The following is a 56673-nucleotide window of genomic DNA, read 5'->3' as shown; positions in this document are numbered from 1 at the left end:
AGGTGTGGACCGGCGGCGACCTGCTGCTGCCGCGCAACGTCTCCAACCTGGTGCTGCAGAACAGCTACGTGCTGGTCCTCGCGATCGGGATGATGCTGGTCATCATCGCCGGCCACATCGACCTGTCGGTGGGCTCGCTGACCGCCTTCGTGGGGGCGACGGCGGCCGTGCTGACCGTGCAGCACAGCGTGCCCTGGCCGGTCGCGGTGGTGCTGTGCCTGCTGGTGGGCGCGGCGGCCGGGGCCTGGCAGGGCTTCCTGATCGCCTACTTCGGCATACCGTCGTTCATCGTCACCCTGGCCGGGATGCTCCTCTTCCGCGGCCTGACCGAGATCCTGCTCCAGGGGCAGACGCTGGGCCCGTTCCCGAACGGCCTGAAGAAGATGGGCAACGGCTTCCTGCCGGAGGTCGGCCCGCACACGAACTACCACAACATCACCCTGCTGCTGGGCATCGTGCTGGTCGCCTCGGTGCTCTGGCAGGAGATCCGCGACCGCAGGCGCCAGCAGGAGTTCTCGCTGGACGTGCTGCCGAGGAACGCCTTCCTGCTCAAGCTGGCCGCCATCGCCGCCGCGATGCTGGCGGTCACCCTGCTGCTCGCCAGCTACAAGGGCGCCCCCGTGGTGCTGCTGATCCTGGGCGCGCTGGTCGTCGGCTACGGCTACGTCATGCGCAACTCCGTCTTCGGCCGCCACATCTACGCCATCGGCGGCAACCTGCCGGCGGCGAAACTCTCCGGCGTGAAGGACAAGAGGGTCACCTTCTGCGTCTTCCTGAACATGGGCATGCTCGCGGCCCTGGCGGGCCTGGTGGTCGCCGCCCGCCTCAACGCGGCCTCGCCGAAGGCCGGCCTCAACTACGAGCTGGAGGCCATCGCCTCCTCGTTCATCGGCGGGGCGTCGATGAGCGGCGGTGTCGGCACCGTGCTCGGCGCGATCATCGGCGGTCTGGTCCTCGGTGTGCTGAACAACGGCATGAACCTCCTCGGCGTCGGTACCGACTGGCAGCAGGTCATCAAGGGCCTGGCCCTGCTTGCGGCGGTCGGCTTCGACGTCTGGAACAAGCGCAAGTCCGGTTCGTAAGTCAGTTCGGGCCCCGCCGGTCGCGGCGGGGCCCTCTCCCTTCCCAGGAGCCGCAATGGAACTGAACAGACGCACGGTCCTCGCAGGAGCCGCGGCGGCGGGTGTCGCCGCCGGCACGCTCGGCGGCACGGCGCAGGCCGCTCCGGCCCACCACCGCAGAGGCGGCAGGCCGGTCCGGGAGCCCTTCGGCACGCTCGCCGACGGCACCCGGGTGCACCGCTGGTCGCTGGAGAACGGCGGCACCCGGCTGCACGTCCTCTCCTACGGCGGCATCGTCCAGTCGCTGGAGATCCCCGACCGTCACGGCCGGTACGCCGACGTGGCGCTCGGCTTCGACAACCTGGACGACTACGTCTCCTCCAGCCCCTACTTCGGCGCCCTGATCGGCCGCTACGGCAACCGCATCGGCGGCGGCCGGTTCACCCTTGACGGCACCACCTACCAGCTCTCCGTCAACGACGGCGACAACAGCCTGCACGGCGGCGCCAAGGGCTTCGACAAGCGGGTGTGGGACGTGGAGCCCTTCACCGAGGGCCCCGACACCGGCCTGCACCTGCACTACACCAGCGCCGACGGCGAGATGGGCTACCCCGGCACGCTGCGGGCGAAGGTCACCTACACCCTCACCCGGCACGGCGAGTGGCACATCACCTACGAGGCGACCACCGACAAGGCCACCGTCGTCAACCTCACCAGCCACGTCTACTGGAACCTCGGCGGGGAGGGCAGCGGCACCGTCGAGGACCACGAGCTGGCCATCGCGGCCTCCCGCTACACGCCCACCGACACCGGCCTGATCCCCACCGGGGAGCGCGCCCGGGTCGCCGGCACCCCCTTCGACTTCCGGCGGGCCAAGCCGGTGGGCCGGGACCTGCGCGCCGGGCACGAGCAGCAGGTGCGGGCCAAGGGCTACGACCACAACTGGGTCCTCGACAAGGGCGTCACCGAGACACCGGAGCACGTGGCGACCCTGCGCGAGCCGCGCTCCGGCCGCACCCTGAGAATCGCCACCGACCAGCCCGGACTGCAGTTCTACTCGGGCAACTTCCTCGACGGCACCCTCACCGGCACCGGCGGCCGCACCTACCGCCAGGGCGACGCGCTCTGCCTGGAGACGCAGCACTTCCCGGACTCGCCGAACCATCCGGACTTCCCGTCGACCGTGCTGCGGCCGGGCGAGACCTACCGGACTACGACGGTGCACTCCTTCGGCGCCTGACCGTTCCGGGCGGGCGGCGCCCGACCATTCCCGGGGGGCGGCGCCCGACCGTTCCCGGGGGGGCGGCGCCCGACCGTTCCCGGGGGGGCGGCGCCCGACCGTTCCCGGGCGCCCGACCGTTCCCGGGCGGGCGGCCGAACCGCGATCCGGCCCCGGCCGCCCGCCCGGTCGCACCCTGCCCCACCCCGACCGTCCCGGCGTTGAACGCCGCCGCCCCGGGCTCCGTATACAAGGGCGGCCCGTGCTCCCCCGCGCGGGCCACCCCCGAACGGAGGCCCAGTTGACCGGCAACGTCACCTCGCTGTTCCGCGGCACCACGGCGCACAGCCCGTCGATGGCGGCGCTGGCCCGGATCGGCGGCGGGGACGGCCCGGTCGACTTCTGCATCCCCTGCAACCCGTACTTCCCCACCCCGGCGATGTTCGAGGACCTGGCCGCCCGGCTGCGCGACATCGTCACGTACTACCCGAGCAGCGCCGACACCATCACGGCCGAACTGTGCGCCCTGCTCCAACTCCCCCCGCAGTGCGTGGCGATGGGCAACGGCTCCACCGAGCTGATCACCTGGATCGACCATCTGCTGGTCCGCGAGTCGCTCGCCGTCCCCGTGCCCACCTTCGGCCGCTGGACCGACCAGCCCATGGAGACCGGGAAGCGGGTCGACATGTTCCCGCTCCAGGAGTCCGGCGGCTTCCGCCTGGACCCCGCGCAGTACGCCGAGTTCGTCCGCTCCCGCTCCACCCGGACCGCGGTGGTCTGCAACCCGAACAATCCCGACGGCGGCTACCTGCCCCGGCAGGCCGTGGTGCAGTTGATGGACGCGCTGGCCGATCTGGACCTGGTGGTCGTCGACGAGTCCTTCCTGGAGTTCGCCGACGCGGAGACCGAACCGTCCGTGGTCCAGGAGGCGGTGCTGCGGCACAACGTGATCGTGCTGCGCAGCCTCGGCAAGAACTTCGGCCTGCACGGCGTACGTTTCGGCTATCTGGTCGCCAACCCGTCGCTGGCCGGGCGGATCCGGTCCGCGCTGCCGAAGTGGAACCTCAACTCCTTCGCCGAGCACGTGGTGTTCATGCTGCGGGAGCACGGCGCGGAGTACGCGCGGAGCCTGGACCTCGTCCGGCGCGACCGGCTGGAGATGGCGGGCCTGCTGTCGGCGCTGCCGGGTCTCACGGTCTACCCCTCGCAGGGCAACTTCCTCTTCGTGCGCCTGCCCGTGGGCGCAGAGGGCACCGTGGTGCGGGACCGGCTGCTCACCGAGCACCGGATCCTGGTCCGCGAGTGCGGCAACAAGATCGGTTCGTCCAGCCGCTTCCTGCGGCTCGTGGTGCGCCCCCAGGCGGACGTGCGTCGCCTGGTGTCCGGACTGGAACAGGTGCTCTACGGCAGCGGGAGGGAGGCCGCCGTGCCCGGGCCTGGGACCGGGACCGCCTACAGCTCGGGCACGGCGGCAGTGGACCGGCTGGTCAGCGCCACCAACGGAGCCGGCACGCCGGGCCTCGCCGCGCTGGCCGCCGAGGCGGGCGCGCCCGCGGCCGCCCTGGTACCGGGCGGCTCCGGTCCACCGATGACGGGCGCGGTGCCGATGACGGGCGCGGTGCCGATGACGGGTGACCTGCCGGCGGTGGCGCTGCCCGTGCCGGGGCCGGTGACCCCGGTGGGCCAGGGGACGGTGACCCCGGTGGGCCAGGTGCCGGCCGCGGGTCCACCGGTCGCCGTTCCGCCCCTCACGGGTCCGGTGCACACGGCGGCTCCGCTGCCGGCGACGGGCCCGGTCCCGGTGCCCTTCCCGGCCGTCGCCGCTCCCCTGCCCGCCCCGGCACCGCTGCCCGTCCCGGCACCGCTGCCCGTCCCGGCACCGCTGCCCGCCCCGGCACCGCTGCCCGGGGAACCGGCACCACTGCCCGACCCGGTGCCGGCCGGGACGACCCCGCCGGGGGTGCCGGCGCGCGGCGGGCTCACGGCGGCGCAGGTCCGCGGCACGAACGGGCTCACCCCGGCACCGCCCACCGGCCGGCCCGCCCCGAGCGGGCGCGGCTGGCCGGACGCCGCCGGGATGGGCCAGGCGGGCTGAGCCGGGGCCTCCGGGGCGCCTCAGGAGTCGGGGCACTCCTTCCACGCCAGGTGGTAGACGGTGCTGATGTCACCGTCGGTCGAGTCCATGGTCATGAAGCTGACCTTGTCCGGCGCCGTGCTGCCCGCGCTGACCCGCAGCTCCGTGTTGATGTTGAAGTTGCGCTGGACCCCGCAGGGCGCCCACACCAGCTGGGCCCAGTCGGTCTCGTCGGTGGCCTGCCAGTTGTCGTTGTAGGGACCGCTGACCGGGTGGTTGCGGTACACCGTGTTCGGGGAGCCCTGGAAGTAGTACGAGGCCCTCTGCATGCCGCTCGCGCCCGGCTGGAGGGCGGCGAATCCGCGGTAGTCGGCGCTGGCGACGGCGTAGGTGAAGCCCTGCGGGACGTGGACGATCAGGTTGAGCTGGCAGTTCTTGCGGAACGCCGTCGGCGAGGAGCCGCCGCCGGCCTGGGCGAGGTACTCGCTGTAGGTCACCGTGAAGGCGGTGTTGTCCTCGGAGACGGCGACCGCGGCGGTGCCCTGCGGGCAGCCCGAGCCGTTCACCGTGGCGACCTTGATGACGATCTTGTCGGGGGGCGGGTCGGTGAAGGCGGAGGAGGGCTGGTGCGCCGGGGCCGCGGTGGTGGCGAGGAGAGCGGCGAGCGCGCCGCCCAGGAGGAGTCCACTTGCCATGGTCGCTCCGTCCGTTCAATGGGGGGTGGGTGTCCGTCGGTGAGAATGTGGTGCATCCGTGAGCGGACTGTGAAGGCCGCTCTCCGGCCATTCACTTGCCGCCGTTCACTCCGGCGCCCCCGCCCCCGCCCCCGCCCCCGCCGCGGTCTCCGCGAGGCCCGGCACCGCGGGCGGCGCGGCGGCCCGGTCCGCCCGGTGGGCGCGCACCGCGTACGCCACGGCGGCCACCCACACCGCGCCCAGCAGTGCCTGGACGCACACCCCGATCGCGCCCGGCACGGACAGGGCGTCGCAGGTCAGCAGGGTGCGGGCGTTGAGCAGGACGATCAGGCCGCCGACCGCCGAGCCCAGTACGCGGGGGGCCGCGAAGCGCACCAGGCGGGCCGCGGCGGGGGCGACCGCCAGGCCTCCGGCGAGGAAGGCGAGCACCCAGGTCCAGGCGACGCCCCGGGTACCGAGGGAGACCAGGAAGCCCAGGCTCGCGGCCACCGCGACCAGGCACTTGCCCGCGTCGACGGATCCGATCACCTTGCGTGGCTCCAGCCGCCCGCTGGCCAGCAGGACCGGCGTGCCGATCAGCCCCCAGCCGCCGCCTCCGGTGGCGCCGAGGAACCCGGCGACCAGTCCCAGCGGTACGAGGAACCGCCTGTGCAGCGGCGCGCCCAGCCGACCGCGGGGCATCCCGCGCAGCGTGAACCGCACGGCGACGTAGAGGCCGAGGCAGAGCAGGATCGCCGCGGTCAGCGGACTCGCGGCGTCGGTGGACAGCCGGGTGAGCAGGATCGCACCGGCGAACGCGCCCACCGCGCCGGGGAGGCCGGTCCGGGCGACCACCTGCCAGTCGACGTTGCCGAGCCGCGCGTGCGCGGCGCCGGACGCCAGGCCCGTCCCGATCTGGGCGAGGTGGACGACGGCCGAGGCGAGTGCCGGGCCGGTGCCCAGGGCGAGCAGCAGCGCCGTGGAGACGGCCCCGTGAGCCATGCCGAGGCTGCCGTCCACGAGCTGGGCGGCCAGGCCCACGAGGGCGAGCAGTGTCAGCGTGTGCATGGGCAGGAAGGCTAGGGCGCCGACCTGAGGAGAGTCTGAGTGTGCGAGGCCGGAGTGTCCACCCGCGCCGCGGTTCCGGACGGCGTCCCGGTGCCGACAGGGGCGAAAGCGGTCGTTCCCGGTTTGACAACGGTCGGCGGATCGCATGACGCGGGCAGTTCCGGCCGCGTACGCTCGAACGACCTGTGGTGCGGCGGGAGAGCAGGGAGCAGGGCGTGAGGGAGTTCGTGGCGGTGCTGCGGCGTGCGGGGCACCGGCCCGCCCTGCGCGCGCTCGCGGCCCGGCTCTCCGCCGCCGTGCGCTCCCGCGCCGAAACTCCCGGGGATGTACGGGAGTTGTGCCGGGCGCTGTGCCAGGAGATGAGCGATCGGCGCGGCGGCCGGCCCGTCGCACTCCGCTTCGAGCGGTTCCCGGACGGGATCGGCGTCACCGGACTGTGCGTGGAGTGCCAGGACCTCGACCTCGTCATCATCGAGGAGCAGGCCGAAGACGTGCAGCAACTGGTCGTTCTGGGGCACGAGTTGTGGCATCTGCACGCCGGCCACCGGCATCAAGGCGCCGGCGCCGCGGCGGTGCGCGCCCTGGCGGGGCGCACGGCGTGGCCGGGCCCGGCCGTCACGGTGGCCGCCCGCAGCGGGTCGCGGGCGCGCGAGGAGGCCGAGGCCGACGACTTCGGTCACCGGCTCGCCGCGCTCTGCCGCGACCTGGTGCCCACCGGCGCCGGCACCGTCGCGCTCGCCCCGGCCGGCAGCCTGCTGGACGCGGTCCAGCGGTCCCTCGGCCACCGCGGTCGCGGACGGGCGCGGTGATGGGCCTCCAGTCCCTCACGCCCTCGGCGTTCCTGACCGACTTCTACACCTCCTTCTGGTGGGTGCCGACCCTCGTGCTGGCGTCCGCCCTGGCCGTCAAACTGCCCAGCATCGTGCGGCTGTGGCGGGACCCGCTGCTGCGCGCGGTGGGCGGTCTGCTGCTGCTGGCGTGCGCCGTGTTCGTCTGCGTCGCGCCGCCCGTCATCGCCTGGACCAACCGGGTCACCGGCGTGCCGAACATCGCGGCCCCGCTGGTGTACTCCCTGCTCACCGCGTACTGCGGGTCCTGCCTGCTGCTGATCATCGCCTGGCGCGACGGCCCGGGCGGGCGGTCCGCCACCACCCGGCTCGCCCGCCGCTGGGTGCTCTCCGCCTACACCGCGGTGATCGTCGCCCTGTGGCTGCTGTTCGCCCTGGCCGACGTGCCCGTGGAACGGCTGCGGGACCTCGACACCTACTACGCCACCACGCCGTTCATGCGCGAGGAGATCGTGCTCTACCTGCTCGCGCACTGCGTGGCGGTCCTGATCACGTTCCGGCTGATCCGGAACTGGGCGCGCACCGACGGCCTCGACGCGTGGCTGCGCTGGGGGCTGACCTTCCTGGGTGCCGGGTACGCGCTGAACCTCGTCTTCGACGCCGCCAAGTTCACCGCCGTGGCGGCCCGCTGGACCGGTCACGACCTGGACCGGCTGAGCACCGACGCGGCACCGCCCGTGGCGGGCCTGTCCGCCGTGCTGATCGCGGTCGGCTTCATCCTCCCGCACGCCGGACAGTACCTGCACGGCCGCTGGCAGGTCCGGCTCGCGCACCGCGAACTGCGCCCGCTGTACCTGCTGATGCGGTCCGTGCACGGCTCCGGCACACCGGTGGTGCTGCGGGCCAGCCCCGAACTGCGCCTGATCCGGCGGGAGACGTTCATCCGCGACGTGCTGCTCCCCTTGGTCCGCCGCCTCGACGAGGACCTGCGCCGCGGGGCGTACGATGCCGCCCGCGGCCTCGGACTCCCCCCGGACCGGGCGAGGGCGGCGGCCGCCGCGGTGGCCATCCTGCACGCCGTCGACGGCAGGACCGGGCCGCCGGGTGACGACGGAGCGGGCGACGCGCACGGGGACGGCGACACCACCCGGCTGCTGCGGGAGATCGGGGCCGTCTCCCGCGCCCTGCGCCGGCCCGACGTCCTGGCCGCGGTCCGCGCCGAAGTGGCCGGCCCGACGAGGAGTCTCGACCGTCCGAAGGGGACGATGTAGCAGTGCGCACGTGGCGTACCGGGCGTACGAACCGGGAGATGCGTCGGCTCGCCGACGCCCTGATCGACCCGATGCGGGTCGCCCTGCCCACCGACCCGGAGACACTGTTCGAGGCGCTGGTCGCCTCGGTGAGCGCGTGGCGCGGCCACGAGGTCACCGTGCGCCGGGAGACGTTCCCCCCGCACACCGCCAGCGGGCTGTGGCTGGAACGCGAGGGGCAGGACATCGTCGTGGTCGACCGGCGGGCGGCGCTCTGGCACCAGATCGTGATCTTCTGCCACGAGGTCTGGCACATGAACCGGCGGCAGGCCGAGGCCGCGCACCCCGCACCGTCCCGCGGGGCACTCGTGCCGGTCGCCGCACGCACCGACTTCAGCCTGGCCGAGGAGCAGGAGGCCGACCGCTTCGGCATGCTGATGGGCCGGCGGCTGCGGGCCTGGCTGGACGCGCCGCCGGAGTCGGTGTTCGCCGCCGACTCCGGCGGCCCGCAGGACCTGGCCGGCCGCATCGGGGCCGCGCTCAACTACCGGGGGACGCAGAGATGAGCGGCGTGATCAACTACATCAGCTGCGGAGTGCTGTGGCTGGGTCTCGCCGTGAAGGCGCCGGACCTCGCCCGCCACCGCGGTGACCCCTACCTGCGGGCCATCTGCGTGGTGCTGGGCCTGGCCGGGCTGTGCTTCCTGCTCGGCGCGCCGCCCACCATCGGCACCGTCAACCGGGTCAGCGGCGTACCGAACCTGGCCGCACCGCTGACCTACGCGTCGATCACCGCCTACGGGGCCGCCTCCCAGGTGCTGATCGTGCACTGGCGCGGCGGACCGCACGTGCACCGCACCGCGCGGCGCTGGATCGTCGCCTACGCGTGCGTGGTCCTCGGCATCGCCGCGGCGTTCCTGCTCGGCGACGCCCCCGTGGAACGCCGCACCGACCTGGACACCTACTACGCGCGCACCCCCTTCATCGCCGAGATGATCGTGCTGTACCTGGTCGCGCATCTCACCGCGGTCGGCGTCACCATGGTCTCCGCGCTGGGCTGGGCCCGCCGGGTGACGGGCTGGCTGCGGGCGGGTCTGGTCACGCTGGGCGTGGGCACGCTGTGCAACGCCGGCTACAGCGTCTCCAAGCTGCTCGCGGTGGCCGCCCGCTGGGCGGGGCGCGACTGGACCCCGCTGGACACCGGCGTCTCGCCGGCGGCTGCCGGGCTGGGCGCCCTGCTCACCGCGGTCGGCGTGCTCGTCCCGCTGGCCGGACCCCGGTTGACCGGCTGGTGCCGCTCCTGGCGCACGTACACCCGGCTGGCGCCGCTGGAGCGGGAGTTGGACGATCTGCTCAGCCGGCGCCGGCTGCGGCTGCCCCGGCCCCGCTGGGCCTCCCCGGACACCCTGCTGATGTGGCGGCAGACCAGCATCCACAACGCGCTGAGCCATCTGGGAGCCTGGTTCGACCGCACGCTGTTCGAGGAGACCCGCGAGGACGCCCTGCACGGCACCGGCGACCGGGACCGGGCCGAGGCCGCGGCGTGGGCGGCGGCCGTCGTGGCCGCGGCGCGCGAGGAACGCGCCCACGCGGCGGACGGTGCGCCCGCCGGCGGCGACGGCGGGCTGCCCGCCCCGGCGCCGGACCCGGCGGACCTGGTCGGCATCGCCGAGGCGCTGCACGACTCGCCGTTCGTGGCCGCGGCGCGCGGCCGCGCCCGGCGGACCAGGACGGGCACCGCATGAGCCTCGTCGTGTACGTGGCGGCCGGGGTCTGCACGCTGACCGCGGCACTGCTGCTGCGCCGGCCGCGCCGCAACCCGCTCACCGTGTCCACCTGCGCGGCGATCGCCCTGGGCGCGCTGGTGTTCGTCTGCTCGGCCCCGCTGACCCTGGCCGCGGTCAACGACCTCACCGGCATCCCCAACTTCGGTGCCCCGCTGACCTACTCGGTGCTGTCCGCCTACAGCTGCTCCCTGCTGATCCTGCTGGTCAACTGGCGGGGCGGGTCCCGCGCGCGGGTCCGGCGGATGGTGCTGCGCTGCGTGGCCGCCTACAGCGCGCTGATCGTCGCGATCGTGGTGCTGTTCGTGCTCGCGGACGCGCGCACCGAACGGCTGCGCGACCTGGACACGTACTACGCGAACACGCCGTACGTGCGCGAGATGGTGGTGCTGTACCTGCTCGGGCACAGCGCCGCCACACTGGCGATGTGCGGGGTGTGCGTCCGCTGGAGCCACGAGGTCACCGGTCTGCTGCGCACCGGGCTCCGGCTGATCGTGCTCGGTGTGCTGCTGGACGTGCTGGGCTTCCAGGCCACCAAGTACACGGCGATCACAGCCCGTTGGACGGGACACGATCTGGACTTCCTGTCCACCACCGTCGCCCCGCCGATGGCCTCGCTGGGGGCGCTGACCTTCTCCGTCGGGTTCGTGCTGCCCCGGCTGCTGCCCGCGCTGGCCGCGCAGCGGCGCGGCCTGCGCGACCACCGCCGGCTGGGTCCGCTGTGGTCCCGGGTGCGCCCGGCGTCCACCGCACCCGAACCCCCGGACGCCTGGTGGCAGTTGCCGCTGGAGCGGCTGCAGTGGCGCGAGGTGTCCATCCACGACGCGCTGCTGTCGCTGGCGCCCTACTTCGACGAGCGGGTCCGGGAGCGCGCCCTGGGCGACGCACTCGGCGCGGGCCGCCCCGCGCACGAGGCCCGGATCGCCGCGGAGGCGGTCATGCTCGCCGACGCCGCCCGCCGGGCCGCCGCGCAGGAGCCGCCGCTCGCGGCGCCGAGCCGGCACCGGCTGCACGCCACCGAGGTGCCCGGGACCGGTGGACTGGTCGAACTGGCAACGGCGTTGGCCCGGTCGCCGCTCGCCGCGACCGACCCCGACGGTACCGTGAGTGCTCCCTCACCCGGTTGATCCCAAGGAGTCGCATGCCGCACAGAGCCGTCGTCGTCGGAGCCGGTCTGGCCGGAATGCTGGCCGCGGCCGCGCTGTCCACCGCGGTGGACGAGGTGATCGTGGTGGAGCGCGACGACCTGCCGGACGACCCCGGCCACCGCAGGGGGCTTCCGCAGGGCCGCCACGCCCACCTGCTGATGCCCGGCGGCCTGGCCGCGGCGGAGGAGGTCGTACCGGGCGCCGGTCTGGGCAAGGCCCTGCTCGCCGCGGGCGCGCACGAGCGCTCCTTCGGCTCGGGCATGCTGGCGCTCACCCCGCACGGCTGGTTCCACCGCTGGCGGCACGACGGGCCGGTGATGCTGCTGTGCAGCCGCGCACTGCTCGACTGGGCCGTGCGGACCGCCGTGCTCGCGCACACCGGGGTGACGCTGCGGCAGGCGCGGGCGGTCGAACCGGTCGGCGGCCGTGACCGCGTGCACGGGCTGCGGGTGGAGGCCGGCGGCGCCACCGAGGTCCTGGACGCCGACCTGGTCGTGGACGCCTCCGGGCGCGGCTCCCGCATCACCGCCTGGCTGGACCGGCTCGGCGTCGGCGGCGTCCGGGAGCGCACCGTGGACGCGGGGCTCGTCAACGCGACCCGCATCTACCGGATGCCCGAGGGCGCCGAGCGGTTCCCGCTCACCGTCGTGCACCCCGACCCGTACGTGTCCCGGCCGGGCCGCAGCGCGACGATCATCCCGATCGAGGGCGACCGCTGGATGGTCAGCCTGGCCGGCACCCGCGGCGGCGAACCGCCTGCCGACCCGGACGACTTCCTGCGGTACACCCTCCGGCTGCCGCACCCGATCGTGGGCCGGCTCATCTCCGGCGCGGAGCCGCTGACCGACGTGCACGTCAGCCGCAGCACCAGCAACGTCCGCCGCTACCTGGAGAAGGTGCGCCGGTGGCCGGAGGGGCTGATCGTCCTCGGGGACGCCCTGGCGACCTTCAACCCGGTGTACGGGCAGGGCATGTCGGTGGCCGCGCTCGGCGCCCGCGCGCTGGCCCGCCGGGTGGGGCGCGACGGGGCGACCGCGCCCGGGCTGGCCCGCCGGGTGCAGCGCGACGCCGCCCGTTCGGTGGACGCGGCCTGGGCCATGGCGGTCGGCCAGGACGTCTGGTACCCCGATGTGCGCGGCGGACGGCCCGGCGCCGCCGACCGGTTGGTCGCCGCGTACAGCCGGCGGCTCTTCTCGGCGGCCACCGGCTCCTACCCCGCTGCCGCCGCCCTGTGGGACGTGACCGGCATGCGTACCGGCCCGGAGCGCCTGCTGCGCCCCGACACCCTGCTGGCCGCCCTCAACGGCCGGCTGCTGCCCGCCCCGTCCGGCCCGCCGCTCAGCGCGCGGGAGCACCGCCTGCTGCAGTCCCTGGACCGCACGGGGCACTGACCGGGGGCGCCGGGGCGGCGGGGGCGCCGGCCCGGGGGCGACGGGCTGGGGGCGCCGGAGCGGCGGGCCGGAGGCGCCGGAGCGACCGGCCGGGGGCGCCGGAGCGGCGGGCCGGAGGCGCCGGAGCGACCGGCCGGGGGCGCCGGAGCGGCGGGCCGGAGGCGCCGGAGCGACCGGCCGGGGGCGCCGGAGCGGCGGGCCGGAGGCGCCGGGGGCGACCGGCCGCCGAGCCGCGGGGTGCGTCAGCCCGCGAAAGGGGGCTGCGGGAGCCCTTTCCCGGCTCCCGGGAACACCAGCAGCGCGCCGGCCGTCGGGTGCGGCGCGTCCAGGCCCACGCGGGCGGTCGTGACGTACAGGTCGGTCAGGTCGGGGCCGCCGAAGGCGCAGGCGGTCACCCGCGGAGTGGGCAGGGCGAGCTCGCGGTCCAGCACACCGCCGGGGGTGTAGCGGCGCACCGCCGCACCGTCCCAGAGGGCCACCCACACGCAGCCGTCCGCGTCGACGGTGAGCCCGTCGGGGAAGCCGGCCCCCTCCTCGATCTCCGTCAGCGTGCGGCGGCCGCGGATCCGGCCGTCGGCATGGTCGAAGACGTCGACGCGGCGGGTCGGCGAGTCGATGTAGTACATCAGGCGGCCGTCGGGGCTCCAGCCGGTGCCGTTGCTGACCGTCACCTCGCCGAGCACGGTCTCGGCGGACCCGTCGGGCCCGAAGCGGCGCAGGGTGCCGCCGCCGGGGGCCTCGTCGTAGCGCATGGTGCCGGCCCACAGGCTGCCGTCGGGGGCGACGGCCGCGTCGTTGGCCCGCCGGCCGGGCACGGGTTCGCGGTGCAGCCAGCGCAGGGTCCCGTCCGGGTCGAGCAGGGCCACACCGTCGCGGAGGTTGAGGACCAGTCCGCCGCCCGCGCGCGGCTTGGCCGCGCCCACGTGCTGGTCGGTGCGGCGCACGGTGCGGCGGCCCGTCGACGGGTCGTAGGTGTGGATCCGGGATCCGAGGATGTCCAGCCACAGCAGGTGCCCGGCGGCCGGGTCCCAGGTCGGGCCCTCGCCCAGCGTCGCCTCGGCCCGCACCGCGACCCGGTACCGCGGGGCGCTCATGCCGGGCTCCGGTGGCCGAGGTGCTCGGAGAGGTCCGCGGCGCCCTTGGCGGCCAGTTGCTCCAGTTCGGCGCGCCGCTCGTCGCTCCAGCGGATCATCGGCACCGAGATGGACAGGGCGGCCACCACCTGCCCGGCCCGGTCGCGGACCGGGGCCGCCACGCAGGAGACGTCCGGGTTGGACTCGCGGGACTCGACCGCGATGCCGCTGCGGCGGATCTCGGCGAGGGACTCGCGCAGGGCGGCCGGGTCGGTGATGCTGTTGGGGGTCATCGCGACCAGTTCGGCGTCGTCGGGGAGGCGCGCGGCGAGTTCCTGTTCGGGTAGGGAGGCCAGCAGCATCTTGCCCACCGAGGTGCAGTGGGCGGGCAGCCGGCGGCCGGCGGCCGAGACCATGCGCACCGCGTGCGTGGAGTCGACCTTGGCGATGTAGATGACGTCGGTCCCTTCGAGGATGGCCACGTGCACCGTCTCGTCGCAGGTCTCGGCCACCGTGCGGGCCACCTGCTGGCCCTCGGCGGCCAGGTCGAGCTGCTCGGCGTAGCGGCTCCCGAGCTGGTACGGGCGGACGCCGAGCCGGTAGCGTCCGGGCTGTCCCGGCACGGTCACCAGGTACCGGCGGGCGGTGAGCGTGGTGACCAGCTCGTGCACGGTGGTCCGCGGCAACTGGAGCCTGCGCACGATGTCGGGGGCGGAGAGCGTCCCGTCCCCGTCCAGGAAGAGCTCGAGTATGTCGAGAGCCCGGGTCACGGCGGGTACGAGTCGTCCCACGGCCGGCCCCCTCCCTTGTCGTCTGAGGTGCCTGCACCGTCTCGTCCGAGAGGGTCGCGTTCGAGATTTCAACAGGCGATCGGAATGGCGAACACAGGCTAGTCACACAGGCTCCGTGCGGGCAATGGCCGGGACGGGCCACGGTCCCCGACCGCGCGCCCCGGCCCGCACAGCCGCCCGACACCGGCACCGGCACCGGCACCGGCACCGACCCGCACCCGCACCCGCACCCGCACCCGCACCCGCACCCGGCGGCACCGAAACGCCGCGCGACCGCCGTTCCCCGCCCGCCGCCGCGTCGGGGAGGATGGCTGCCATGCCCCGGTCCCCCGCGAACCGCTCCGCCGGCCCCTTCACCCGCCTCGACTTCCAGCTCGTCCTGCTGCGGCGGATGGCCGACCACAACCCGGACCCGGTCGCCGAGGCCCGCCGCACGCTCGGTGTCTCGCTCGGCGACATGCGGGAGGCGAACAAGCGCTGGCAGGCCATGGTCCGCTCGCCGCGCGCCCGGCCGGCCGCCGCCCGCTACCGCTCGGTGCTGGGCGCGCCGGAGCAGGAGGGCGGGCGCACCGTGGGCGACCTGGAGTGCGCGGCCTGGCGGTGGCCGCTGCCGCTCTGGCCCGACCTCCGCTTCGAGATCCTGGTCGGCCCGGACGGCGCGGTCTGGAACGAGTGGCTGGTGCGCGCCCCCGGCACCCGTGGGCCCCGCCTCGACACCCTGGAGGACCTCACGCCCTGGTCCTGCACGGTGGACGAGGCGGCCCGCGCCTTCGCGCCCGCCCGGCCCCTGGAGGGCACCGCCCCCACCCGCTGGGGCCTGGCCTTCACCGCCCCGGACACGCAGGGCACCCGGTGGGAGGTGGCGGCGGAGTTCACCTGGGGCCTGCTGCAGCGGGTGGCGGTCCGCGGGCGGCCCGAGCCAGGCGGCGGGTCGGGCTGACCCGGCGGCGGTCGGCGCGGCGGGCAGCCGAAGGGACGGGGCAGCCGGAGGGACAGGGCGGCCGGAGGGACAGGGCGGCCCGGGGGACGTCAGGCGGTTGCCGCCGCCAGCACCGCTGCCGCCACCCGCGGCGCGGAGTCCGGGTGCAGGAAGAGGAACAGGTTCGGCTCGACGAGCTCCAGCTCCATCACGCACGGCCGCCCGTCCTCGCCGTCCACCAGGTCGACACGGGCGTACAGCAGTTCGTCGGCCGCGGGGACCGCGGCCAGGGCCCGCTCGGCGACGGACAGCTCGGCGGCCGTGGGTTCCCACGGCGTCAGCCCGGGGTGGGCCACCTTCTTCACGTCGTACGGGGTGCCGGACTCCAGCACCGCCCCCTTGCGGCTGGCGTGCAGCAGGCGGCCGCCGACGTACTGCAGGGCACGCTCCCCGGCGGCGTCGATACGGCTCATGTACGGCTGCACCATCGCCGTGAAGCCCTCCGCGTGCATGCGGGCGAGCTGGCGTTCGGCCGTGGCGCGCTCTTCGGGGGTGTAGCGGGCGGCGTAGCGGGCTCCCGCTCCGGAGGTCGGCTTCACCACGTACTCGTGGTCGGTGGGGAGGGCGGGGGCGGCGGCGGCGCCCGGAGGAAGGTACCGGGTGGGCACCGTCGGCACACCGGCGTCGGCGAGACGGCCCAGGTACCGCTTGTCGGTGTTCCAGCGCACCACCTCCGCCGGGTTCGCCAGCCGCGTGGCCTTGCCGCACCGCTCGGCCCAGGCGAGGAACTCGGCGGAACGCCAGCTGTAGTCCCAGGTCGAGCGGATGAGCGCCAGGTCGAAACCCGCCCAGTCGATGTGCGGGTCGTCCCACAGCACCGGCCGGGCCTCCGCGCCCGCCCGCTCCAGCGCCGTCGCCAGCACGGGCAGGTCGGGGTCGGCGCTGACCTGGGGGCCGGGACGGCACGTGACGAGCGCGATGCGGGGCACGACGGGCTTCTCCTTGTACGGGCGGGTGCTCGGCCGACCCGCCGATCGGGCGGCCCGGCCGAGCCGGCAGGCCGAACGGGACGCCGGCCGACCAGGGGTCGGCCGATCAGCGGGTCGGACGGCAGGCTAACAACCACCGCTGCGAGAGCGACGCCCGCGCGGCCCTCCTCTCGGATCGGGGCCCCCGCTTCCCCCGGAACTCCACGCCTCGGAGGCAGGGCGCCGGGACGAATCGGCGGCATGTCGCTCTCCGGAACCGATGCCCACGCCGCGGCCGGGCCGCTCCCGCCGCTGGTCCGGCGGGCCGTCGCGGCCGCCCGTCGCCACGGCTTCCCCCACTCCTGCCGTCCCGAGCAGGGCCGCCTGCTGCTCGCCCTGGCGGGCGGCGCCCGCGGTGCCGTCGGCGAGACCGGAACCGGCTGCGGAGTGGGCCTGGCCTGGCTCGCCTCCGGGGCCCGCCCGGGCGTGCGGCTGGTCAGCGTGGAACGGGACCCGGAGCGGGCCCGGATCGCCGCGGAGGTGTTCGCCGACCGGCCCGAGGTGGAGGTGCTGACCGGCGAGTCGCGGCGGATCGGCGAGCGGGGGCCGTACGACCTGCTGGTGCTGGACGGCGGCGGGCAGGGGAAGGCGGAGCACGATCCGGCCGCCGACGTGGGCCGGCTGCTGGCGCCCGGCGGCACGGTGGTGCTCGACGACTTCACCCCGGCCACCTCCTGGCCGCCGCTGCACGAGGGTGCCGTGGACCGGGCCCGGCTGCACTGGCTGGAACACCCGGCGCTGCACACCGTGGAGCTGCGGCTCGCCGGCGACCTGGCGGCCCTGGTGGGCACGCGGCGACGCCCGCCCGCACCGCCCTCCGCGTGAACGCCCACCGCGGCCGGACGCGCCTATCGGCGGGACCGGCTCGATCGACTCCCGGTCGTCGTCGGTGAGTTTCCCGCGAGCCCTCCCCGACGTCTGCCGGCTGCCCCGGGGTCACCGGGTCAGGAGCAGGCCGACGCCGATCAGCAGGGCGGTACAGGCCAGGGCCGCGACGACCAGGACGGTGCGCTTGCCCGCACCGCGGAGGCGGAGCGCGAGGGCCGGCGGGCCGATCGGAGGAGTCTTGTTGTCCACTTCTGTCTCCCTGCTGATCCGGGTGATCTCGGCTTGGGCGAATTCGGCTGTTCAGGAGGCCTCTTGTCGCAAGGCATCCCGCAGTCGCAGTAGTTCGCGTCGGCGGCGCCGCGCCCGTACCAGGGCGAGCGTCGCGGCGGCGGTGAAGACGACCCCGCCCGCGGCGGTGGCCACCAGGTCGGCGGTACTACCCCGGACTGCGGCCAGCGCCGCCCCGGCCAGGGCGGTCACCACGGTCGCCGCCAGTGCGATCCGGGCGGACAGCACCCGGTCCCGGGCGAACAGCGGCCGACGCCTGCTCAGTACCCAGCCTGCGAAGACGGCCCAGGCCAGCCCGATGGCGATCAGTCCGGCGAAGGCGGCCCGGGTGCGCGTCGGCAGGGCATTCGGCTCGGTGGCCCACAGCACCGCGATCACGGCCGCGCCGCATCCCCCGGCCAGGCCCACTGCCACATGGCGCAGCCGGGACCGCAGTGACACCTCCGTGGCCAGTGCGCGCGCCAGCTGCTCGGGCACGGCCCCCTGCGCCGCGCGGTCCTGCTCGCTCATGCCTCGTACCCCTTCTCGGCAAGGTGGTTGCGCAGCATGCGCCGGGCGCGGTGCAGCCTGCTCTTGACCGTGCCGGCCGGTACGCCCAGCACCTCCGCGCAGGAAGCCAGTGGCAGGTCCTCCAGGTGGAAGAGGATCAGCACCTCGCGCTCCGAGGGCGGCAGAGCAGCCAGACCTGCCTCGATCTGCATGGTGGTGAGCACGCCGCTGAGCTCGTCGTCGGCGACGACAGTCGTGGCGTCCTCCATGGCCGTCTCCGGAGTCTTGTACGTCTGACGCAGATGGTCAGTGACGGTGCGCCGGGCGATGGTGAACAGCCAGGGCGCGAACCGCTCCGGCTGCCGCAGCCGCGGCAGGCCGCGCACCACGGCGACCCACGCCTCCTGAGCAAGATCGTCCGCGAGGTGCGGCGAACCGACCATGCCCCGGACATAGCGCCGCAGCGCGGGGTGCCACACGGCCACCAGTTCGCGGAACGCCTCCCGCTCCCCCAGCTGGCAGCGCACCACCAGCAGCCCGTCGTCGCCCACCACACCTCCCTGCTCCGCACCGTCCGTCGCACAGACAGTCGGCATTCCCGGCGGAAAGGTTCACGGAATCCCGAGCATCCGGTCGAGCGACCGGGCGTAAAAGGAATCGCACCCCTTGATCACGGTTTCGGACGGGCCCTGGCTCGCTTTCGGTGGCGCGTGCACGCTGTGCAACGCCCGACGCCCGGTCGGGGGTCGGGGAAGTGGCCCGAGCATGACCGGGACCGATGTGCGGCAGGACGGCAATCGCGGATGCCCATGGGCTCAAGAAAGTGCGACGGTTATCCGGAAACCGTCGCACTTTCCGAACCAGCACTCCCGGCAGCGGCCGGATCACGCCGCAAGGAGTTCCTCGAACGGATTCACTCGGCCGCGGATTCGCCGGACGCGGGGTCGGTCCTCGGGGCAGGGGCACCCGCCCGGTGGGACGGGCGGGCATGGGGCCCCGGGGCCCGGGCGGGCGTGGCGTCCGCTGTCAACGTGACCGGTGTCAAACTCCGGTGGCGGCGGATCGCGCCGGGCCTGGGGTAGGAAGGACTTGTCCTGCCCTCCAGCCCTCCAGCCCTCCAGCCCTCGAGGAGTCGCCGCGTGTCCTCCCTGTTCCCGGCCCTGACGGACGATCCGGGCGAGCGGGTCGCCCTGCGGTTCGGTGCCCGGTCCCTGACGTATGCGCAGCTCGCGGCGGCGGCCGGGGCCGTCGGTGAGCGGGTGCGCGGGAAGGGGCGGGTCGCGGTGTGGGCCACGCCCTCGCGGGAGACGGCCGTCGCGGTGGTGGGCGTACTGCTCGCCGGGGCCGCCGCCGTGCCGCTCAACCCGAGGTCGGGCGGGAAGGAGCTGGAGCACATCCTGTCCGACAGCGCGCCCGGGCTCGTCCTGGCCGCGCCGGGCGAGGAGCTTCCCGCGCCGCTGCGGAGGCTGCCGCGGATCGACGTCGACCCCCGCGAGGAGGGGACCCGGCCCGACGACCGGCGGGTGGACCCCGCCGCTCCCGCCCTCGTCGTCTACACCTCCGGTACGACCGGCCCGCCCAAGGGCGCCGTGATCCCCCGCCGGGCGATCGCCGCGACCCTGGACGCGCTGGCCGACGCCTGGCAGTGGACGGGGTCGGACGTACTCGTGCACGGGTTGCCGCTGTTCCACGTGCACGGGCTGGTGCTGGGGGTGCTGGGGCCGCTGCGTCGCGGCGGCTCGGTGCGCCACCTGGGGCGGTTCACCGTGGAGGGTGCCGCCCGGGAGCTGGGCGGCGGCGCGACCATGCTGTTCGGCGTGCCGACGATGTACCACCGGATCGCGGAGGCGCTGCCCGGCGATCCCGGGCTCGCCGAGGCGCTCGCCGGGGCCCGTCTGCTGGTGTCCGGGTCGGCCGCGCTGCCCGTGCACGACCACGAGCGGATCGCCGCCGCGACCGGCCGGCGCGTCGTCGAGCGGTACGGGATGACGGAGACGCTGATGAACACCAGCGTCCGCGCCGACGGGGAGGCCCGCGCCGGGACGGTGGGGGTGCCGCTGCCGGGGGTGGAGCTGCGGCTCGTCGAGGAGGACGGCACGCCGCTCGCCTCCGTCGGGGCCGAGGCGGTCGGGGAGATCCAGGTGCGCGGGCCGAACCTGTTCACCGAGTACCTGAACCGGCCGGACGCCACCGCTGCCGCGTTCACCCCGGACGGCTGGTTCCGCACGGGCGACATGGCGGTGCGGGAGGCCGACGGGTACGTGCGCATCGTCGGGCGCAAGGCCACCGACCTGATCAAGAGCGGCGGTTACAAGATCGGGGCGGGCGAGATCGAGAACGCGCTCCTGGAGCATCCGGGGGTGCGCGAGGCGGCTGTCACCGGGGAACCGGACGCGGACCTCGGCGAGCGGATCGTGGCGTGGATCGTCGCCGCCGACCCGCAGTCGCCGCCCGATGCGGAGGTGCTGGCCGGGCACGTCGCCGGTCGTCTCGCCCCGCACAAGCGGCCGCGTGCCGTCCGCTACGTCGAGGCGCTGCCCCGCAACGACATGGGGAAGATCATGAAGCGGGCGCTGGGCCGTGGCTGAGCGGCTCACCGCGCGCCGGTTCCTCGCCCTCGTCGCGGACGACTTCACCGAACTCCCCCACCCGGCGGGGCGGTCCGCTCCGGACGGGCCGCTGGCCTGGGACGGCTACGACGCCGCCCGCGCCCGCGCGGCACGCCGCACCGGGGAGGACGAGTCGGTGGTGTGCGGCACGGGCAGCGTCGGCGGCACCCGCGCGGTCCTGGTCGCCTTCGAGTTCGGTTTCCTCGGCGGCTCCCTGGGCGAGCGCGCCGGCGACCGGCTGGAGGCGGCGTACGCCGAGGCCCGGGCGCGGCGGCTGCCGGTGGTGCCGCTGGTCGCCACCGGCGGCAGCCGGATGCAGGAGGGCATGGTGGCACTGACCCAACTGCAGCGGGTGGCACGGCAGTCGGAACTCACCCGGCAGGCCGGACTGCCGCAGATCGCGGTGGTGGGGGACCCGGCGACGGGCGGCGGCTGGGCGACGCTCGGCGCGGGCGCCGACGTGATCCTCGCGCTGCCGGGCGCCCAGGTCGCTTTCGCCGGCTCGCGGGTGCGGCCGCCGGACGCCGATCCGGCCGCCTACACCGCCGAGGCGCAGGTGGCGGCGGGCGCGGCGGACGCGGTCGTGCCGGCGGACCGGCTGCGGGAGGTGCTCGGGCTGTGGCTGCGGCTGCTCGGCCGGCCCTCCGCGGAGCCCGCACCGGTCCCGGCGGCCCTCGGTGCCGCGGACCTGCCGGCTTCCGGGTGGGAGGCGGTGCGGCGCGCCAGGTCGCCGCACCGGCCCCGGGCCGCCGCCTACCTGGACGCCTACTTCACCCGCCGGGTGGCGATCAGCGGCGACCGGTGCGGCGGCACCGACGCGGGCGTGCTGTGCGGTTTCGGCGAGCACGCGGGGCGGACGGTGGCGTACGCGGCGCAGGCCGGAACGGCGACCCGGCCTGCCGGGTACCGGACCGCGGCGCGGTTGGTGCGGATGGCGGGGCGGCTCGGTGTGCCGGTGCTGACGCTGGTGGACACGCCGGGCGCGGCGAACGACGCGGAGGCGGAGCGGCAGGGGGCGGGGGCGGCGATCGCGGACCTGTTCGGCGCGGTCGCGGCCGCGCGTGCGCCGATCACCACGCTGGTGATCGGCGAGGGCGGCTCGGGCGGCGCGCTGGCACTGGCGGCGCCCGGCCGCACCTGGGCGACCCCGGACAGCTACTTCTCGGTGATCGCCCCGGAGTCGGCCGCGGCGATCCTCAAGCGGCCGCCGGAACAGGTGCAGGCCACGGCGGATCAACTACGGCTGCGTCCACAGGACTTGATGGAGCTGGGAGTGATCCGAACAGACGATCACCTGTTCCCGCGAACAGGTGATCGTCGCTCATGAGCCCGCATCGGGGCGGTGCGGCGGTCGATACTCGCAGTGCGCGGGTGGCGGGCTGCAGACCGTGACCGGAGCGCATGTCCCAACTACTGTTCCACTGCGAGGAGTTGCACCCCCCATGAACGTTCTCACCGACGCCCTGGCCTGCCTGATCCACCTCGTCGGCTGGCTCGTCTGACGTCCGAGCAGACACCCGGCGGCGCCGTCTCCCCGTCCCAGGGAGGCGGCGCCGCCTTCGCGGTGCACGCCGGGGCCTACCGCACCCCGACCCCCCGGACGATCTCCTGGGTGACGGTGCCGCCCCGATCGTCCCGCGCGGTGGCGCGCAGGGACACGGACGCGGCTCCGCGCGGCACGGTGAGCGTGCCGCGCCAGGCTGCCCGGCCGTCGCCGGCGAGCGCGACCGGCCGCCAGGTCGCCCCCGCGTCGTACGACACCTGCAGCGTGCCGCCGCCGAGTCGGCCGGAACCGGCGGCACCGGCCACGTACCGCGCGCGCAGGCCGACCCGGACCCGGGAGCCGGCCCGGACGTCGCCCGCGAGGTCGGTGCGGACGTCGAAGGCCAGGTTGATCAGCGGCAGAGTCGTCCAGTGGTCGTCCGGGGTGGCCGCGGAACGCACGGTCCACTCGGCGTGGCCGCGTTCCGCGCGCGCCCAGCGGCCGGGGTCGAGCGCGGTGTCGGTGACCACCTCGTAGGTGTGCTCGTCGGCGGGCGCGTCCCACACGTACCCGGTGGATCCGGTGCTCCGGTCGACCTGTTCGCCGTCCAGGTAGACGGAGGTGGTCTGGGTCATTCCGCTGCTCTCGCTCCACGAGTCGCCGAAGCCGGTGTGGTCCGGCCCGGAGTCGCCCCAGCCGGGCGTGTTGAACCGGATCACGTTGCCGGAACGCTGCTGCCCCCAGCCCAGTCCGGTGCCCAGCCACGGGTGCCACACGGGCCGGAACCAGTTCAGCTCGGTGTGCGAGCCGCCGCGGTAGGAGACGAGTCCGCCGCGTTCCTCGAGCGCCCCGTCGGCCGCGGTGACCGACTCGTGCCACAGCTGGCCGGGGCCGGTGGAGACGTAGTCGGTGCGCTCGGCGGGGTAGGAGGTCCGCTCCGGGAAGCCCAGGCCCAGCGGGAAGGCGTCGGTGAGCGAGTAGCGGAACTCGGTGCCGCCGACGGGCTGCGCGGCGTGGAACCGCACGTGGAGCGAGGCGAGTTCGCGGTGGCGGGGCGCGTACGTCAGGTCGGTGTCGGGTATCGCGCCCCGGTGCCCCTGCGACAGGTCGTACACGTACGGCGTGTCGGGGGTGCCGGTCATGTCGACGCGGCCGGCGGCGCGCAGCCGTCCGGCGTCCGCCGCGTCGAGGGTGGCGATGGGGAAGGGCCGGTCGGAGCCGTCGGCCGCGCCCCACCAGGCGTTCAGCCGGCCGGGCGCGTCGTCGGTGACGAACAGCGCGGCGGCGCCCGCGTCCTGGGCGGCCCGGGCCAGTGCGACCGGATCGGTGCCGTCGGCGAGCCGGGCCAGTACCGCCTTGCCCGTGACACCGGTGACCGGGCCGTCGCCCACGTCGACCAGCGGCAGCCTGCGGCGCCCGTCGGGGAGGGTGCCGCCGGACTGGGCGAGGGCGTCGTGCACGCCCTTGACCTCCAGCAGCGGCTTGCCGAGCCGCCACACGGTCCGGTACTCGAAACCGCCCCGGGTGACCGGGCGGGTGGGCGCGGCGAAGACGCTGTCGTAGGCCGCCGGCACCTGGACCGCCTCGAACAGGTCGGCGCCGTTCGCCTTGCGGTCGTACTCCATGACCAGCTGCCGGGTCTCGGTGCGCCGGTGCACGTCGGCGCTGATCTCGCGCAGCTCGCGGCCGTCGAGGGTGACCTCCCGGTCGCGGTCCAGGACGACCTCGGGGGCGGCGAGGAAGCCCAGGCCGAGCGAGTCGGCGCCGTGGCTGCCGCGAACGTCGAGGAAGGTCGCCAGGCTGTACGTGCCCGGCTTCAGCCGCAGCGTCAGCGTGCCGGAGTCGCCGACGTCTGCGGGGACGGGGTAGGTGCCGTCGGCGAGCCGCTGCACGGTCAGGCCGGCGGCCGCGGGTGCGCCGTCGCGGTCCTTGACGTGGACGGTGAGGTCGTACCGTTCGTCCTCCTTGACCAGGCCGAAGGCGGTGTGCGCGACGGGTGCGCCGGTGGCGTCGACGGCGGTGATCCGGCCGCTGGTCTCGCCGACCGGCGCCCCGGACGCGTCGCCGGTGACGGTGGTGGAGGCGGTGCCGTGCGCGGGGACGGTGAGGGCGGTGTCGGCGAGAGTGGCGACGCCGTCGGGGGCGCCGGTCACGCCGAGTGCCAGGTGGGCGTCGGTGTCGCCGGTGTTGGTGTAGGTGAGGGTGCGGGTGACGGGCCGGTCGGTGCTGTACGGCCAGCGGTGGAAGCCGAGGTCGGCACTGCCGGTGGCGGTGATCCGCGCCCCGGCGGCCGCGGGCACGCTGACCCGGCCCGCACCCAGCAGGTAGGGGGACGCGTCGAGTTGCTTCGCGGTGGACATCAGCGCGTCCTTGAGCTGCGCGCCGGTCCAGTCGGGGTGCTCCTGGGCGAGCAGCGCGGCCACGCCCGCGACATGCGGAGTGGCCATCGAGGTGCCGCTCATCGAGGTGTAGTAGCCGCTCCCGGGGGTGAGCTGGGAGCGGGCCGCGAGGATGTCGACGCCGGGGGCGGCGAGGTCCGGCTTGAGCGCGTTGTCGCCGTGGCGGGGGCCCGCGCTGGTGAACCAGGCGGCCCGGTCGGCGGAGTCCACCGCGCCGACGGTGAGGGCCGCGTCGGCGGCGCCGGGCGAGCCGATGGAGGAGGGGGCGCCGGTGTTGCCGGCGGCGACGACGAACAGCGCGCCGGTCTCGGCGGAGAGGCTGTTCACGGCCTGCGCCATGGGGTCGGTGCCGTCGCTGGGCTCGGTCGAGCCCAGGCTCATGGAGATCACCCTGGCGTGGACGTCCCGGGCGGCCCATTCCATCCCGGCGATGATCTGCGACTCGCTTCCGGAGCCGCTGTCGTCGAGCACCTTGCCGACCGCCAGCGCGGCCCCGGGCGCCACGCCCTTCTCCCTCCCGCCGGAGGCCGCGCCGCTGCCGCCGACGGTGGAGGTGACGTGGGTGCCGTGCCCGTCGCGGTCGGCGACCTCCTGGCCGGCCACGAAGGACCGGCTGGCGGTGACCCGGCCGACCAGGTCGGGGTGGGTGAGGTCGGCGCCGGTGTCGAGGACGGCGACGGTGACGCCCTTGCCGGTGAGGCCGGCGTCCCAGGCCGCGGACGTGCCGATCTGGGCGTTGCTGGCCGCCATGTCGGCGTGCACGCGCCCGTCGAGCCACACCTTGCCGACGTCCTTCCGCCGGGTCACCGACCGCCAGAAGTCGCGTCCCTTCTCCGCGTTCAGGGCGGCCCCGCGCACACTGGGCAGCGTCCGCGTCCGCTCGGCGTCGGGCAGGGCGGTGGCCCGTACGCCCTCGTCGTAGGTGACGATCAGCGGCAGCGTGCCCGTCGCGCGGTCGGCCAGCCCCTCCCGTAACAGCTCGCTGACGTCGAACAGCCGCCGGTCGAGTCGCCCGGCCCGCAGCAGCGGCAGCGCCTCGTCCGGTACGACGGTGAGGTCGCCGTCGACCGTCCGGGTGCGCACCGCGCCGGTGGCCCCCTCGGGTCGCTCCACCGCGACGGTCCGCCTGCCGCCGCCCAGGTCGGTGACGGTCACCTCGTCGCCGGTGACGAGGGTGACGGTGCGGGTGGCGGACGGGGCGGCGGGCGCCCCGCCGCCCGCCCGGGCGGCTCCGGTCGCGGCCCGCGCGCCGGCGGCGGGCAGCAGGGCGAGCACGAGCCCGGCCGACAGAAGGGTCGCTCCGCGTCTGACTGGTCCTCTGGTCATCCACGCCTCTCTTCGTCGAGTGCTGCGAAGAGTGTCGGGGCCCTTGTGTTGCAGGGGAGTTGACTTGAGGCGGCGGAAACGTGCCTTGGCGGGTTCCCGCCGACCCCCGGCGCGGGGCGGCAGGCCGGACACGGGCGGCGCCACGAGGAGGACGACCCGAGGAGCGGGGTGCGGGTGGGGGGGCGGGCGCGAGTGGAGGCGGGCGGTGGTGTGAGCCGGTGGCGGGGCGGTGGTGCGGCGAGCCGGTGGCGGGCGGGGTGCCGTGCCGGCCGCCGCGCGCACCCATCCCGGAGCGCTCATGTGACTCCTATATCTGACATAAACGACGAAACACTCATTCAGCCGCACCCCGCCCGGCCCCCTCCAGGGGGCGGCCCCCTTCCGGCGCCCGCAGGATCGTAGGAGGCCCGCCATCCGGCGGCCCCCACGGTCTGTGCTCTTCTCGGGAGGCAACGCCAGCCATGACCGCCAGTCTGGAGCAGCTGCACCGCTGTCACTTCGCCGTCGACCTGGGCGCGGCGCGGACCCGGGTCTACGTCAAGGGGGCCGGGCTCGTCGTGGACCAGCCGTCCGCCGCCGCCGTGAACACCCGAACCGGCGCCCTGATCGCGGTCGGCGACTTCGCGGAGAAGATGACCGGGCGCACCCCGCACTACATCCGCGTGGTCCGCCCGGTGTCCGGCGGCACGGTCGTCGACATCGAGATGGCGCAGCGCATGCTGCGCCATCTGATCGGCGACCGGGTCCGGCGCCAACTGCGGCGCAAGCCGCGGCTGCGGGCCGCGGCCTGCACTCCGCACGACGCCGATCCACTGGCCCAGCGCGCCGCGATCGAGACCCTGGTCGGGCTCGGCGCGCGGCGGGTGGAACTGGTCGACACGCTGATCGCCGCGGCGGTCGGCTGCGGTCTGCCCGTGGAGCAGCCCGAGGCCACCATGATCATGGTGTGCGGGGCGGCCGCCACCCAGGTGGCGGTCCTCTCCCTGGGCTCGATCGTCACCGCTCAGCGCATCGCGGTCGGCGGGGAGGCCGTGGACCACGCGATCGTGCAGCTCCTGCGGCACGATCACGAACTGATTCTGCCGAGCCAGTCCGTGCGGCCGCTCCAGCTCGCCCTGTCCGGCAACGGGCTGACCCCGCAGGGGCCGTCGACCACCGAGATCCACGGCCGGGACGTCGCGACCGGGCTGGCCCGCTCGGTACGGGTCGACACCGCCACCGTCCGCGACGCCATCCAGACGCCGCTGACCGCCGTGCTCGACGGCATCGGCAAGGTGCTCCGGGACTGCCCGCCCGACCTGGTCGCCGACCTCGCGGACCGCGGTATCACGATGGTCGGCGGCAGTGCGCTGCTCCCCGGGTTCGACCACATGCTGCGGGAGGCCACCGGCATGCCGGTGCACATCGCCGACCGGCCCGACGTGTGCGCCGTACAGGGGCTGGGCGCCATGCTCGAGGGCCGGATCGAACCGCTCATCCTGAACCCGCTCGCCTCCTGACCCGACCTCCCGGCCCCCGGCCACCCCTCCCCGCCCGACCACCGGCCCGGCCCCGCCCGACCACCGGCCCGGCCCCGCCCGACCACCGGCCCGGCCCCACCGGGCCACCGGCCCGCCCGACCACCACCGCCACCACCGCCGACCCCGCGGTCCCAACCGCCGGGCGCGGCCGGCACCGCGCTGCCGCGGCTGCGACCGCTCGCCCGTCGGGCGGGGCGGTGGGACCGGCGCGGGCGCGGACCCCGACTGCGGCCGACCGACCGCTCCCGGCGCGGAAGCGGATACGGGCGGGGTACGTGCTCCGCAGAACCGCCTCGGGCGTCCCGGACGTCCGTCGCTATGCTGACCCTCCTTGGCCGATCGGCGGTACGTGACCCGGACCGGGCCGCAGGGGGGGCGGCGTCCAGGGGTCGATCACGTGCTCGGGGAGGAGTCCCGTATGGCCGGACTCGCGGGGTGGAACAGGCGGCTGACCCGGCCGTCGCGCAGGGAGAGCGGCCGCGGACCGGAGAGCCCGTGGCGGCGCTGCCGGCGCATCGCCGAGGAACTCCCACTGCCGAGCCCGTTCGACGCGGCGGTCTTCGTCGGGGAGCTGGCCCGCCGGCGCGGCCGGCCCATCGAACTGCTGCCGGTGGCGGGGCGGGTCGCCGTGCCCTGCGGGCTGCTGATCACCACGGCGGAAGCCGACTACATCGTGTACGACGCCGACACCACGGAGCTGCACCGGCAGCACATCCTGCTCCACGAGGCGGCCCATCTGCTATGCGGTCACCACGAGTCGGACGGCCCGTCCGCGGGCGCGGCCGCGCTGGTCCGCGAGGTGCCGCCGGCCCTGGTGCGACGGGTGCTGGGCCGCACCGTGTACTCGGACCCGCAGGAACAGGAGGCCGAACTGCTGGCCTCGTTCATCCTGCACCGGGCCGGGCGGGAGGACGCCCGCAGAAGGCGCCGAAGACGCGGCGACGCCCTGAGCGGACGGCAGGCACGTCTGGGCTGGCTGGTGGGTGCCCCGCACCAGGACGGTGCGGCGGACGGCGGCGCGGACACCGACGATGCATAGCCGGGCGGCGTTCGTACCGGCCCTGCTGGCCCTGTCGGTGGCCGGGTACGAGTGGCGGCTGACCCGGGGCAACCGTGCCGTGCCCGGCCTGCTGAACCTCCTCGTCTTCGGACTGTGCATGGGCGCCGCGATGGCGGTGCCCGCCCCGTCCGAACTGGCCCTCTCCCCCGGCGGGGCGGGCGTGCTGCCCGGTCTGGCCTACGTCCTGAGCCGGGGACTGCGCATCGCCGCCGTGTTCTCCCTGACCACCGCGGCGCTGTCGCTCGGACGGCGGCCGCGCGGGGCGGCGGAGCCCCGCGTCGCGGGCCCCGGGGGCCGGGTGGCGCTCGGCACCTTCCTGCTCTGCGCGGGCCTGTTCGCGCTGGCCGGCCCGCACTGTACGGGCGAGTTGCTCGTCGTGCGGGGATGGCGGGGGCGCGCGGCCCTCGCCTCGGGCGATGTCCTCTACACCGCCTACCTCCTGTGGTGCCTGACGGTGTTCATCCGGCTGATCGCCCACCACAGCAGCCGGATCGGCCCGGGGCCGGTCCGCACCGGGCTCCGGCTGATCGTGCTGAGTGCCGGCGTCGGGATGCTCTGGGCGCTGTGGAGCACGGAGGACACCGCCCGCGTTCTCCTGACGGGGCATCAGGATCTGGACGAGGACCTGGTCTCCGTGGTGCTCGGCAGCTGCTGCCTGGCTCTGGGCGCGCTCGGCGCCACCGCGACCGCCTGGTGGGCACCGGCGGCCGGACCCGCGGGCTGGCTGCGCACCCGGCGCACGCACCGTGCGCTGCGGCCGTTGTGGTCGGCCCTGTGCACGGCCGCTCCGCAGGTCCGCCTGTCCCCCTCGGTGGCGACCGGCGGGGACGGGATTGGGCCGCGGGCCGAGCGGGTCCCGTCGGGCGGGTCCCGGTTCGCCCTGTACCGCACGGTGATCGAGATACGCGACGGCTGCCTGGCGATGCGTCCCCACGTCCATCCGCAGGTGCCGTCCTGGGTGGCGGAGCACACCGACGACGCGGCGGTCCGCGACGCCGCGGTTCTGGCGGTGGCCCTCGACTCGGCCGCGGCAGGCGGGCGGGGCGGGCCGGGACCGCGGCCGAACGACGGGCGGGCGACGGAGGCCGAGGTGTCCCTCGGGGTGGGCGGATCGCTGGACGCGGAGGCCGCCTGGCTGGCCAGGGTGAGCCGGGCCTTCCTCACCTCGCCGGTGGTGGCCCGGTGCCGGGAGCGGGCGCGCGCCGAGCGCGAGGGGCGCGACACGGACGGCCGCCCCGGGACCGGCACGGACGGCTGACCCGGGACCGGCAGGACGGCTGACCCGGGGCCCGGGGCGGGCCTGGTCCGGGACGTTGCGGCCGGCCGACCTCCCTCGCCCCACCGGGGCGGTGCCGGGCCCACCGGCTGCCTCAGTGCGGCAGGGCCCCCTCCGTGCAGCGCAGCACGCCGTTCAGCGTGATCGGCTTCTTCCCGTTGGCACTCGGCAGTTGCACGGCGGAGAGCACGATCTGCTTTCCGTCGAGGCGCACCGGCAGCTTCCGCTCCGCGGTGGTGGCCCCCCAGTTGTCGAGGTCTCCCTTGGTTCCCTTGTCGATGGAGAGGAGTACGGAGCCGTCCTCGCCGGAGAGGGTGATCGTCAGGGTGTCCCGGTCCCCGTTCCGCTCCCGCTGGCCGACCGCGATGACGCCGTGCTCCCCGGCCGGCGTGCACAGGACCTGGCCGAGCTTCATCTTCTCCTGGAGTCCACCGGTGATGCTCAAGGTGTTGGCCGCGGTGCCCTGCGGGTCCGCGGTGCCGCCGGCGGCCACGTCCCCGGTGTCCGTTCGACCGGAGGTGCAGTCGAGGTGTCCGTCGAGCGTGAACTGCGCCTCCTCGCCCGAGGTGGCGTCGAGCATCTTCAGCTTCAGTCCGCCGAGGTCCAGGGAGGTGCCGCCACTGGTCCGGGCCGCCGTGGCGGCGTTGCCCGACTCCGACGCCCCGAACGCGGCCATCCAGTTCCGGCCCTGGTCCGTGGTGAAGGAGAGCTGGTCGTACTTCCCGTCCTTGACGACGACGGAGAGGGTGGCCTTCTTGTCGTCGGCGTCGGACGCCAGGACGGAGAAGTTGCCCTGCTGCCCGTAACTGGAGCAGTCGACACGGGTGTACGAGCCGGTGCCGGACCCCGACGGGCCGGTGTACGAGACCGTGCCGGCGGGGCCGCTCGACGACGGCCGGGCCGAGGCCTGATCCTGCTGCCCGCCGGCGGACGCGGCGCCCGAAGGGGTGTTGTGGGGGGCCGCGTCGGACGTGTCGTGGGATCCGCCGCAGCCCGCCAGCGCGAGCAGCAGGCACGCGGCGGCCGCTCCGGCGGCGGGGCCTCCGGACGAGCGGCCCGGGCCGCGGCGGCCGGGAGCAGTGGGCGAGGGCGGCAAGAACGAAACCATCGGGACGGTCCCCCCGTCGTTGACATCACGGCATCGACCCGACTTGGGACGGCGGCAACCGAATTCAGCCGAGTCGGCGTGTCCTCAGCCTGTGGCCGAAACCCCATCGTGTCAACTAGGGTAAATCTCGTTGCATTTCACATCCATACTGGCTGACTCGAGTCGGAGCAGGAAGACATGCCTGAGACGGACGGCGGCGCGGCGGCACTCGCCGAGAAGATCGAGACGCTGTTCCGCGTCGTCCGCCGCCCCGACCGCACGCCCTACAGCAACGAGGAAGTCGCCAGGGCGTGCCGCGAGGCGACCGGCGAGAGCTTTTCCGCGACCTATCTGTGGCAATTGCGCACCGGCCGCCGGGACAACCCGACCAAGCGGCATCTGGAGGCCCTCGCAGGGTTCTTCCAGGTGCCGCCGGCGTACTTCTTCGACGGCGAGGAGGCCGCCGCGGTCGGTCGGGAGCTGGAGGTCCTGGGCGCACTGCGGGACGCGGGGGTGCAGCGGGTGGCACTGCGGGCGGTGGGCCTGTCACCGGAGGGACTCGACACGGTCAGCGAGCTGATCGACGTCATCGCCCGCCGCGAGGCGGCCCGCCGCGGTGGGCCGGGCCAGGACGAACAGAACACCAGAGCGTGAACGAGGGGACGTGGGGGCCGGCGTGAGCACCGGAGAGATCTACTTCAGCAACAACTACAACGACAGATGCGAGCAGTACGGTTCGGGGGCGGGCTTCCAGTTCGACTTCTACTGCTCCCGGTGCCGTGACACCTGGCGCTCGCCGTTCGTGCCGTACAGCCGGGGCCGGATGGCGGGCTGGGTCGGCAAACTGTCCGGTTTCGCCTACGGGCTGCTCGGCCGCGGCAGCTACGGCGCCTCGCGGGCCGCGGACGGCCTGGCCGAGGCCGGCTGGGGACCGGCCCGGGACGACGCCTTCCGGCAGGCCATATCCGCCGCGCAGTCGCACTTCAACCGCTGCCCGCGGTGCACCGACTACGTCTGCGGCCGGTGCTGGAACGCCGGCCAGGGCATGTGCCTGCAGTGCCTGCCGGACACGGCGGCCGAGGCGGCGGCCGCGGCGCAGCGGGGCCTCAACGACGCGGTGTCCGACCGCTCCTACACCGCCGGACAGCAGAACGGCCAGCACTTCGACGTGAACACCGCACGGCAGCTGGTCTGCCCGCAGTGCTCCACGGAGACCCGCGGCGCCGCCTACTGTCCCGGCTGCGGCTTCCACCTGGCCCAGCCCGACCCCTGCTCCTCCTGCCGGACGCCCGTTCCCCAGGGCGCCGCCTTCTGCCCCTCCTGCGGCACCCGCAGGTAGCGCCGCAGACCGCGGGCGCGCGACCCGGCCGCGCCTCCCGGGTCGCGGGTGGCGGAAGAGGGCCGTGCCCGGAGGAGCAAGGAGGACCGGGCCGCCACCGGAGACGGAGACGGCCGCCGCCAGAGACGGAGACGGCCGCCGCCCGGAACGGAGACGGCCGCCGCCGGACGCTCTCGGCGTCCGGCGGCGGCCGGGCTCACCCCGTGGGGCCGGGCTGCCGGGTCAGCGCGACCCGGCAGCCGCCGTCACTCAGGCGGACGGCGTGGAACGGCGCTTGCGCAGGAAGAAGACCAGGCCGCCGCCGGCCACCACCAGGAGTGCCGCCACACCGGCGATCACCGGGGTGGCGCTGCTGCTACCGGTCTCGGCGAGGTCGCCGCCGGTGGTGGAACCCGTGGTCGAACCGGAGGTCGACGGGGTGCTCGCCGAGGGGGTGGGCGTCGGGGTGGCGGAGGGGCCGCCGCTGCCGCCCGAGGTCTTGCAGTCCAGGACGCCGTGGGTCTCCCAGGGGCCGTAGCCGCCCACACCCGCGATCTTGATGTCGTACGACTCGTCCTCGCCGACCTTGACCAGCACGGTCTCGGACTTGCCGGGCTGGACGGTGTGCTTCTCACCGTTCAGGGTGAAGGTGAAGTCCTGGTCGCCCTTGTTGGTGGCGGTGACCTGGACACCGCCCGCGGCGCAGTCCTTCTCGAAGGTCACGGCCGGGATCGGGCCCTTGACCTCCTTGGGCGCCCAGGCACCGGTGGCGGTGGCGGTCACCGGCACGTCGGTGCTGCTCGCCAGGATCAGGGTCTGGCTCTTGTGGTCGATGGGCGCGAAGACCCGGCCGACCTCGATGCGGGTGGTGGTCGAGGCGGTGAGGGTGCCCTGCCCCTTGTCCGCGTCGGACGGCACCTTGAAGAACAGCTTGTCGCCGTTCTTGGCGGTGGTGGCGGCCTTGCCGTCACCGTCGACGACGGTGACTCCGGCGGCCTTCGCCTTGTCGTCCAGGCTCAGCGAGACCTTGTCGGCACTGGTGTCGACGGTGACCGGGCCCACGGAGTCCCCGCTGTTGCCGGAGACGCTGTCCGGGTTGAGCTCCAGCGACGGGCGGGGCTCCTCGGTGGAGCCGTTCTTCTCGGCCTGCTCCTCCAGCCACTTGGTGACCTTGTCGGCGTCGTCGTCCTCCGGGTGCGCGTTGACCCCGTCGGAGAAGTGCCAGATGGCGGCCTGGGTGGCGGCGGCAGCGGTGTCCTCGTCGAGTTCGGCGCCGACCTTGGCACCGAGCGCGCCCGGCTGCACCACCGGGTAGGCGTGCTGGAGGATCCAGCGGATCTTCCCCAGCCGCTCCTTCTTGTCCGACAGCACCGAGTGGTCCCAGTCCGTCTCGCTGTACTTCGTACCGTTGGACGTCGGGTTGTGGATGTCGATGCAGTACGTCTCGAGGTTGCCGTCCTTGAGCTTCAGCCGGATGGTGCCCCCGGTGAGCTTCTCCTCGACACCGCCCGAACCGTCGACGATGTCGACGGCGTCGCCGTGGATGATCTCCCCCAGAACGGCGACGTTGTCCTGACCCCCGTCATCGGCCGCCGCGGTTCCGGCGAAGGCCAGACTTCCGGCACAGGCCAGGGACGACGCGAGCATGACAGCAGGGACGGACGGTATGGACCGGCCGCGAACACGGAACATAGATATGTGTCTCCTCCCGGCGGCCGCGCAGCAGGGCACACCGCCGACATGCCACGCCCCCAGAACGCGGCCCGAGTTGGTCGCCGCCCATCCTAGGGACACCGGAGTCCCGGCATACTACCGGGACGGAATGAGCTGACCGGTTCTGCATGGCACGGAAGGCTCAAAGGGACTGCTGCCGACGAAAGTTGCCGGTCATTCGGGTGGGACGGCGGAGGTGCCGCCACCAGGCCCGGCCGGGAATCGCCCGGGACCGGCTCCCCGGCCGCGCGGACGACTCCCACCCGTCATACCTTCGGAGCCCGCGAACTGTGCGCCTTCCGCCACCTGTTCGGCTTCCGCCACCTGTTCGGCTTCCGCTGGCTGCTCGGCTTCCGCTGGCTGCTCGGCTTCCGCTGGCTGCTCGGGCTCCGGGGCTCACGCCCCGGAGCCCGGCCGGGCCGGGACCGCGGCGTCCCCTCAGTAGTGGCGACCCGATCGGGTCGGCTTCGCCGTCGCCGTGCCGGCAGAGGCGGAAGCGGAATCGGAAGCGGACGGAGAGGCAGAGCCGGAGGCGGAGACGGGCGGGGAAGCGGCGCCGGAGGCGGAGGCGCTCGACGAGGCCGACGGTGAGGGAGCGTCACCCGTGGGGCGGGCGGAAGCGCCCGGCGGAACCGTCGCGGAGGCGCTGCCCGCGGGATCGGGGGACGGCCGCGTCCGGCCGAGCGGTGCCAGCACCGCATCGGTGACCAGGCCGTCGTCGTTCCTCGTCAGGGCGACCGGATCGGGAACGTGGAGGAGCCTGTCGCAACCGAGGTCGGTGAAGGTCCCGTTGGCGCGTGCGGCGAGGAACCCGAACAGGTTCGGCGCGGTCGCCGGGTCGGGTGAGGGCGCGTCCTCGAAGATCGCCTTGTCCTTGAAGACCCGCCTGATCCCGGCCGGGTCCCCGAAGAGGGTGCTGCAGTAGGCGGCACCGTCGCCGTCGTCGGCGGCGCCCAGCGCGGGCATGTCGACCCCCGCCCGGTAGGCGTCGGTCTTCCTCTTGCTGGCGTGGTCGTTGACGCGGGTCATCGGGTCGTTCTGCGGGATCAGCGCGATCGGGGCCTTCTGGTTGGCCGCGGCGGACAGTTCGTCCAGCGCCAGTGCGGAGGTGGCCCTGCCGTCGCTGGACTGGTTCGGCGCGGTGAACGGCTCGCAGCCCAGGGCCGGATCCATGAACTGGGTGAGCAGCAGGTTGTCACTGCCGTTGGCGAGGTCCCTGGGGGTGTTCGCCTTCGCCGACCTGACCCGGCCGTCGTGGCGGTGGTGGCGGTCGCCGCGGTTGTGGAGGTGCCCGGTCCGGCCGATCGCTCTGCGGCTCGCGGCGTTGTCGTGGGCGATCCGGCCCCGGCCGTCGGCGAGGTAGCGGGTGACCACGTTGTCGCTGCCGTCCTGGTCGACCACGGAGAAGTCCCTGGTCGTCGGGCAGGGCAGGCCGTCCTTGGCGGTTCCGAGCGCGGGGATCTCGAGCTGCTTGTCGGCTATCCGGTCATCGGCCGCCTTGAAGAAGGCCGGCGCGTTGCAGTAGGCGAACTGGCCGAACAGGGAGCCTCGTACGCCGTTGACGCACTTGCCCTGCGCCAGGCTGTTCGAGCGGCCCTTCGATCGCAGGGTGAGAGTTGCGCTGTTGAAACCGAACCAGATACCGACCGTCGAGCCCTTCGGCACCGAGGGCCGGACAGGGCGCGCGGCCGGCCGCGTCCCCCGGTCGACCACCAGCGGGTCGTAGACGGACAGCTTGCCGTCCTTGGTGAGGATGACCGCTTCCACGAACGCCGCCTGGTCCGGATTGGCCTCGTGGCACGGACCGTTCCTCCGGTCCGTCGCGACGAGCTCGTACGGCGTGGCCAGCCCTCGGGCGGTGAGGGGATGGTCGGGGACCAGCAGTGTGCACTCCGCGTTCGGCGTGCGGGCCTGCGTCGGCCGGGCGGTGTACCTTCCGGCCGCCCGCCGATGGTGTGAGTGGCGGCTGCCCGCCGCGAACACCGATCCGGCGACCACCGCGAGGATCACCGGGCCGCCGACCAACGCGACCGACAGCTTCGACCTCCGCCAGCGCCGGGCGTGGTCCCGCCGCGACGCACGTGAGGATCGTGTCAAGTTCTTCCGGGGCACTGACCTGCTCCTTGCCTCGTCCACTGTTTTCCCCCCCGTGGCGGCGGGCCCGAGGCGGCACCGGACAACCGGCGCACGCCGCGGTACCCGCCGACGCAGTGGGGTGACGGGACCGGTCACCCCGCCGGCACGGCGGATCAGTTCTCCGCACGCGCCGGAACGCATGTCACGCGACGGTAACAGCGGGACGTTCGACCGGATGCGGCGATTCGCCAAATAGATCGAACGTCAACAGCTCGTGGACGGCAGTCCGAGGTGACGGCGCAGGGCAAACAGGACCGGGGCAGCGGAAAAGGGAACGGCAGGACCAGAACACCGGGAACAGGACGCCGGGAACAGTGCGCCGGGAACAGGACGCCGGGCGAGCCCGAAGCGGCCGCCCGGTGCCGGGCGGCCGCTTCGGGCGGTTCACCGGGTTCTCGGCCGGTGGGCCGCGAGGTGTTTGCGGGCCTCGGCGTAGGCGTCCGCGTCGATCTCACCGCTGGCGAAACGGCGGTCCAGGATCTCCTCCGGGGTCTCCCGGTTCTCCGTGGGCCCGCCGCGGCCGGCGTCCGGGCGACCGTGGGACGAGTTCTGCACCAGACGGACCAGACCCCAGACGGCGAGGCCGATCAACACGATCCACAGCAGGGGCATGAAGGCCATCCAGGCCCAGCCGCCACCGTCCCAGTACATCATTGCGGTCACCGCCTCACGAGGCTCTCTCCTTCCACTGTCCGCCCGGCCCGGGACCGGTACCAGGGCCGTTCGGTCCAGCCACCCGGCCGACCCGGCCCGCCCGTACCGCCCGCACCGTCCGCACCGGGCGGGCCGGGCAGGCCGGGGCGGGCGGGCCGGGGCGGGCGGGCCGGGGCGGGTCGGCCGGAGAGGGAGAGCGCCGACCGGCCGCCGCAGGGGCGGCGCGGGGGCGGCGCGGGGGCGGCGCGGGGGCCTGCCGGCGGCGGTCCGGGCCTCGCGCCCGCCCGTACCGGTCGACAGCGGGGCAGGCCGGGCACCGCGCGCGGGAGCGGGGACGTCCCTTGGGCGGCGCTCGGGCCCGTCAGGGGCCGGACGGTGTGAGGACGGTGCGCTCGAACGGCCCGCCGTGCGCGGCCGCGTGCCCGACGGCGTCCGTGACGGCGTCGAGGGGGAAGGTGCGGACCCGCTCGGGATCGAGCGCGAGCGCCCCTGCGGCGACGAGGCGGATCATGCCGAGGTTCGCCGAGCGCGGGTACATCCACTGTCCCCGCACGGTGACCGAGTTGCGCATGATCCACGGGTAGGGAAGGGCGAGGTCCGCACCGCCGAGCATGCCGACACCGCCCATCAGGACGACCCGGCCGTACTCGCGGACGGTCATCGCCGCGGCCCGCACCGCCGAGGCGGGTGCGGCGGGCGGGAGCAGATCGATCACCATGTCGATCGGGCCGTCGGCGGCCGCCGACATGGCCGCGCGGTCGGCCTCCTCCTCCCCGCTCAGCTCGACCGGGCGCACGCGCGGCCCGAAGCGGTCGGTGAGGAGACCGAGCGCCGCGCGGTTGCGGCCCGGCGCGATCACCCGGCCCGCCCCCATGGCCAGGGCCACGGCGACCGCCGCGCTGCCGAGGTTGCCGGTGGCACCGCTGACCAGCAGCGTCTCGCCCGCCTCGAGCCCACCCGCCAGCAGCCCGCCGTACGGGATGGTGTACACGCCGAGCGAGGCCCAGCGGGCCGGATCGGCCTCCGCTTCGGCCGGCAGCGGGAAGACGTTCTCCGTGGGCACCCGCATGCGTTCGGCGAACGCCCCGTCGTGCAGGTGGCGGGCGAGCCGTGCGCCGCCCTCGCCTCGGGAGCTCCAGCCCTGCAGCGTGATGTCGGGGGTCAGCGCGTCGTCCCGGGAGCGCACCGTCGAGTCGCACCACACCGGATCTCCGACGCGCAGCCGGGTGGCGTCCGGGCCGACCCGGACGACCCGCCCCACTCCGCCGGGCCCGGGGACGACCGGTGGTTCGAGCGGGTACTTGCGCCGACCGCTGAACACCTCTCCGGCGTACGGCGGGACGCAGGTCGCCAGGACCTCGACCACCACCTCTCCGCCGTCCGGCTCCGGGTCGGGCACCTCCCGCACGGTGAGCGGGGCACCGAACGCGGTCAGGACTGCTGCTCTCATCTGTCTGCCTCCCTGGTTCTTCCCCACCGAGGCTAGGAGCGGCAGAGGCATGCGCCAAGCGACGATCCCGCATCTCTGGTATGCGTAATACGCATGGACTTCTCCAGTACCGCTCTCCGGGTCCTGCGCCAGGTCGCCGAGTCGGGGAGCTTCACCGCGGCGGCCGCCCGGCTCGGCTACACCCAGTCGGCGATCTCCCGGCAGGCGGCTGCCCTCGAACGCGGCGCCGGCTCAGCCCTGTTCGAGCGCCGCCCGGACGGGGTTCGGCTCACCCCCGCGGGTCTGACGCTGCTGCGGCACGCCCGGGCCATCCTCGACTCCGTCGAGGCGGCCGAGCAGGAGCTCACCGGCTCCGCCTCGCGGGCCGACCCGGTGCGCCTGGGACTGTTCCCCAGCGCCGGGGCGGTGCTGCTGCCCGCCGTGCTCGCCCGCCTCGCGGCAGTCGGCCCCCGCATCGCGGTCACCTCGCGGGAGGGCACCACTCCCCGCCTGCTGCGGGCGCTGCGGGCGGGCTCGATCGACCTCGCCGTACTCACGTCCCGCCCGCCGCACCGGCCGTCGGACGGCGAGTCCCCCCGGCTGCACGTCGAGACGGTCGAGGAGACGGAGCTGCTCGTGGGGGCGCCGGCCGTCGGCATGTTCACCGGCCGCACCACCGTGCACGTGGACGAACTGGTCGACGCTCCCTGGATCGGCGCGCCGCCGTCGCGGTCCGAGCCCCTGCTCGGTGTGTGGCCCGGGCTGCCCGGGCGGCCGCGCGTCGTCCACACCACGAGCGACTGGCTGACCAAACTGCAGCTCGTCGCCGCCGGTTTCGGCGTGACCACCGTCCCGGCCCGCATGTCGGCGGTACTGCCGCACGCCGTGAGTCTGCTGCGCGTGGAGGGGGCGCCCCCCGAGATCCGCCGGATCCTCCTGGCGCGCCTTCCCGGCCGACCGGCCCCGACTGTCGCCGCCGTCGCCGGGGCCATCGTCTCGTCCGCCTGATCGTCGGCCGCCCCGGCCACGTACCGGCCGGGCCCGCGTTGTGTCACAGCCCCGTCACCGCACCTTTGGGGCTGCCGCCCGCGGCGCATGATGTTCCCGTAGCGACATCGATCCAGGGGGAATCATGCGTATCCGCACGACCATCGCCGTGGCCACGGCCGCGCTCGCCGTGACGCTCGTCGGCTGCAGCAGCGACAGCGACGACGGCAAGAGCGACGCACCCGGCGCCACCAGGAGCACCGGCGGCAGCGCAGCCGAGCAGGCCGCCGGCATTCCGGCCGCGCCCACCGGCGCCGAGCGTGACGCCGTCCTCGCCGCCATCCGCGACGTCAACGCCAAGCTCACCGTCGACGAGGACAAGGCCGTCGACGCGGCACGCAAGCAGTGCTCCGCCCTCGACGGGGGTGCCGCGAACCCGGACCACGCAGCTGCACAGCGGTTCTCGTACGGCGGCGTCACGCTCACCGACGACGACGGGGGCCACCTCAACATCGGCCTCCGGAAGACCCTCTGCCCCGCGGCCTGACCGCGTCGGACCCGCGCGGCCCGGGTACCGCGCCCGGGTGAGCCCGGACACCGCCCGGCGGGTGCGACGCACTTCGGAGGCCGTCGCGCCCGCCGTCGCACCGTTCCGGGGACGAGGGGCGGCCCGCCTCCGTCCGGTGCCCCCTGGGCCGGGCCCCGACCAGTGGCCGGGGAGACCCGCCGCGTGGGCTCACCCGGGGAGCACACCGCGGCCTTCGCGGACTTCGAACACCAACTGGGTCTCCGTCTGCCGGACCATCGTGTGGGTGGTCACGTGTTCCAGGATGAGGTCTCGCAGCTCCTGCGGTCCTGCCACCGCAACGTGCAGGAGGAAGTCGTCGGTGCCGCCGACGTGGAGGACCGTCAAGGCGCCCGGCAGGTCGACCAGTTTGTCGTACAGGTTGCGGACGTGCTCGCGGCTGTGACTCCCCAGCCGGACCCTGACGATGGCCTGGATGGGGCGGCCGAGTGCGCCGGGATCGAGCCGCGCGCCGATGCTCGTGACGACACCGGACTCTCGCAGGGCGCGCACCCGGTACGCGCACGTCGACTCGGCGACGCCGGCCCGGGCCGCGAGCGCCGCATTGGTCATCCGGCCGTCTTCCACGAGCGCGGCGAGAATGGCCAGATCGGTACCGTCGAGCGCTCCCGCGGTGGGTTGTGTTTTCTTCGACTGCCGGTCCGCCACACGCCCTCCCTTTGAGGAATCTGCACCAATATTGGCAAGCACGCACAATTACCACAGCATATCTTGCACTTCTTCGTGGATCCTCCCACAGTCTGCGCATGACTTCGTCGCGCCTGCAACCTGACTCCATCGCCGTGCACGCCGGCCGTGAGGACCTGGCGGAACTCGGCGTTCACGTTCCTCCCATCGACCTGTCGTCGACGAACCCGCTGCCGGACATCGAGGCCGGCGGCCTGTCCTACGAGGCCATGGCGTCCGGCGGGACGCCGACCGCGGAGGGCGGGGCCGTCTACGCGCGGCTGTGGAACCCGACGGTCGCGCGATTCGAGTCGGCACTTGCCCGGACGGAGAACGCCGAGGCGGCTGTCGCGTTCTCCTCGGGCATGGCGGCGATGACCGCGGCGGTCCTGGCGACCGTGCAGGGGACCCGCCGCCATGTCCTGGCCGTCCGCCCCCTCTACGGCGGAACCGACCACCTGCTGGCTTCGGGTCTGCTCGGAACCGAGGTGACGTACTGCACCGCCGCGGACGTGGCCTCCGCCGTCCGGCCCGACACGGCGATGGTCGTGGTGGAGACGCCCGCCAACCCGACTCTCGACCTGGTCGACATCCGTGCCGTGGTCGAGGCCGCTCCCGGCGTGCCCGTGCTCGTGGACAACACCTTCGCGACCCCGGTCCTGCAGAACCCCACCGACCTCGGTGCCGCGATGGCCCTGCACAGCGCGACCAAGTACCTCGGCGGGCACGGCGACGTCGTCGCCGGCGTCATCGCCTGCGGCCAGGAGCAGGCAGCCGCACTGCGCCGGGTGCGAGCCGTCACCGGCGGCCTGCTCCACCCGCTGGGCGCCTACCTCCTGCACCGGGGACTCGCCACCCTGCCGATCCGGGTACGCGCGCAGCAGGCGAACGCCCGGAGCATCGCCGAGTGGCTGACCACTCACCCGAGCGTCACCCGCGTCCACTACCCGGGGAACGCGGGGGACCCGCACAGCCTGCTCGGCAGCCAGATGAGGGGAACCGGAGCGATGATCTCCATCGAGCTCCGCGGCGGCTTCGAGCAGGCCGCGTGCGTCACCTCGGCGGTCGGCCTGTTCACCCACGCGGTGTCCCTGGGCGGTGTCGACTCGCTGATCCAGCACCCGGCCGCGCTGACGCACCGGCCCGTCGCCGCCGAGGCCCGGCCCTCCGCCGGCCTGGTCCGGCTCTCCATAGGACTCGAGGACTCCGAGGACCTGATGGCCGATCTCGATCAGGCCCTTGCCGCACCCCGCCCGGCTCCCGTGCCCGCGGGCGCGTCCCGCGCCTAGTACTGCAACCGCGTACTAGACCACCGCTACCGAAGAGGAGGCCGCTCTCCATGCGCAACGACACGAGAGCCTCGTCCGAGGCGACCTCGGCCCGGTCCGCCCTCCCGGCCCCGGGTGCGGGCCGGCCCGACACCACCACTCTGCACGCGATCTCGCGCCGCGTGCTGTGGCTCGCCACCGCCATCGTCGACGCAGCCAACCGGGGCCGGCCCGACGACACCGGCATGAAGATCGGCGGGCACCAGGCGTCGTCGGCTTCGATGGTCGACATCATGACGGCGCTGTGGTTCCACGAACTGGCCGCCACCGACCGGGTGTCGGTCAAGCCGCACGCGTCACCCGTGCTGCACGCGATCAACTACCTGCTCGGCGACCTGGACGTCTCGTACCTGGACACCCTGCGCTCCTTCGGCGGCCTGCAGAGCTACCCCAGCCGGACCAAGGACCCCGACACCGTCGACTACTCCACCGGCTCGGTGGGCATCGGCGCCACCGCCCCCCTCTGGGGCGCGATCTCGCGCCGTTACGTCGACGGCCGGTTCGGCGGGGCCGGCACCGGTCGCCAGTACGCGCTGCTCGGCGACGCCGAACTCGACGAGGGCGCGATCTGGGAGGCGCTGCGCGACCCGATGGTCCCCGGTCTCGGCGAGGTGGTGTGGATCGTCGACGTCAACCGCCAGTCCCTGGACCGGGTGGTCGCCGGCAACGCCACCGACCGCCTCGCGGGCATGTTCGACGCGGCCGGCTGGCAGGTCGTCACCCTCAAGTACGGGCGCCTGCTGCGGGAGCTGTTCGCGCGGCCGGGCGGCGATGCCCTGCGGACACGCCTGGACGCCATGAGCAACCCCGAGTACCAGCGCCTGCTGCGCTGCGCCCCCGGGCAGCTGCGCGAGCGCCTGCCCGGCACCGGCCCGGCCCGCGAACCGGTCTCCCGGCTCATCGCCGACCTGGACGACGAGGAGTTGCACACCGCGCTGCGCGACCTGGGCGGTCACGACCTCGGTGCCCTGCTGGACGCGTACGCGTCGATCGACGACACCCGTCCGACCGCGATCCTCGCCTACACGGTCAAGGGACACGGGCTGCCGACCGAGGGGCACCCGCAGAACCACTCCTCGCTGCTGACCGCCGACCAGATGCGGGATCTGGCTGCCTGCTCGGGCACCGACCCGGGCAGGCCCTGGGAACTCTTCCCGGAAGGCAGCGCGGAGGCCGCCCTGTGCGCTGCGGCCGCCGAACGCCTGCGGCGGGGAGAGCACGAAGCGCGGCGGCCACCCGCCGTCCCGGAGGACTTCGGACGGACCCCGACCGGTACCGGCACCACCCAGCAGGCGCTCGGCCGTACGCTGCTCGACCTCAACCGCCGGGCGCCGGAGACCGCGGACCGCGTCGTGACCGTCAGCCCCGACGTCAGTTCCACGACCAACCTGGGCGGCTGGATCAACAAGGCCGGCGTGTGGTCGCCCACCGAGGGCACCGACTGGTTCGCCGACGACGCCGAGACCATCCTGCACTGGCGCGAACGTCCCACCGGCCGCCACCTGGAGCTGGGCATCGCCGAGACCAACCTCGTCGGTCTGCTCGGTGAGCTCGGTGCCACCTGGAGCCGCTGGGGACAGCCTCTGCTGCCCATCGGCGTCCTGTACGACCCGTTCGTCAACCGCGCTCTGGAACCCTGGTCCTTCGGCATCTACGCCGGCGGGCAGTCGATCCTGGTCGGCACCCCTTCCGGCGTCACCCTGGCCCCCGAAGGCGGGGCCCACCAGTCGATCACCACCCCCTCCCTCGGCATCGAGCAGCCCGGCTGCCTCTCCTATGAGCCCGCCTTCGTCCTGGACACCGAATGGTGCCTGCTCGCCGCCCTGGGGCAACTCGGCCGACCGGCCGGCAGCTCGGCCTACCTGCGGCTGTCCACCCGCCCGGTCGACCAGACCCTGGCCGCCGTCCCGGACGACCCGGCCGCCCGCGAACGCCGCCGCCGGCAGGTGGTCGCCGGCGCGTACACGCTCCGACGGCACCAGGCGCCACCGGAGGTGACCCTGGCCGCCGTGGGCGCAATGGTCCCGGAGGCCCTGGGCGCCGCCGACCGGCTGGCCGGACTCGGCATCGGCGCGGACGTCGTCTGCGTCACCAGCCCGGACCTGCTCTTCCGGGCGTTGCAGGCCCGCCGTGGCCTGGGGCAGGGCCCGCACGGCATCCTCGACCGGGTCTTCCCGGCGGAGCGGGCCGCCCCCCTGGTCACCGTGCTCGACGGCCACCCCCACACCCTGGCGTTCCTCGCCACGGTCAACAACGTGCCGGTCACCACGCTCGGCGTCACCCGCTTCGGGCAGGCCGGCGCGCTCAAGGACGTCTACCGGCACCACGGCATCGGCACCGACGACATCGTCGCCGCCGCCCTCGACCTCGTCGACTGACGCCGTACGGCGAAGGAACGCCCGAATCATGACGATCCGAGGGAGCGCCACCGCCGCCCGGCGAGTCGGTGGCCGGGGCGGCGTGCCCCTCGCCGCCGTCACCGCTGCGGTGGAGGCGCCGCTCCGTGCCGTCACGCCGGCTCCCGTGCCGTCACGCCGGCGCCGCTGCCAGCCCGTCGTCCGGCAGCGGCCGATGCCCCGGCCGCCGAACGTCCTCCCCTCACCACCATCCCCCGACGACAAGGAGAACCTCAATGATCAACGGTGTCGACACCGAAGCACTGCGCCGGACCGTGGACGCGGTCCGGGAGAAGCCGGGACTGGCCCAGGTCACCTTCGGGGTCCGGTCCGAGTGGGACCAGGGGTGCCGCCAGCGGGCCACGACCACCGACCTCCTTCAGGACAACCGGGTGGTCACCGGCCGCACCGCCAGGTACGTCCTCGAATCGGACGAGCCCACGGCCCTGCTCGGCACGGACAGTGCGGCGAGCCCGGGCGAGTACGTCCTGCAGGCGCTCGCGGGCTGCTACGCGGTGACGTTCTCGACGATCGCGGCCACGCGCGGGATCGAGCTGAGTTCCCTGCGGCTGGAGTTGCAGACCGACTTCGACCTCCAAGGCTTCCTCGCTCTCGACGAGGCCGTCCGGCCGGGCGCGCAGGAGATCCGGGTGCACGTCCGGGCGGAGTCGCCGAACGCCACGACGGAGCAGCTGCAGGAGCTGACCGAGCACGTCCAGAAGCGGTCACCGATCAGGGACACACTGGCCAACCCCGTCACCGTGACCACGATCCTGCTGACGGACGAGGGCCTGTCACATCCCCCGGCCTGAAGGCCGGGGCCGGGGCCGGGGCTCCGCCGTGCCCGAGTCGCAATCCGGTGACGAAGCGTCACAGCCCGGTCACATCGGCACCCCGGCCCCGGCGAACGGCGCATGATGGCCGCTCAACAGCCATCGTCCTCGGGGAGACCATGCGCATCCGCACCGCGGCCATCGCGACCGCCATCGCCCTCGGCACCACCCTCACCGCCTGCAGCTCCGGCGACACCATCAGCTCCACGCCCGTGTCCTCCGCCGCCGGCACGCCGGCATCCGACACGAGCAGCGCCCCGCCCAAGACGCCCGAAGCGGCGAAGGTCGGCGACACCATCAGCGTCAAGGGCGGCGACGACGGCAGCAAGCTCGACGTCACCGTCGTCAAGATCGCCGACCCGGCCAAGCCGGCCGACGAGTTCACCGAACCCGGCTCGGGGAAGCGGTTCGTCGGCGTCCAGTTCCGGCTCGTCAACACCGGCACCGCCGTGTACAGCGACAGCCCCGGCAACGGCACTCAGGTCGCCGACAGCCAGGGACAGCGGTTCGGAGAAACCCTCGCGGACATCTCCGCCGGGCCGTCCATGTCCTCGGACGTGAAGCTGAAGCCCGGCGCGAAGGCACTCGGCTGGGTCGTCTTCGAGGTCCCGAAGGCATCGAAGGTGGCCACCGTCCAGTTCACGATGGACTCCGGGTTCGCCGAGCAGACCGCGGAGTGGAAGCTGTCCTGACCCGGAACTCACGGCGGAGCCCTCGAGGTCATGCCTTCGGGGGCTCCGCCGTGTGCGGGTGGCCCGTGGCACAGACCGCCGAGATCCGGGTGACCGCACTCGCCACGGGGTAACCGGCCCGCAGAGCCCAGGGATGCGCGGGGTTCATGGCCGAGTTCGGCCACGGCGAGGTGCTCATCCTCGATGCCGGGGCGGGAAGTTCTTCGAGTTCCAGGTCCCAGGCGTTCGTCGGTACATCGTGGATCACGATGTACCGGACTGCTCGGAGGGTGGTCATCGCATGCGGCGTGGGCACACGTTGGGTGGACGGCCGGTCCAAGACCGTCCCATCCAGGGCGCACCCCCGCTACACTCCCCACCGCCAGGCCGTTGACCAGCAGAAATACAGAAGTCGTGCTGGAGTACTAGTCGAGGCCGATCGCCATACAGGCGGCCGCGAACTTCGCGATGCAGATGTCAGAGATCTTGTAGACGCCGTCCGCCACGACCGTCGCCTTGATGTTCTTCTGCGTCAGGGCGCTCACCGCGACCAACTGGGCCGGGATGTCCTTGTCGGTCGGGCTGTCGACGTGGTCCTGGGTGAGGGCGTCGAACTGGATGCCCTTGCCCTGGGCCTTGTAGACAGCCATCTCGGCGGCGACCTCGGCCTCGTCCGGGTAGGGCTTGTAGATGCTCATGTACTGCTTGCCGGTGACGATGCGCTGCACCGCGTCGAGGTCCGCATCCTGACCGGTGAGCGGCGGAATGCGGCTGATACCTGCAGCCTTCATGGCCCTGACGATGCCGCCCGCCATGGAGTCGTTGGCGGAGTAGACGGCAGCGATGTCATCCGCGCCGATCGTGTCGAGCGCCTCGGTCATACGGTCCTGGGCCAAATCCGGGCTCCAGTCCCTGACGTCGTAGGACTTCGCGATCGTCACCTTGCCCTTCAGCTCCGACAGAGCGCCCTTCTTGAACTGCGCAGCATTCGGGTCGGTGGGCGAGCCGTTCATCATGACTATCTTCGTGGAGGGGTCGACCTCCGGCCCCATCGCCGCCAGCAGGGTGCGCCCCTGCACTTCACCGACGAGTTCGTTGTCGAAGGAGACGTACGCGTCGATCGGACCTTCGGCGAGCCGGTCGTAGGCGATGACCGGAATACCCGCGTTCTTGGCCTTCTTCACCAGGCCGCAGACGGCGTGCGAGTCGACGGCGTCGAGCAGGATGATGTCCACCCGGCCATCGATCATCTTCTGCATCTGCTGGGCCTGCTTGCTCGCGCTCGCCCCAGCGTTCGCATACTGGACCTTGCCCTGATTCTCCGTGAGTTCGGAGATCCTGCGTTTGATGATGGGATAGTCGAAATTCACGTATCGCGTGTTCGTCGTCTCGGGCATCAGCAGTCCCACAGTGAGGTCGTCACCCTTGGTCGGCCTCGCGTCTCCGGATTTCCCCGTCTCGTTCAGCGCTCCGCATCCGAGCAAGAGGGTCGTCATGGAGACTGCCACGGGCATGGCGATACGACGTATTCGGGGTCTCACTTCAGGCGCCTTCCGAACGTGGGGTGCTTCACAGCCCTGCGGAACGAAAGGACAACGGGCCACCACAGCCGACGTCAAGCGGAACTACCGGATCCACGCACGACGTTACACTGCGCCACCTCCCCGAAACGAGGTGGAATGCGCTGATCGGACTGCGATGACCTGGACGTTCTGTACCGTCACGTGCTCCGGATACGCACACCTGTCCCTCAGATCCCGGTGGACGCGCCGGTTCTGGTACGAGCCCCCGAACCGAGGGGAACCACAACCGCCGGGCATCCGCGCCTGGTTGAGACATCGGTCGGGCAGTACCTCCGTATTGCCGATCTGTACTGCAATGCGGCGCCCAGGATCGGCCGTCTACCGGGCCGACCCCTTCCATCCCGGAGTTGCGTCCCCGCCGAGCCGGTGCGAGCACACGCCTACCCGAAGTGCCCTCTCTCCTTCCGAAACAAGGTCGGCGAACACGTCGTCCTGCAATGACAGTTGCCCGCAAGACGTCGACCATGACGTCTCACCGGGGTTGCACATCCGCACACCCGGTACGCTATACATACCCCGTGCGCACGGCACACCCGACAATTCCTCTGACCGCAGCGCAAGCTCGTAGTCCGCCGGAATGCAGGCGAGACCACACGGACCCTGACAACTCCTCACGAAAAACTGACGGGCTCCCCGCGTCCGCGCCCGGGAAGCTGCCGCCGTGATGCACTTATCGCCGGTATCCCTTTACGCCGCACCCCTTCACCACTCACTATGTCGTCCCTACGAGGTCCCCACGTCATCCCGGGCGGGCGGCACGACCAGGGGCCGTGCCCGTCCGCCGGCGCCGCTCGGCGTCGCACCGCGCGGCAACCCGTGAGCCGGCGATACGAGGAAACGAGGCCTAAGGTGACATATCCGGACACCGGGAGCGCAGATCCTGGCTCCACATCCCCCACCTACGCACCACTGTCCGACGCGGAACTCACCCATTGCCTGCGCGCCCGGGACGAGGGTGCCGACCCTGCCGCGCTGGAGCTCCGTCGACGGCATCTGACCGCCGTCCTGAACTGCGCGCGCGGGTGCACCGTCCACCAGATGGCCGGGAACCGCCTTGCCGAGGAGGCCTTCACGCGCGCCCTGGAAGAACTGCGCAGCGGCATCGACCCTTCGGGGACCTGGCGTCACCATGCACTCACCTGTGTGGTCAGGACGGCGCTCCTGTGGGCGACCGACGAAAGGCAGGAGTGGCTGCGGACCGACTTCCTGACGTGGGCGCGCAGTACCGAACAGCTCTCCGACTCCCGGACGTCCGCGATCCGCGTCGCCTCGAGCCGCACGACCGGTGTCATGCTCAGGGCCTTCTACCAGTTGCCCGAGCAGGTGCGAGGCGTCCTGTGGTACTCGGTCGTCGACGAGGAACCGGACGCCGGCGTGGCCCGGTACCTGGGCATCGCCCCGGGAACCGTCCCGGGGCTGAGGAACAAGGCCCCGGTCGCGCTGCAGCACGCCTACGCAAGGGTGCATCTGGAATCCCGCGGCACCGCGGAGTGCCAGGGGTTCGGCCGCATCATCGAGACCGCCTCGCACGCCGAGGGCACCCGGCGCCATCCGGACCTCGTCGCACACCTGGCGGACTGCGACGCGTGCGCCCACCTGCTGGACGAACTGACAAAGCTGTCGAACGAGCCGCAGACCGCCCTGGCCACAGGGCTGCTGGTGTGGGGCGGAGCGGCCTACGCCGCAGTCCGCCCCGTCCGCGAAGTCGGCGAGCCCTGGCCGGTATCGCAGGCTCGGTCCGGCCCCCCGGGCGATCCGAGCGCGTCGTCACGTAATCCGGCCGACACGATCCAGGTCTCGGCCGGCACGGGCCATGGCTCCCGCCCGGCCCATCGCGCCGCCTCGAAGCACTGGGCTCTCATCGCCGCACTCACCGTCTCGGCCGCGGCTGTGGTCGCCGCGACGGTCACGAACGCGGTGCTGGACCACGGTCGGCCCACCGGTGGCGGTTCACCGCGTCAGGAACCGAGCAGTCCGGCCGGGTCCGCGAGCCGCGCACAGCAGCCCACCCGGATCCGCGTCGGCGTCACCGCTCAGCTGGTGCACACGGGCAGTGGCCTGTGCCTCGACGTGAAGAACGGGAAGGTTCAGAAGCACGCCGATGCCGTGGCCGCTGCCTGCACATCCACCCCGACCCAGCAGTGGTCGCTCGACTCGGAGGGGCGGCTGCACAACATGGCCGCTCCCGAGTTCTGCCTCAAGGCTGAAGGCGACGCCGCCGGCATCGGCCTCCGGCCGTGCGAGTCCGACAACCCGGAGAAGCAGTCACGGATGATGTTCATCATCGGCCGCGACGATGTGATCCGGTCGCGGCCCCGCCCCGACGAGGCCGTCGTCCCCGTGGGCACCTTCGCCGGCGAGCCACTGGGCCTGGCCCTCAAGGGACGCAAATCGGGACAAGCCCAGTCCTGGGCAGCGCGCCCCGCCTCTGCCCCGTAGACTCCGGGCCGCCGGCGGAGTCGTTCGCCTCCTCACCGCTCGCGGTGCCCGGCAGTGCGCTGCACGGCCGGACGGCCGCCCTTCGCCCCCCATGACATCGCCGCCGCCCACCCGTCAGCACCGCGTCGGGTCCGCTGGCAGAGCGGCTGGCCACGCTGGCCGATCCGCGGTGCCGGCGCGGGAAGCGTCACCCCTTCGTGGCAGTGCTGCTGATCGCCTGCTCCGCCGTGGTGAGCGGGGCGAGGATTTTCCTGGCGATCGACGAGTGGGCCACCGAGGCCCCGCAGGACGTCCTGGCCCGACTCGGCGCCCGTACCGCGACCGCCCTGGCCGTGCGCATCCCGCCCAGCGGCGCGACGATCCGCCGGGTCATCAAGGACACCTGCCCCGGCGGCCTGGCCGACCTCCTTGGCCACGACCCGGCCCACGCCGACACTCTCGCGATCGACGGCAAGAGCGCCCGCGCCTCGCGCCTCGGCGCCGCCCCGGCCGCGCACCTGCTGGCCGCGATGACCGGCACCGGGATGACCGTCACCCAGCTGAGAGTCCCCGAGAAGACGAACGAAATCACCTGCTTCGCCGCCCTGTTGGACCCCCACGACCTCACCCGGGTCACCGTGACCGGCTACGCACTGCACACCCAGCGCGACCACGCCCGCTTCCTCGTCGAGGGGAAGAGGGCGCACTACGCCTTCACGGTGACGCGGAACCAGAAGAACCTCTACGAACAGATGCGATCCCTGCCCTGGGGCGAGGCAACGGCGAAGTTCTACGACCGCACCACCGGCCACGGCCGCAAGGAGACACGGGTCGTGCAGGCTCTGACCGTCGCCGACCTCAGCGTCGACTTCCCCCACGCCGCCCAGGTCGCCAAGGTCGCCAAGGTCGCCAAGGTCGCCAAGGTCGTACGCCACCGCACCGACACCAAGACCGGCAAGCGGAGCCGCGAGACCGTCTACGTGATCACCGACCTGACCAGCCGCCAGGCATCCCCGGAACGCATCGCGACGATCTTGAGGGCGCACTGGATGATCGAAAACAGGCTCCACTTCGTCCGGGATACCGCCTTCCGCGAGGACGCCTCCAAGATCCGCACCGCCGCGGCCCGGAGAACATGGCCACCTTGCGCAGCTTCGCCATCAACCAACTCCGTGCCGCAGGCCAAACCAACACCGCCGCCGGACTCCGCACGACAGCCCTCCGCCCCTACGAGCGGCCACTGGCCATCCTCGGACTCAACTAACCTGCACCAACGCACGATCAACGAACTCTGCAATCACCCTGGAACCGGGGCAGAGCCTCTGTGGCCGACCTACGCGCCGCACCCGGCGCGGAAGCGATAATCCTCCTGTGAGCACGGGGCCTGCGCCGGAACGAGCCCACACGCGACTGGATTCTGCCTTCTGTGGCCGCCGGCCACCGGATGGACCGCTCGCCCAACCGGACCGCCGCCCAGCTTCTCATCGCTGCTTCTGTCTCACATATAGGCCGGCTCGCCAGCGATCACTTCGGCGAGGCTGAGGAGATCGGGGTATACGCCGACCAGAAGTCGGAGTGAACATAGGGGAGTCCCTTGGATTCCGGTGAGTTCGGATCAAGGGGCTGCCTGGGCGCCTCGGTGACCTTCGACTCGTCGACGCACGGTGAGGTCACCTGGAAACCCGCCTGGCCCTTGTACCCGAACTCCACGCTGACCTCGAAGCCGTTTGGCGCGGTCGCGAAGATCGCCGGCATGTCGGCACTTTTTCGCACCGAAGTGATCTTGTAACCCTGCTTCTTCCAGTGGCGCTCGACGACACCGAGAAAGCTGCCACGTCGCTCGTCCGAGATGATCGTCATCACATAGCGTCGACGGGTGACCGACCCGGTACCGGTGCCGTCGTTCTTGAAGTCGGTGCAGCTGGAGTCGCTCGACGGCCCCCGCATGACCTTGACCGACGGGTTGATTGCATTGAGGGTCGCGTCGATGATCCCCTCTGCATGATCGGCCGCTTCTTGCATGTTCATGTTCGTCCCCTTCGCCACGCCAGACCTCCCGCCCTCGCTTCCACTACCCCCGATGAGGCCACAACCGGAAAGGATGAGAGTTGACGCCACGAGGGCCACAACACGGGTCTTCATCGGTATTTGTCCCAGGTGACGAGGTCAGGACGGCCCGTGACGATGGCCGCGACGTTGGCAGCAGATACAGGGTCCTTGTCCCTGGCCGGGTTGAAGTAGTTGGAGTGCGCCGGAGTCAGCCCCTGCCCGTCGACCACCGGCACCGGGCCGTCCAACACCTTGAAGCGTCTGGCACCAAACGCCTCGCTGGCCGGGTCCTTGCCGAACCAGAGGTCATCATCACCCTGGTCCGCGAGGTCCCCGAGCAGGTACGCACCGGCCGGACCGCCGCCGAAGAAGCCGACAGTGCCGGCCACGGCCTCCTTCTTCGATGGCAGGTGGCTGACGGGGTCGTTCTCGGCCGCGCCTACGAACACATGGTCCTTTCCGACCCCAAGATCTGCCGCGTGGTTGACGCCGGTTCCAGGGCTCCCGACAAGGATGACGTCATCAGCTCCGGGGATTCCCCCTGGCTCCTGCGTTGCCGCGCCCACGAGGCGAGAACCGTAGGAGTGCCCGATCGCAACCAGGTGCAGATCCTTGTGATCGTTCGTGGCGGCGAGCCCACCCATGAACGAGTTGTACGCCGGTGCGCCCTCCTCCGCGTCGTGTGCGGACATGACATCCGTATCGGACACCAAGGTGGCGGGGTCAAGGGGAGCGTCGAGCTGCGGTGGATCGTAGCCCAGCCACACTATAGATGCGCTGGAAGGATCGATGTTCCGGGCGTCGACCGCAGTGTCATAGGCGCGCTTCACATCGCCCCCCGCAAAGCCTGTGTCCAGGGCGGTACCGAGACCGGGAACATACGCCGACACGTTCTTCGACTTATCAGGGTTCCCGAACGCGACGATGGCACGGCCAAGGCCCTCGTCGCCAACCCCCAACAGGTACATGGGCGGTTCTTTGGGATCCACCAGTTGCTTCGCGGCGTTGTCCTGCAGCTGCTGCTGGATACTCTTGAGAGCGTCCAGCTGAGTCTTGGCCCTTTCGCCGTCCTCACCAGAGAGCTTGCCGATCAGCATGTCCAGGTTCTCGTGGTTGACCTCGTCCCGGACATCGGACGGAATACCGTCCAGGTTGCCGATGATCTCCGGAAAAGCCCGCTTGTACTCGTCGCGCTGCTCATCGCTGAGGCTGTCCCACCACTTCTTGCAGTCGGCAGGCGATTTGTCCAGCGGAATGTGATCCTTGACGTACTCGCTCGCGGCCGAACTCACCGCGTCGGCATCGGCGGCCACGTCCGTCCACGTCTTGGTGTCGACCGTCAACCCAGGGGCCGCCTTGAGCTTCCCCAGTGCCTTGCTGTAGCGGTCGTCGATCTCCATGGCTTCCTGCACAGCGTGGGCGATGCGGTCGGCGATGTCCTGGGCCTTCGCACGGTTCGGGTTGGGGCTGCGCAGACCGGTCATGTCCGGCCCGGGTCCGCGGCTGTAGATGCCGTTGAACCCGGTGACCGTTCCGCCAGCGATCTTCTCTCCGGTCAGTTCGTTCTCGCCACCGGCGGGGTACGCAACACTGCCGTTTGCGTCGACGGTGTACGACAGCGCCTTCGCGTCATCGAGTGCTTCCATCAGGCGGCGACGTGGGGCGGCGATCTCGGACGAGAAACCGTTGAGTGCTCCGCTGATCAGGCCGCATTCCACCTGGGTGTAGTGGAAGTTCTGCGAGAGCTTGGCCAGTTGCTTCTGCGCAGCGTCCGCGGCCTGGCCCTCGTTGGCCTTCTGCATGACCTTGGTGATCTGCTTGTCGATGCGGCCCTTGGCCGCATCGGCCATGTCACTGATCGCGCGGTACCCGTCCGCTGCGTCCGCGTACTCTGAGGGGTTCATGGCCTGGAGCTTCTTGAGGTCCATGCGTCCGGATCACCGGCCCTTGCCCGTGCCGTCGGCGGCGGACGTGTCCTCGGAGTGGACCCTCAGCCCAGCGATCTCGGCCTTGATGGCCTCATCAGTCTTGAGCTGATCACTCCCCACCTTTTCCAGCACGCCGGCAAGCCCGTTGCACAGCTCGCTGATGTCCTTCACGCGGCGCTCCCAGGAGTCGTACACGCTCTTTTGGGCTGCCGCGGTTGAACTGCCGGAGCCCTTGCCGAGCCCTGTCGTGCCGTGCTCCAGCTTCGTCAGCGCCTTGCCGATGTTGTCCCGCAGGTCCCCCACGCCCTGGCCAGCCGTAGACCACGCCTTCTTGTCGGACCGGAGCCTGCCCGAAACGCCACTGCCGCTCGAACTCATGCCGTTCTGGTCGCCGGGCAGCTGGTTGAGCTGCATCCGTGTGGAGTGCCGTTCGGCCGCTGCAGCCTTGAGCTGCTCCCACTCGTCCCACGCCATGCGTGGCCCCTCCCCGTGTCTCGTCGTACGTCGCCGAGATCCTCTGAATGCGCGACCGCAACGCTGCGGTGGTCGGGAAGCACAGTAGTAACGCTGCGTCGAGTGATCCATCCGTATCGGCCACCAGCCCGTCTGAGTACGTGTACTCAGACGGCAGCCGGTCATCGATCGGACGGGGGCGTGGATCCTGGGGCTCCGTAGGGCGATTGGCTGGGTGCTGGGAAGGGCGTTGGGAGTGCTGCTGTGGTCGTCCGACGCCTGCGGGCGACGGCGGCCATCGTGATCGCGGCTCCGAGGAGTACGACAGCTCCGACGGCCCAGCGCGGTCCAGAGGGTGATGTCGGCATCGGAACTGGCCCGCGAGATGCACGACGTGGTCTCCCACCAGGTCAGCCTGATCGCCGTACGGGCCGGAGCCCTGCAGGTCGCCGCCAAGGACGCGGACGCCAAGGAGGCGGCCCGCACGATCCGTTCGCTGAGCGTCACCACGCTCGACGAACTGCGCACCATGGTCACGCTGCTGCGGCGGCCACGCCCCCGAGCTGACGCCTCAGCCCGCCCTGGCCGACCTGCGCAAACTGGTGGAATCAAGCGGCACTCGGGTGGAGTTGTCGGGTGAGCTTCCGCCCGCCGTGGGCACAGCCACACAACGGGCTCTCGACCGCACGGTCCAGGAGGCACTGACCGACGTCCGTAAGCATGCCCCCGGTGCCGCGGCGTGCGTCGAGCTGTGGCAGGACGGCGACGACGTCGGAGTGACCGTCACCAACACCCCCGCCCACGCGTCCCTCCCTGTCCCTGCCCGGTTCACAGCAGGGCTTGGTCGGTCTGCGGTGTGCTGAGTCGTCGGCCGACTGTCCCATATATAAAAGATCTTGTATCTTGGTATATTCTAGTTGATGCACAAGGAGGGCGTCCATGAGTCGTACCGTGATCGACCTCGACGACGAGGCCCTGGAAGAAGCGGCCAAGGAACTCGGCACCACGACCAAGCGCGAGACCATCAACACCGCCCTGCGGGAAGTCACGGCGCGTTACCGGCGTCTGCGCGCACTCGACGAAGCGCGCGAGCTGGTGGCCGACGGCGCGCTGGACATGGACCTTCTCCTGGACAAGAGCAGGTACCGGCCCACGAGCACGGCCGACGCCGCCCCCGACGCCGGAGCGCATGAGTGACCGTCGCCGATTACCTCATCGACACCTCCGCGCTCGCCCGCGTCCTGCTCCGCCAGAACACGGCCGACTGGGATGACAGGATCGGCGCCGGCCTCGTCGCGATCTGCGACATCACCGAACTCGAGGTCCTCTACTCAGCCCGTTCGGCCGCAGACCGTACGCGTTTGAAGGCGGCGCTCGACGCCCACTACGTCTGGTGCCCCGTGCCGGACGGCGTCTACCGCCGCTCCCGCGTCGTCCAGGAACAGCTGACCGCCAAGGGTGAGCACCGCAGCGCAGGCCCCGTCGACCTCCTGGTGGCTGCCGCCGCCGAGGAAGCGGGGCTCACACTGCTCCACTGCGACCACGACTTCGACACCATCGCCCGCACCACGGGACAGCCGGTCCGCACGATGGACCTCAGGCAGTAGCGCCTCCACAGCCGCACAGTCGGCGATGAGGCACAGGGTGGCCCTGCGGCAACGGCCTGTCGAGAACCCAGCGGCCCGGACCGTGCACCCTGCCCTGAGGTGATCTCGAAGGCAGACTTCGCCGTACCCGCGTCCTCACAGCGCCCCCGGATACGCCTCCGGCCCTTCGCCGAGGCCGCTCCTGGGCCCCTCCCCCCACCACGCTCCGGCGCATTCACGCAGGTCAGCGCACTGACTGCCCCCATCCGTCAACTCGCCGCCGAGCTCACGGCAGCGGCTTCAGTCCGTTGAGCCCGAGTTGACGTTCCAACACCTCAGAAGAGACGTTTCCGCACGTCCAGGCTTGTTTCTGGTGGGGCGGGTGGGACTCGAACCCACGGCCGACGGATTATGAGTCCGCTGCTCTAACCGGCTGAGCTACCGCCCCATAGCGGCGTGTCGCGTACATGTGTGCGCGCCGTCTGCCGCAGCATAGCCGCTCATACGATCTCCTGCTCCGGCGGTCGGCTGCGCACGCCTTCGTGACCTTGATGACTGCGCCGCCTCCCGCGCGGTTCCCGCTGCAACGAAAAAGGACCCCGAAGAGGGGTCCTCGTTCCACCTGCTCCCCCGACTGGACTCGAACCAGTAACCTGCCGGTTAACAGCCGGCTGCTCTGCCAATTGAGCTACGGAGGACCGAGCTCCCCCGACTGGACTCGAACCAGTAACCTGCCGGTTAACAGCCGGCTGCTCTGCCAATTGAGCTACGGAGGAATGCCTCGTTCGCATCGAACGTACCTCTCTGGGTATCCGCCAGGGGGCGCCCGCTCGCTGCGACACATACATTAGCGCAAGCAGGGGGGTGCTCCGCCAATCGGTTCCCCCGGCACCGACGGCACACCACGGATCCGCACCAGGGACACAACAGGAAGGGTCGTTGCCATGCGCTACCGGCTCACGTTCGTCGCCGGACTCGCCCTGGGTTACGTACTGGGCACGAAGGCCGGTCGCGAACGCTACGAGCAGCTGAGGAAGTCCGCGCGCCAGGTCGCCCAGAACCCCGCCGTGCGCAACACCACCGAGACCGCGGCGCAGCAGGGCCGCCTGCTCGCCGGCAAGGCGTACCACGCGGTCAGCGAGAAGGTCGGCGACCGGATGCCGGACTCGGTGGCCGAGCGGGTGCGCACCCTGCGGGAGCGCAGCTCCCACAACGGCGGCGCGGACGACTGGGGCACCGGCAACCCCGACGCCGGCTGAGTCGCGCCGGGCAGGACGGCGTCGCAGGGGTCCGGGGGGGGGGGGGGG

48 protein-coding genes, 3 tRNA genes and 1 pseudogene (1 of these 52 only partly in view) are annotated in these 56673 nt (G+C 73.0%); 30 read left to right on the top strand and 22 right to left on the bottom strand.

Translation table 11 applies throughout. The features are described 5' to 3' along the window. The 3 genes from mmsB to ACL02U_RS20570 all read left to right on the top strand — a co-directional run. Nucleotides 1-1082 carry the 3' portion of a multiple monosaccharide ABC transporter permease gene (mmsB, locus tag ACL02U_RS20580; RefSeq protein WP_412792331.1) on the top strand. The gene continues 166 nt to the left of window position 1, outside the view, so only the last 1082 of its 1248 coding nucleotides appear in the window; its start codon lies off the left edge, out of view; it ends in the stop codon at nucleotides 1080-1082. Nucleotides 1083-1137: 55 nt separating this feature from the next. Further along, the gene (locus ACL02U_RS20575; protein ID WP_412792330.1) at nucleotides 1138-2301 is read left to right on the top strand and encodes an aldose epimerase family protein; all 1164 of its coding nucleotides are present in this window, start codon (nucleotides 1138-1140) and stop codon (nucleotides 2299-2301) included. A 280-nt stretch (nucleotides 2302-2581) separates the two neighbouring features. Continuing rightward, nucleotides 2582-4375: an aminotransferase class I/II-fold pyridoxal phosphate-dependent enzyme gene (locus tag ACL02U_RS20570; RefSeq protein ID WP_412792329.1), complete on the top strand. Its 1794-nt coding sequence runs from the start codon at nucleotides 2582-2584 to the stop codon at nucleotides 4373-4375. 20 nt (nucleotides 4376-4395) lie between these two features. Here ACL02U_RS20570 and ACL02U_RS20565 read toward each other — a convergent pair whose 3' ends face one another. Then, nucleotides 4396-5049 (bottom strand): DUF4360 domain-containing protein, encoded by a 654-nt coding sequence (locus tag ACL02U_RS20565; protein WP_412792328.1) that lies wholly within the window; start codon nucleotides 5047-5049, stop codon nucleotides 4396-4398. Nucleotides 5050-5154: 105 nt separating this feature from the next. Then, nucleotides 5155-6096, bottom strand: a complete 942-nt coding sequence (locus ACL02U_RS20560; RefSeq protein WP_412792327.1) for a sulfite exporter TauE/SafE family protein — start codon at nucleotides 6094-6096, stop codon at nucleotides 5155-5157. A 215-nt stretch (nucleotides 6097-6311) separates the two neighbouring features. Between ACL02U_RS20560 and ACL02U_RS20555 the strand changes: the two genes are divergently transcribed. From ACL02U_RS20555 to ACL02U_RS20530, 6 genes are read left to right on the top strand one after another with little or no spacing between them, the layout of a single operon-like run. Further along, nucleotides 6312-6905, top strand: a complete 594-nt coding sequence (locus ACL02U_RS20555) for a toxin-antitoxin system, toxin component family protein (protein WP_412792326.1) — start codon at nucleotides 6312-6314, stop codon at nucleotides 6903-6905. Beyond that, a complete protein-coding gene (locus ACL02U_RS20550; protein ID WP_412792325.1) occupies nucleotides 6905-8155 on the top strand; it encodes a DUF6545 domain-containing protein in 1251 nt (416 codons plus the stop codon). Before ACL02U_RS20555 ends, ACL02U_RS20550 begins: the two co-directional genes overlap by 1 nt. A gap of 38 nt (nucleotides 8156-8193) precedes the next feature. Next, nucleotides 8194-8700 (top strand): toxin, encoded by a 507-nt coding sequence (locus ACL02U_RS20545; RefSeq protein ID WP_412792346.1) that lies wholly within the window; start codon nucleotides 8194-8196, stop codon nucleotides 8698-8700. Next, nucleotides 8697-9878, top strand: coding sequence for an MAB_1171c family putative transporter (locus ACL02U_RS20540; RefSeq protein ID WP_412792324.1), 1182 nt, complete (start codon nucleotides 8697-8699; stop codon nucleotides 9876-9878). The genes ACL02U_RS20545 and ACL02U_RS20540 overlap by 4 nt, the downstream gene beginning before the upstream one ends. Continuing rightward, nucleotides 9875-11044 (top strand): MAB_1171c family putative transporter, encoded by a 1170-nt coding sequence (locus ACL02U_RS20535; protein WP_412792323.1) that lies wholly within the window; start codon nucleotides 9875-9877, stop codon nucleotides 11042-11044. Before ACL02U_RS20540 ends, ACL02U_RS20535 begins: the two co-directional genes overlap by 4 nt. Before the next feature lie 14 nt (nucleotides 11045-11058). Further along, on the top strand, nucleotides 11059-12456 hold the full coding sequence (locus ACL02U_RS20530) for an NAD(P)/FAD-dependent oxidoreductase (RefSeq protein WP_412792322.1): 1398 nt from the start codon (nucleotides 11059-11061) through the stop codon (nucleotides 12454-12456). Nucleotides 12457-12698: 242 nt separating this feature from the next. Here the strand turns inward: ACL02U_RS20530 and ACL02U_RS20525 are convergent, their stop codons facing one another. Together ACL02U_RS20525 and ACL02U_RS20520 are read right to left on the bottom strand one after the other, a co-directional pair. Next, nucleotides 12699-13550 (bottom strand): SMP-30/gluconolactonase/LRE family protein, encoded by an 852-nt coding sequence (locus ACL02U_RS20525; protein ID WP_412792321.1) that lies wholly within the window; start codon nucleotides 13548-13550, stop codon nucleotides 12699-12701. After that, on the bottom strand, nucleotides 13547-14320 hold the full coding sequence (locus ACL02U_RS20520) for an IclR family transcriptional regulator (RefSeq protein WP_412792320.1): 774 nt from the start codon (nucleotides 14318-14320) through the stop codon (nucleotides 13547-13549). Before ACL02U_RS20520 ends, ACL02U_RS20525 begins: the two co-directional genes overlap by 4 nt. 316 nt (nucleotides 14321-14636) lie before the next feature. Between ACL02U_RS20520 and ACL02U_RS20515 the strand changes: the two genes are divergently transcribed. Further along, nucleotides 14637-15260, top strand: coding sequence for a hypothetical protein (locus ACL02U_RS20515; protein WP_412792319.1), 624 nt, complete (start codon nucleotides 14637-14639; stop codon nucleotides 15258-15260). Between the two features lie 89 nt (nucleotides 15261-15349). Here ACL02U_RS20515 and ACL02U_RS20510 read toward each other — a convergent pair whose 3' ends face one another. Further along, nucleotides 15350-16228: an ATP-grasp domain-containing protein gene (locus ACL02U_RS20510; protein WP_412792318.1), complete on the bottom strand. Its 879-nt coding sequence runs from the start codon at nucleotides 16226-16228 to the stop codon at nucleotides 15350-15352. A gap of 240 nt (nucleotides 16229-16468) precedes the next feature. On the opposite strand from ACL02U_RS20510, the gene ACL02U_RS20505 reads away from it, so the two are divergent. After that, on the top strand, nucleotides 16469-17092 hold the full coding sequence (locus ACL02U_RS20505; protein ID WP_412792317.1) for an O-methyltransferase: 624 nt from the start codon (nucleotides 16469-16471) through the stop codon (nucleotides 17090-17092). A 111-nt stretch (nucleotides 17093-17203) separates the two neighbouring features. Here the strand turns inward: ACL02U_RS20505 and ACL02U_RS20500 are convergent, their stop codons facing one another. The 3 genes from ACL02U_RS20500 to ACL02U_RS20490 are packed head-to-tail and all read right to left on the bottom strand — an operon-like array spanning nucleotide 17204 to nucleotide 18423. Next, the gene (locus ACL02U_RS20500; protein WP_412792316.1) at nucleotides 17204-17344 is read right to left on the bottom strand and encodes a hypothetical protein; all 141 of its coding nucleotides are present in this window, start codon (nucleotides 17342-17344) and stop codon (nucleotides 17204-17206) included. Between the two features lie 51 nt (nucleotides 17345-17395). Further along, nucleotides 17396-17893 (bottom strand): transmembrane transport protein, encoded by a 498-nt coding sequence (locus ACL02U_RS20495; RefSeq protein WP_412792315.1) that lies wholly within the window; start codon nucleotides 17891-17893, stop codon nucleotides 17396-17398. Next, the gene (locus tag ACL02U_RS20490; RefSeq protein WP_412792314.1) at nucleotides 17890-18423 is read right to left on the bottom strand and encodes an RNA polymerase sigma factor; all 534 of its coding nucleotides are present in this window, start codon (nucleotides 18421-18423) and stop codon (nucleotides 17890-17892) included. Before ACL02U_RS20490 ends, ACL02U_RS20495 begins: the two co-directional genes overlap by 4 nt. Nucleotides 18424-19011: 588 nt before the next feature. On the opposite strand from ACL02U_RS20490, the gene ACL02U_RS20485 reads away from it, so the two are divergent. After that, a complete protein-coding gene (locus ACL02U_RS20485) occupies nucleotides 19012-20460 on the top strand; it encodes an acyl-CoA synthetase (protein ID WP_412792313.1) in 1449 nt (482 codons plus the stop codon). Then, the gene (locus ACL02U_RS20480; RefSeq protein WP_412792312.1) at nucleotides 20453-21808 is read left to right on the top strand and encodes a carboxyl transferase domain-containing protein; all 1356 of its coding nucleotides are present in this window, start codon (nucleotides 20453-20455) and stop codon (nucleotides 21806-21808) included. Before ACL02U_RS20485 ends, ACL02U_RS20480 begins: the two co-directional genes overlap by 8 nt. Nucleotides 21809-22059: 251 nt before the next feature. Here ACL02U_RS20480 and ACL02U_RS20475 read toward each other — a convergent pair whose 3' ends face one another. Continuing rightward, nucleotides 22060-25689, bottom strand: a complete 3630-nt coding sequence (locus ACL02U_RS20475) for a S8 family serine peptidase (RefSeq protein ID WP_412792311.1) — start codon at nucleotides 25687-25689, stop codon at nucleotides 22060-22062. Between the two features lie 461 nt (nucleotides 25690-26150). On the opposite strand from ACL02U_RS20475, the gene ACL02U_RS20470 reads away from it, so the two are divergent. The 3 genes from ACL02U_RS20470 (at nucleotide 26151) to ACL02U_RS20460 (ending at nucleotide 29527) form a co-directional block, all read left to right on the top strand. Further along, on the top strand, nucleotides 26151-27188 hold the full coding sequence (locus ACL02U_RS20470) for a rod shape-determining protein (RefSeq protein WP_412792310.1): 1038 nt from the start codon (nucleotides 26151-26153) through the stop codon (nucleotides 27186-27188). A gap of 439 nt (nucleotides 27189-27627) precedes the next feature. After that, on the top strand, nucleotides 27628-28248 hold the full coding sequence (locus ACL02U_RS20465; RefSeq protein ID WP_412792309.1) for a ParH-like protein: 621 nt from the start codon (nucleotides 27628-27630) through the stop codon (nucleotides 28246-28248). Then, on the top strand, nucleotides 28241-29527 hold the full coding sequence (locus ACL02U_RS20460) for an MAB_1171c family putative transporter (RefSeq protein ID WP_412792308.1): 1287 nt from the start codon (nucleotides 28241-28243) through the stop codon (nucleotides 29525-29527). Before ACL02U_RS20465 ends, ACL02U_RS20460 begins: the two co-directional genes overlap by 8 nt. 112 nt (nucleotides 29528-29639) lie before the next feature. Here the strand turns inward: ACL02U_RS20460 and ACL02U_RS20455 are convergent, their stop codons facing one another. Continuing rightward, nucleotides 29640-30653 carry a hypothetical protein gene (locus ACL02U_RS20455; protein ID WP_412792307.1) on the bottom strand — a complete coding sequence of 338 codons (1014 nt, stop codon included), beginning with the start codon at nucleotides 30651-30653 and terminating at the stop codon, nucleotides 29640-29642. A gap of 177 nt (nucleotides 30654-30830) precedes the next feature. Here ACL02U_RS20455 and ACL02U_RS20450 point away from each other — a divergent pair, with 177 nt between their 5' ends. Together ACL02U_RS20450 and ACL02U_RS20445 are read left to right on the top strand one after the other, a co-directional pair. Next, complete coding sequence (locus ACL02U_RS20450; RefSeq protein ID WP_412792306.1) at nucleotides 30831-31286, top strand: XRE family transcriptional regulator; 456 nt, start codon at nucleotides 30831-30833, stop codon at nucleotides 31284-31286. A 22-nt stretch (nucleotides 31287-31308) separates the two neighbouring features. After that, nucleotides 31309-31971, top strand: a complete 663-nt coding sequence (locus tag ACL02U_RS20445) for a double zinc ribbon domain-containing protein (RefSeq protein ID WP_412792305.1) — start codon at nucleotides 31309-31311, stop codon at nucleotides 31969-31971. Between the two features lie 249 nt (nucleotides 31972-32220). On the opposite strand, the gene ACL02U_RS20440 is transcribed toward ACL02U_RS20445, so the two are convergent. The 4 genes from ACL02U_RS20440 to ACL02U_RS20425 all read right to left on the bottom strand — a co-directional run bounded on the left by ACL02U_RS20440 (nucleotide 32221) and on the right by ACL02U_RS20425 (nucleotide 37903). Continuing rightward, nucleotides 32221-33597 carry a Cys-Gln thioester bond-forming surface protein gene (locus ACL02U_RS20440; protein ID WP_412792304.1) on the bottom strand — a complete coding sequence of 459 codons (1377 nt, stop codon included), beginning with the start codon at nucleotides 33595-33597 and terminating at the stop codon, nucleotides 32221-32223. 504 nt (nucleotides 33598-34101) lie between these two features. Beyond that, nucleotides 34102-35775, bottom strand: a complete 1674-nt coding sequence (locus ACL02U_RS20435) for a hypothetical protein (protein WP_412792303.1) — start codon at nucleotides 35773-35775, stop codon at nucleotides 34102-34104. Between the two features lie 408 nt (nucleotides 35776-36183). Beyond that, nucleotides 36184-36462, bottom strand: a complete 279-nt coding sequence (locus ACL02U_RS20430; RefSeq protein WP_412792302.1) for an SHOCT domain-containing protein — start codon at nucleotides 36460-36462, stop codon at nucleotides 36184-36186. 352 nt (nucleotides 36463-36814) lie between these two features. Beyond that, the gene (locus tag ACL02U_RS20425) at nucleotides 36815-37903 is read right to left on the bottom strand and encodes an alcohol dehydrogenase catalytic domain-containing protein (protein WP_412792301.1); all 1089 of its coding nucleotides are present in this window, start codon (nucleotides 37901-37903) and stop codon (nucleotides 36815-36817) included. Between the two features lie 93 nt (nucleotides 37904-37996). On the opposite strand from ACL02U_RS20425, the gene ACL02U_RS20420 reads away from it, so the two are divergent. Together ACL02U_RS20420 and ACL02U_RS20415 are read left to right on the top strand one after the other, a co-directional pair. Continuing rightward, nucleotides 37997-38890, top strand: a complete 894-nt coding sequence (locus ACL02U_RS20420; protein ID WP_412792300.1) for a LysR family transcriptional regulator — start codon at nucleotides 37997-37999, stop codon at nucleotides 38888-38890. Nucleotides 38891-39014: 124 nt separating this feature from the next. Further along, nucleotides 39015-39416, top strand: a complete 402-nt coding sequence (locus ACL02U_RS20415; protein ID WP_412792299.1) for a hypothetical protein — start codon at nucleotides 39015-39017, stop codon at nucleotides 39414-39416. 189 nt (nucleotides 39417-39605) lie between these two features. On the opposite strand, the gene ACL02U_RS20410 is transcribed toward ACL02U_RS20415, so the two are convergent. After that, nucleotides 39606-39911 (bottom strand): Lrp/AsnC family transcriptional regulator, encoded by a 306-nt coding sequence (locus ACL02U_RS20410; RefSeq protein WP_412792345.1) that lies wholly within the window; start codon nucleotides 39909-39911, stop codon nucleotides 39606-39608. A gap of 290 nt (nucleotides 39912-40201) precedes the next feature. Here ACL02U_RS20410 and ACL02U_RS20405 point away from each other — a divergent pair, with 290 nt between their 5' ends. The 4 genes from ACL02U_RS20405 to ACL02U_RS20390 all read left to right on the top strand — a co-directional run bounded on the left by ACL02U_RS20405 (nucleotide 40202) and on the right by ACL02U_RS20390 (nucleotide 45370). Beyond that, the gene (locus ACL02U_RS20405; protein ID WP_412792298.1) at nucleotides 40202-41410 is read left to right on the top strand and encodes a trans-sulfuration enzyme family protein; all 1209 of its coding nucleotides are present in this window, start codon (nucleotides 40202-40204) and stop codon (nucleotides 41408-41410) included. Between the two features lie 50 nt (nucleotides 41411-41460). After that, nucleotides 41461-43827, top strand: coding sequence for a transketolase-like TK C-terminal-containing protein (locus ACL02U_RS20400; RefSeq protein ID WP_412792297.1), 2367 nt, complete (start codon nucleotides 41461-41463; stop codon nucleotides 43825-43827). Between the two features lie 254 nt (nucleotides 43828-44081). Beyond that, nucleotides 44082-44657, top strand: coding sequence for an OsmC family protein (locus ACL02U_RS20395; protein WP_412792296.1), 576 nt, complete (start codon nucleotides 44082-44084; stop codon nucleotides 44655-44657). A 140-nt stretch (nucleotides 44658-44797) separates the two neighbouring features. Continuing rightward, nucleotides 44798-45370 carry a DUF4352 domain-containing protein gene (locus ACL02U_RS20390; protein ID WP_412792295.1) on the top strand — a complete coding sequence of 191 codons (573 nt, stop codon included), beginning with the start codon at nucleotides 44798-44800 and terminating at the stop codon, nucleotides 45368-45370. 404 nt (nucleotides 45371-45774) lie between these two features. Here ACL02U_RS20390 and ACL02U_RS20385 read toward each other — a convergent pair whose 3' ends face one another. Beyond that, nucleotides 45775-46863, bottom strand: a complete 1089-nt coding sequence (locus ACL02U_RS20385; RefSeq protein ID WP_412792294.1) for a sugar ABC transporter substrate-binding protein — start codon at nucleotides 46861-46863, stop codon at nucleotides 45775-45777. Nucleotides 46864-47781: 918 nt separating this feature from the next. Between ACL02U_RS20385 and ACL02U_RS20380 the strand changes: the two genes are divergently transcribed. Together ACL02U_RS20380 and ACL02U_RS20375 are read left to right on the top strand one after the other, a co-directional pair. After that, entirely contained in the window at nucleotides 47782-49371 is a 1590-nt protein-coding gene (locus tag ACL02U_RS20380) for a ricin-type beta-trefoil lectin domain protein (RefSeq protein WP_412792293.1), read from the top strand. Nucleotides 49372-49568: 197 nt separating this feature from the next. After that, nucleotides 49569-50714 (top strand): ISAs1 family transposase, encoded by a 1146-nt coding sequence (locus tag ACL02U_RS20375; protein WP_412792292.1) that lies wholly within the window; start codon nucleotides 49569-49571, stop codon nucleotides 50712-50714. Between the two features lie 160 nt (nucleotides 50715-50874). On the opposite strand, the gene ACL02U_RS20370 is transcribed toward ACL02U_RS20375, so the two are convergent. The 3 genes from ACL02U_RS20370 to ACL02U_RS20360 all read right to left on the bottom strand — a co-directional run bounded on the left by ACL02U_RS20370 (nucleotide 50875) and on the right by ACL02U_RS20360 (nucleotide 53801). Further along, the gene (locus ACL02U_RS20370; RefSeq protein WP_412792291.1) at nucleotides 50875-51378 is read right to left on the bottom strand and encodes a hypothetical protein; all 504 of its coding nucleotides are present in this window, start codon (nucleotides 51376-51378) and stop codon (nucleotides 50875-50877) included. Nucleotides 51379-51488: 110 nt separating this feature from the next. Further along, nucleotides 51489-53327 (bottom strand): alpha/beta hydrolase, encoded by a 1839-nt coding sequence (locus ACL02U_RS20365; RefSeq protein WP_412792290.1) that lies wholly within the window; start codon nucleotides 53325-53327, stop codon nucleotides 51489-51491. Nucleotides 53328-53336: 9 nt separating this feature from the next. Beyond that, entirely contained in the window at nucleotides 53337-53801 is a 465-nt protein-coding gene (locus tag ACL02U_RS20360; RefSeq protein ID WP_412792289.1) for a hypothetical protein, read from the bottom strand. 349 nt (nucleotides 53802-54150) lie between these two features. Here ACL02U_RS20360 and ACL02U_RS20355 point away from each other — a divergent pair. From ACL02U_RS20355 to ACL02U_RS20345, 3 genes and pseudogenes are all read left to right on the top strand, one after another. Further along, nucleotides 54151-54635 (top strand): annotated as a pseudogene (locus tag ACL02U_RS20355) (sensor histidine kinase); the annotation flags it as partial. 84 nt (nucleotides 54636-54719) lie between these two features. Next, complete coding sequence (locus ACL02U_RS20350; protein WP_412792288.1) at nucleotides 54720-54977, top strand: type II toxin-antitoxin system VapB family antitoxin; 258 nt, start codon at nucleotides 54720-54722, stop codon at nucleotides 54975-54977. Then, nucleotides 54974-55387 carry a PIN domain nuclease gene (locus ACL02U_RS20345; RefSeq protein ID WP_205382947.1) on the top strand — a complete coding sequence of 138 codons (414 nt, stop codon included), beginning with the start codon at nucleotides 54974-54976 and terminating at the stop codon, nucleotides 55385-55387. The genes ACL02U_RS20350 and ACL02U_RS20345 overlap by 4 nt, the downstream gene beginning before the upstream one ends. A 350-nt stretch (nucleotides 55388-55737) precedes the next feature. Here ACL02U_RS20345 and ACL02U_RS20340 read toward each other — a convergent pair. The 3 genes from ACL02U_RS20340 to ACL02U_RS20330 form a co-directional block, all read right to left on the bottom strand. Then, a tRNA-Ile gene (locus ACL02U_RS20340) sits at nucleotides 55738-55814 on the bottom strand. A 177-nt stretch (nucleotides 55815-55991) separates the two neighbouring features. After that, a tRNA-Asn gene (locus ACL02U_RS20335) sits at nucleotides 55992-56064 on the bottom strand. Between the two features lie 5 nt (nucleotides 56065-56069). Then, nucleotides 56070-56142, bottom strand: a tRNA-Asn gene (locus tag ACL02U_RS20330). 168 nt (nucleotides 56143-56310) lie between these two features. Here ACL02U_RS20330 and ACL02U_RS20325 point away from each other — a divergent pair. Continuing rightward, nucleotides 56311-56625 (top strand): YtxH domain-containing protein, encoded by a 315-nt coding sequence (locus ACL02U_RS20325; protein ID WP_412792287.1) that lies wholly within the window; start codon nucleotides 56311-56313, stop codon nucleotides 56623-56625. The last annotated feature ends 48 nt before the right edge of the window (nucleotides 56626-56673 follow it).

It is taken from the genome of Streptomyces sp. MS06 (assembly GCF_047200655.1).
In the GTDB taxonomy this organism is placed as follows: domain Bacteria; phylum Actinomycetota; class Actinomycetes; order Streptomycetales; family Streptomycetaceae; genus Streptomyces.
Note: the sequence above shows the minus strand (reverse complement) of the source record. Positions and strands in the feature narration are given on the sequence as shown.

Coding starts and splice junctions, on each gene's coding strand:
- ACL02U_RS20575 (WP_412792330.1), top strand. CDS start 1,138: ATGGAACTGAACAGACGCACGGTCCTCGCAGGAGCCGCGGCGGCGGGT.
- ACL02U_RS20565 (WP_412792328.1), bottom strand. CDS start 5,049: ATGGCAAGTGGACTCCTCCTGGGCGGCGCGCTCGCCGCTCTCCTCGCC.
- ACL02U_RS20560 (WP_412792327.1), bottom strand. CDS start 6,096: ATGCACACGCTGACACTGCTCGCCCTCGTGGGCCTGGCCGCCCAGCTC.
- ACL02U_RS20550 (WP_412792325.1), top strand. CDS start 6,905: ATGGGCCTCCAGTCCCTCACGCCCTCGGCGTTCCTGACCGACTTCTAC.
- ACL02U_RS20545 (WP_412792346.1), top strand. CDS start 8,194: ATGCGTCGGCTCGCCGACGCCCTGATCGACCCGATGCGGGTCGCCCTG.
- ACL02U_RS20540 (WP_412792324.1), top strand. CDS start 8,697: ATGAGCGGCGTGATCAACTACATCAGCTGCGGAGTGCTGTGGCTGGGT.
- ACL02U_RS20535 (WP_412792323.1), top strand. CDS start 9,875: ATGAGCCTCGTCGTGTACGTGGCGGCCGGGGTCTGCACGCTGACCGCG.
- ACL02U_RS20530 (WP_412792322.1), top strand. CDS start 11,059: ATGCCGCACAGAGCCGTCGTCGTCGGAGCCGGTCTGGCCGGAATGCTG.
- ACL02U_RS20525 (WP_412792321.1), bottom strand. CDS start 13,550: ATGAGCGCCCCGCGGTACCGGGTCGCGGTGCGGGCCGAGGCGACGCTG.
- ACL02U_RS20515 (WP_412792319.1), top strand. CDS start 14,637: ATGCCCCGGTCCCCCGCGAACCGCTCCGCCGGCCCCTTCACCCGCCTC.
- ACL02U_RS20505 (WP_412792317.1), top strand. CDS start 16,469: ATGTCGCTCTCCGGAACCGATGCCCACGCCGCGGCCGGGCCGCTCCCG.
- ACL02U_RS20495 (WP_412792315.1), bottom strand. CDS start 17,893: ATGAGCGAGCAGGACCGCGCGGCGCAGGGGGCCGTGCCCGAGCAGCTG.
- ACL02U_RS20475 (WP_412792311.1), bottom strand. CDS start 25,689: ATGACCAGAGGACCAGTCAGACGCGGAGCGACCCTTCTGTCGGCCGGG.
- ACL02U_RS20470 (WP_412792310.1), top strand. CDS start 26,151: ATGACCGCCAGTCTGGAGCAGCTGCACCGCTGTCACTTCGCCGTCGAC.
- ACL02U_RS20465 (WP_412792309.1), top strand. CDS start 27,628: ATGGCCGGACTCGCGGGGTGGAACAGGCGGCTGACCCGGCCGTCGCGC.
- ACL02U_RS20460 (WP_412792308.1), top strand. CDS start 28,241: ATGCATAGCCGGGCGGCGTTCGTACCGGCCCTGCTGGCCCTGTCGGTG.
- ACL02U_RS20455 (WP_412792307.1), bottom strand. CDS start 30,653: ATGGTTTCGTTCTTGCCGCCCTCGCCCACTGCTCCCGGCCGCCGCGGC.
- ACL02U_RS20450 (WP_412792306.1), top strand. CDS start 30,831: ATGCCTGAGACGGACGGCGGCGCGGCGGCACTCGCCGAGAAGATCGAG.
- ACL02U_RS20440 (WP_412792304.1), bottom strand. CDS start 33,597: ATGCTCGCGTCGTCCCTGGCCTGTGCCGGAAGTCTGGCCTTCGCCGGA.
- ACL02U_RS20425 (WP_412792301.1), bottom strand. CDS start 37,903: ATGAGAGCAGCAGTCCTGACCGCGTTCGGTGCCCCGCTCACCGTGCGG.
- ACL02U_RS20420 (WP_412792300.1), top strand. CDS start 37,997: ATGGACTTCTCCAGTACCGCTCTCCGGGTCCTGCGCCAGGTCGCCGAG.
- ACL02U_RS20415 (WP_412792299.1), top strand. CDS start 39,015: ATGCGTATCCGCACGACCATCGCCGTGGCCACGGCCGCGCTCGCCGTG.
- ACL02U_RS20405 (WP_412792298.1), top strand. CDS start 40,202: ATGACTTCGTCGCGCCTGCAACCTGACTCCATCGCCGTGCACGCCGGC.
- ACL02U_RS20400 (WP_412792297.1), top strand. CDS start 41,461: ATGCGCAACGACACGAGAGCCTCGTCCGAGGCGACCTCGGCCCGGTCC.
- ACL02U_RS20395 (WP_412792296.1), top strand. CDS start 44,082: ATGATCAACGGTGTCGACACCGAAGCACTGCGCCGGACCGTGGACGCG.
- ACL02U_RS20390 (WP_412792295.1), top strand. CDS start 44,798: ATGCGCATCCGCACCGCGGCCATCGCGACCGCCATCGCCCTCGGCACC.
- ACL02U_RS20385 (WP_412792294.1), bottom strand. CDS start 46,863: ATGCCCGTGGCAGTCTCCATGACGACCCTCTTGCTCGGATGCGGAGCG.
- ACL02U_RS20370 (WP_412792291.1), bottom strand. CDS start 51,378: ATGAACATGCAAGAAGCGGCCGATCATGCAGAGGGGATCATCGACGCG.
- ACL02U_RS20365 (WP_412792290.1), bottom strand. CDS start 53,327: ATGGACCTCAAGAAGCTCCAGGCCATGAACCCCTCAGAGTACGCGGAC.
- ACL02U_RS20360 (WP_412792289.1), bottom strand. CDS start 53,801: ATGGCGTGGGACGAGTGGGAGCAGCTCAAGGCTGCAGCGGCCGAACGG.
- ACL02U_RS20350 (WP_412792288.1), top strand. CDS start 54,720: ATGAGTCGTACCGTGATCGACCTCGACGACGAGGCCCTGGAAGAAGCG.
- ACL02U_RS20325 (WP_412792287.1), top strand. CDS start 56,311: ATGCGCTACCGGCTCACGTTCGTCGCCGGACTCGCCCTGGGTTACGTA.